The 57,671-nt window shown below is 32.7% G+C and carries 57 protein-coding genes (2 of these 57 cut by a window edge); 34 read left to right on the top strand and 23 right to left on the bottom strand.

The window, feature by feature from the left end; all coding sequences use genetic code 11:
• Positions 1 to 309: the 3' end of a cytochrome-c peroxidase gene (locus M4I21_RS15665; protein ID WP_249560168.1), read on the top strand. Its footprint begins 720 nt before the window's first position; only the last 309 of its 1,029 coding nucleotides appear in the window; its start codon lies off the left edge, out of view; the stop codon is at positions 307 to 309.
• Positions 310 to 312: 3 nt separating this feature from the next.
• On the top strand, positions 313 to 1,290 hold the full coding sequence (locus M4I21_RS15660) for a transporter family protein (protein WP_249560167.1): 978 nt from the start codon (positions 313 to 315) through the stop codon (positions 1,288 to 1,290).
• Positions 1,291 to 1,452: 162 nt separating this feature from the next.
• Here the strand turns inward: M4I21_RS15660 and M4I21_RS15655 are convergent, their stop codons facing one another.
• From M4I21_RS15655 to M4I21_RS15645, 3 genes are all read right to left on the bottom strand, one after another.
• Positions 1,453 to 2,151 carry a zinc metallopeptidase gene (locus M4I21_RS15655; protein ID WP_249560166.1) on the bottom strand — a complete coding sequence of 233 codons (699 nt, stop codon included), beginning with the start codon at positions 2,149 to 2,151 and terminating at the stop codon, positions 1,453 to 1,455.
• Between the two features lie 92 nt (positions 2,152 to 2,243).
• Positions 2,244 to 3,344: an alanine dehydrogenase gene (ald, locus tag M4I21_RS15650; protein WP_249560165.1), complete on the bottom strand. Its 1,101-nt coding sequence runs from the start codon at positions 3,342 to 3,344 to the stop codon at positions 2,244 to 2,246.
• A gap of 163 nt (positions 3,345 to 3,507) precedes the next feature.
• Positions 3,508 to 6,501 carry a leucine--tRNA ligase gene (locus tag M4I21_RS15645; RefSeq protein WP_249560164.1) on the bottom strand — a complete coding sequence of 998 codons (2,994 nt, stop codon included), beginning with the start codon at positions 6,499 to 6,501 and terminating at the stop codon, positions 3,508 to 3,510.
• A gap of 158 nt (positions 6,502 to 6,659) precedes the next feature.
• Here M4I21_RS15645 and M4I21_RS15640 point away from each other — a divergent pair, with 158 nt between their 5' ends.
• From M4I21_RS15640 to M4I21_RS15620, 5 genes are read left to right on the top strand one after another with little or no spacing between them, the layout of a single operon-like run.
• On the top strand, positions 6,660 to 7,538 hold the full coding sequence (locus tag M4I21_RS15640) for a cell division protein FtsX (protein WP_249560163.1): 879 nt from the start codon (positions 6,660 to 6,662) through the stop codon (positions 7,536 to 7,538).
• A gap of 43 nt (positions 7,539 to 7,581) precedes the next feature.
• A complete protein-coding gene (locus M4I21_RS15635; protein WP_249560162.1) occupies positions 7,582 to 7,848 on the top strand; it encodes a DUF3098 domain-containing protein in 267 nt (88 codons plus the stop codon).
• A 3-nt stretch (positions 7,849 to 7,851) separates the two neighbouring features.
• Entirely contained in the window at positions 7,852 to 8,637 is a 786-nt protein-coding gene (locus tag M4I21_RS15630; protein ID WP_249560161.1) for an undecaprenyl-diphosphate phosphatase, read from the top strand.
• Between the two features lie 10 nt (positions 8,638 to 8,647).
• The gene (gene truB / locus M4I21_RS15625; protein WP_249560160.1) at positions 8,648 to 9,361 is read left to right on the top strand and encodes a tRNA pseudouridine(55) synthase TruB; all 714 of its coding nucleotides are present in this window, start codon (positions 8,648 to 8,650) and stop codon (positions 9,359 to 9,361) included.
• Between the two features lie 59 nt (positions 9,362 to 9,420).
• The gene (locus tag M4I21_RS15620; protein ID WP_249560159.1) at positions 9,421 to 10,149 is read left to right on the top strand and encodes an energy transducer TonB family protein; all 729 of its coding nucleotides are present in this window, start codon (positions 9,421 to 9,423) and stop codon (positions 10,147 to 10,149) included.
• On the opposite strand, the gene M4I21_RS15615 is transcribed toward M4I21_RS15620, so the two are convergent.
• From M4I21_RS15615 to M4I21_RS15600, 4 genes are all read right to left on the bottom strand, one after another.
• Entirely contained in the window at positions 10,132 to 10,761 is a 630-nt protein-coding gene (locus tag M4I21_RS15615; RefSeq protein WP_249560158.1) for a thioredoxin family protein, read from the bottom strand. The two genes, M4I21_RS15620 and M4I21_RS15615, sit on opposite strands and share 18 nt — an antisense overlap.
• A 120-nt stretch (positions 10,762 to 10,881) precedes the next feature.
• A complete protein-coding gene (locus tag M4I21_RS15610; protein WP_249560157.1) occupies positions 10,882 to 11,592 on the bottom strand; it encodes a LytR/AlgR family response regulator transcription factor in 711 nt (236 codons plus the stop codon).
• A complete protein-coding gene (locus M4I21_RS15605) occupies positions 11,592 to 12,650 on the bottom strand; it encodes a sensor histidine kinase (protein ID WP_249560156.1) in 1,059 nt (352 codons plus the stop codon). The genes M4I21_RS15610 and M4I21_RS15605 overlap by 1 nt, the downstream gene beginning before the upstream one ends.
• On the bottom strand, positions 12,637 to 13,287 hold the full coding sequence (locus M4I21_RS15600; protein ID WP_249560155.1) for a hypothetical protein: 651 nt from the start codon (positions 13,285 to 13,287) through the stop codon (positions 12,637 to 12,639). Before M4I21_RS15600 ends, M4I21_RS15605 begins: the two co-directional genes overlap by 14 nt.
• Positions 13,288 to 13,459: 172 nt before the next feature.
• Between M4I21_RS15600 and M4I21_RS15595 the strand changes: the two genes are divergently transcribed.
• Genes M4I21_RS15595 through M4I21_RS15585 form a run of 3 tightly spaced genes read left to right on the top strand, consistent with a single transcriptional unit; the run spans position 13,460 to position 15,269 of the window.
• Positions 13,460 to 14,023 (top strand): DNA-3-methyladenine glycosylase I, encoded by a 564-nt coding sequence (locus tag M4I21_RS15595; protein WP_249560154.1) that lies wholly within the window; start codon positions 13,460 to 13,462, stop codon positions 14,021 to 14,023.
• A 1-nt stretch (position 14,024) separates the two neighbouring features.
• Positions 14,025 to 14,615, top strand: coding sequence for a hypothetical protein (locus M4I21_RS15590; RefSeq protein WP_249560153.1), 591 nt, complete (start codon positions 14,025 to 14,027; stop codon positions 14,613 to 14,615).
• Positions 14,616 to 14,630: 15 nt separating this feature from the next.
• Positions 14,631 to 15,269, top strand: coding sequence for a tetratricopeptide repeat protein (locus M4I21_RS15585; protein WP_249560152.1), 639 nt, complete (start codon positions 14,631 to 14,633; stop codon positions 15,267 to 15,269).
• A gap of 1 nt (position 15,270) precedes the next feature.
• On the opposite strand, the gene M4I21_RS15580 is transcribed toward M4I21_RS15585, so the two are convergent.
• The 5 genes from M4I21_RS15580 to M4I21_RS15560 form a co-directional block, all read right to left on the bottom strand.
• Positions 15,271 to 16,248 (bottom strand): LuxE/PaaK family acyltransferase, encoded by a 978-nt coding sequence (locus M4I21_RS15580; protein WP_249560151.1) that lies wholly within the window; start codon positions 16,246 to 16,248, stop codon positions 15,271 to 15,273.
• A 102-nt stretch (positions 16,249 to 16,350) separates the two neighbouring features.
• Positions 16,351 to 16,683: a T9SS type A sorting domain-containing protein gene (locus M4I21_RS15575; protein WP_072304305.1), complete on the bottom strand. Its 333-nt coding sequence runs from the start codon at positions 16,681 to 16,683 to the stop codon at positions 16,351 to 16,353.
• 157 nt (positions 16,684 to 16,840) lie between these two features.
• Positions 16,841 to 17,152 carry a T9SS type A sorting domain-containing protein gene (locus tag M4I21_RS15570; RefSeq protein WP_249560150.1) on the bottom strand — a complete coding sequence of 104 codons (312 nt, stop codon included), beginning with the start codon at positions 17,150 to 17,152 and terminating at the stop codon, positions 16,841 to 16,843.
• A 240-nt stretch (positions 17,153 to 17,392) separates the two neighbouring features.
• The gene (locus tag M4I21_RS15565; RefSeq protein ID WP_249560149.1) at positions 17,393 to 18,517 is read right to left on the bottom strand and encodes a beta-helix domain-containing protein; all 1,125 of its coding nucleotides are present in this window, start codon (positions 18,515 to 18,517) and stop codon (positions 17,393 to 17,395) included.
• 209 nt (positions 18,518 to 18,726) lie between these two features.
• Positions 18,727 to 21,507, bottom strand: a complete 2,781-nt coding sequence (locus M4I21_RS15560; protein ID WP_249560148.1) for a TonB-dependent receptor — start codon at positions 21,505 to 21,507, stop codon at positions 18,727 to 18,729.
• 179 nt (positions 21,508 to 21,686) lie between these two features.
• Between M4I21_RS15560 and M4I21_RS15555 the strand changes: the two genes are divergently transcribed.
• Both M4I21_RS15555 and M4I21_RS15550 read left to right on the top strand, forming a co-directional pair.
• Positions 21,687 to 22,376, top strand: coding sequence for a response regulator transcription factor (locus tag M4I21_RS15555; RefSeq protein ID WP_072304301.1), 690 nt, complete (start codon positions 21,687 to 21,689; stop codon positions 22,374 to 22,376).
• On the top strand, positions 22,376 to 23,431 hold the full coding sequence (locus M4I21_RS15550) for a sensor histidine kinase (RefSeq protein ID WP_249560147.1): 1,056 nt from the start codon (positions 22,376 to 22,378) through the stop codon (positions 23,429 to 23,431). Before M4I21_RS15555 ends, M4I21_RS15550 begins: the two co-directional genes overlap by 1 nt.
• On the opposite strand, the gene M4I21_RS15545 is transcribed toward M4I21_RS15550, so the two are convergent.
• The gene (locus M4I21_RS15545; RefSeq protein WP_249560146.1) at positions 23,356 to 24,459 is read right to left on the bottom strand and encodes a glycosyltransferase; all 1,104 of its coding nucleotides are present in this window, start codon (positions 24,457 to 24,459) and stop codon (positions 23,356 to 23,358) included. The genes M4I21_RS15550 and M4I21_RS15545 overlap by 76 nt on opposite strands.
• A gap of 70 nt (positions 24,460 to 24,529) precedes the next feature.
• On the opposite strand from M4I21_RS15545, the gene trmB reads away from it, so the two are divergent.
• From trmB to M4I21_RS15510, 7 genes are all read left to right on the top strand, one after another.
• Positions 24,530 to 25,201, top strand: coding sequence for a tRNA (guanosine(46)-N7)-methyltransferase TrmB (gene trmB / locus M4I21_RS15540; RefSeq protein WP_249560145.1), 672 nt, complete (start codon positions 24,530 to 24,532; stop codon positions 25,199 to 25,201).
• Positions 25,202 to 25,204: 3 nt separating this feature from the next.
• On the top strand, positions 25,205 to 25,837 hold the full coding sequence (locus M4I21_RS15535; RefSeq protein WP_249560144.1) for a LysE family transporter: 633 nt from the start codon (positions 25,205 to 25,207) through the stop codon (positions 25,835 to 25,837).
• A 2-nt stretch (positions 25,838 to 25,839) separates the two neighbouring features.
• Complete coding sequence (locus tag M4I21_RS15530) at positions 25,840 to 26,175, top strand: MGMT family protein (RefSeq protein ID WP_249560143.1); 336 nt, start codon at positions 25,840 to 25,842, stop codon at positions 26,173 to 26,175.
• 170 nt (positions 26,176 to 26,345) lie between these two features.
• Positions 26,346 to 27,494, top strand: coding sequence for an Mrp/NBP35 family ATP-binding protein (locus tag M4I21_RS15525; protein ID WP_249560142.1), 1,149 nt, complete (start codon positions 26,346 to 26,348; stop codon positions 27,492 to 27,494).
• Positions 27,495 to 27,497: 3 nt separating this feature from the next.
• Positions 27,498 to 27,737, top strand: a complete 240-nt coding sequence (locus M4I21_RS15520; RefSeq protein WP_249560141.1) for a NifU family protein — start codon at positions 27,498 to 27,500, stop codon at positions 27,735 to 27,737.
• Positions 27,738 to 27,813: 76 nt separating this feature from the next.
• Positions 27,814 to 28,872 (top strand): NAD(P)/FAD-dependent oxidoreductase, encoded by a 1,059-nt coding sequence (locus M4I21_RS15515; protein ID WP_249560140.1) that lies wholly within the window; start codon positions 27,814 to 27,816, stop codon positions 28,870 to 28,872.
• Between the two features lie 2 nt (positions 28,873 to 28,874).
• Positions 28,875 to 29,204: a 2Fe-2S iron-sulfur cluster-binding family protein gene (locus M4I21_RS15510; protein WP_072304292.1), complete on the top strand. Its 330-nt coding sequence runs from the start codon at positions 28,875 to 28,877 to the stop codon at positions 29,202 to 29,204.
• Positions 29,205 to 29,293: 89 nt separating this feature from the next.
• On the opposite strand, the gene M4I21_RS15505 is transcribed toward M4I21_RS15510, so the two are convergent.
• Complete coding sequence (locus M4I21_RS15505) at positions 29,294 to 31,033, bottom strand: ABC transporter ATP-binding protein (RefSeq protein ID WP_249560139.1); 1,740 nt, start codon at positions 31,031 to 31,033, stop codon at positions 29,294 to 29,296.
• Positions 31,034 to 31,192: 159 nt separating this feature from the next.
• Here M4I21_RS15505 and M4I21_RS15500 point away from each other — a divergent pair, with 159 nt between their 5' ends.
• The 3 genes from M4I21_RS15500 (at position 31,193) to M4I21_RS15490 (ending at position 36,251) form a co-directional block, all read left to right on the top strand.
• Positions 31,193 to 33,376, top strand: coding sequence for an acylase (locus M4I21_RS15500; protein WP_249560138.1), 2,184 nt, complete (start codon positions 31,193 to 31,195; stop codon positions 33,374 to 33,376).
• Between the two features lie 6 nt (positions 33,377 to 33,382).
• Complete coding sequence (locus M4I21_RS15495) at positions 33,383 to 34,447, top strand: TPM domain-containing protein (RefSeq protein WP_249560137.1); 1,065 nt, start codon at positions 33,383 to 33,385, stop codon at positions 34,445 to 34,447.
• 118 nt (positions 34,448 to 34,565) lie between these two features.
• Positions 34,566 to 36,251 carry a DEAD/DEAH box helicase gene (locus tag M4I21_RS15490; protein ID WP_249560136.1) on the top strand — a complete coding sequence of 562 codons (1,686 nt, stop codon included), beginning with the start codon at positions 34,566 to 34,568 and terminating at the stop codon, positions 36,249 to 36,251.
• A 1-nt stretch (position 36,252) separates the two neighbouring features.
• Here M4I21_RS15490 and M4I21_RS15485 read toward each other — a convergent pair whose 3' ends face one another.
• Positions 36,253 to 36,882: a hypothetical protein gene (locus M4I21_RS15485; protein WP_249560135.1), complete on the bottom strand. Its 630-nt coding sequence runs from the start codon at positions 36,880 to 36,882 to the stop codon at positions 36,253 to 36,255.
• Between the two features lie 200 nt (positions 36,883 to 37,082).
• On the opposite strand from M4I21_RS15485, the gene M4I21_RS15480 reads away from it, so the two are divergent.
• Positions 37,083 to 37,973: a DMT family transporter gene (locus tag M4I21_RS15480; protein WP_249560134.1), complete on the top strand. Its 891-nt coding sequence runs from the start codon at positions 37,083 to 37,085 to the stop codon at positions 37,971 to 37,973.
• A gap of 3 nt (positions 37,974 to 37,976) precedes the next feature.
• On the opposite strand, the gene M4I21_RS15475 is transcribed toward M4I21_RS15480, so the two are convergent.
• The 6 genes from M4I21_RS15475 to M4I21_RS15450 form a co-directional block, all read right to left on the bottom strand.
• Positions 37,977 to 38,765 carry a DUF3050 domain-containing protein gene (locus M4I21_RS15475; RefSeq protein WP_249560133.1) on the bottom strand — a complete coding sequence of 263 codons (789 nt, stop codon included), beginning with the start codon at positions 38,763 to 38,765 and terminating at the stop codon, positions 37,977 to 37,979.
• Between the two features lie 70 nt (positions 38,766 to 38,835).
• Complete coding sequence (locus tag M4I21_RS15470) at positions 38,836 to 39,174, bottom strand: avidin-fold protein (protein WP_249560132.1); 339 nt, start codon at positions 39,172 to 39,174, stop codon at positions 38,836 to 38,838.
• A 5-nt stretch (positions 39,175 to 39,179) separates the two neighbouring features.
• Complete coding sequence (lpxD, locus tag M4I21_RS15465; RefSeq protein WP_249560131.1) at positions 39,180 to 40,172, bottom strand: UDP-3-O-(3-hydroxymyristoyl)glucosamine N-acyltransferase; 993 nt, start codon at positions 40,170 to 40,172, stop codon at positions 39,180 to 39,182.
• A 108-nt stretch (positions 40,173 to 40,280) separates the two neighbouring features.
• Complete coding sequence (locus tag M4I21_RS15460; protein ID WP_249560130.1) at positions 40,281 to 40,736, bottom strand: tRNA (cytidine(34)-2'-O)-methyltransferase; 456 nt, start codon at positions 40,734 to 40,736, stop codon at positions 40,281 to 40,283.
• Positions 40,737 to 40,796: 60 nt separating this feature from the next.
• Entirely contained in the window at positions 40,797 to 41,867 is a 1,071-nt protein-coding gene (locus M4I21_RS15455; RefSeq protein WP_249560129.1) for a phosphotransferase enzyme family protein, read from the bottom strand.
• Positions 41,852 to 42,739 carry a sugar phosphate nucleotidyltransferase gene (locus M4I21_RS15450; RefSeq protein WP_249560128.1) on the bottom strand — a complete coding sequence of 296 codons (888 nt, stop codon included), beginning with the start codon at positions 42,737 to 42,739 and terminating at the stop codon, positions 41,852 to 41,854. The genes M4I21_RS15455 and M4I21_RS15450 overlap by 16 nt, the downstream gene beginning before the upstream one ends.
• 368 nt (positions 42,740 to 43,107) lie before the next feature.
• Between M4I21_RS15450 and M4I21_RS15445 the strand changes: the two genes are divergently transcribed.
• Positions 43,108 to 44,265 carry a homogentisate 1,2-dioxygenase gene (locus tag M4I21_RS15445; protein WP_249560127.1) on the top strand — a complete coding sequence of 386 codons (1,158 nt, stop codon included), beginning with the start codon at positions 43,108 to 43,110 and terminating at the stop codon, positions 44,263 to 44,265.
• 48 nt (positions 44,266 to 44,313) lie between these two features.
• Here M4I21_RS15445 and hutG read toward each other — a convergent pair whose 3' ends face one another.
• On the bottom strand, positions 44,314 to 45,261 hold the full coding sequence (gene hutG, locus M4I21_RS15440; protein WP_249560126.1) for a formimidoylglutamase: 948 nt from the start codon (positions 45,259 to 45,261) through the stop codon (positions 44,314 to 44,316).
• A 188-nt stretch (positions 45,262 to 45,449) separates the two neighbouring features.
• On the opposite strand from hutG, the gene modA reads away from it, so the two are divergent.
• From modA to M4I21_RS15420, 4 genes are all read left to right on the top strand, one after another.
• Positions 45,450 to 46,160, top strand: coding sequence for a molybdate ABC transporter substrate-binding protein (gene modA, locus M4I21_RS15435; RefSeq protein WP_249560125.1), 711 nt, complete (start codon positions 45,450 to 45,452; stop codon positions 46,158 to 46,160).
• 60 nt (positions 46,161 to 46,220) lie between these two features.
• Positions 46,221 to 46,994: an ABC transporter permease gene (locus tag M4I21_RS15430; RefSeq protein WP_249560124.1), complete on the top strand. Its 774-nt coding sequence runs from the start codon at positions 46,221 to 46,223 to the stop codon at positions 46,992 to 46,994.
• Between the two features lie 2 nt (positions 46,995 to 46,996).
• Positions 46,997 to 47,611: an ATP-binding cassette domain-containing protein gene (locus M4I21_RS15425; protein WP_249560123.1), complete on the top strand. Its 615-nt coding sequence runs from the start codon at positions 46,997 to 46,999 to the stop codon at positions 47,609 to 47,611.
• Positions 47,612 to 47,762: 151 nt separating this feature from the next.
• A complete protein-coding gene (locus tag M4I21_RS15420) occupies positions 47,763 to 48,320 on the top strand; it encodes a helix-turn-helix domain-containing protein (RefSeq protein ID WP_283771795.1) in 558 nt (185 codons plus the stop codon).
• Positions 48,321 to 48,368: 48 nt separating this feature from the next.
• Here the strand turns inward: M4I21_RS15420 and M4I21_RS15415 are convergent, their stop codons facing one another.
• Positions 48,369 to 48,899, bottom strand: a complete 531-nt coding sequence (locus tag M4I21_RS15415; RefSeq protein WP_249560178.1) for an RNA polymerase sigma factor — start codon at positions 48,897 to 48,899, stop codon at positions 48,369 to 48,371.
• A gap of 123 nt (positions 48,900 to 49,022) precedes the next feature.
• On the opposite strand from M4I21_RS15415, the gene M4I21_RS15410 reads away from it, so the two are divergent.
• The 6 genes from M4I21_RS15410 to M4I21_RS15385 all read left to right on the top strand — a co-directional run.
• Complete coding sequence (locus tag M4I21_RS15410) at positions 49,023 to 50,162, top strand: FecR family protein (RefSeq protein ID WP_249560121.1); 1,140 nt, start codon at positions 49,023 to 49,025, stop codon at positions 50,160 to 50,162.
• A 105-nt stretch (positions 50,163 to 50,267) separates the two neighbouring features.
• A complete protein-coding gene (locus M4I21_RS15405) occupies positions 50,268 to 53,891 on the top strand; it encodes a SusC/RagA family TonB-linked outer membrane protein (protein ID WP_249560120.1) in 3,624 nt (1,207 codons plus the stop codon).
• Between the two features lie 15 nt (positions 53,892 to 53,906).
• The gene (locus M4I21_RS15400; protein ID WP_249560119.1) at positions 53,907 to 55,253 is read left to right on the top strand and encodes a RagB/SusD family nutrient uptake outer membrane protein; all 1,347 of its coding nucleotides are present in this window, start codon (positions 53,907 to 53,909) and stop codon (positions 55,251 to 55,253) included.
• A 58-nt stretch (positions 55,254 to 55,311) separates the two neighbouring features.
• Positions 55,312 to 55,983 (top strand): MORN repeat-containing protein, encoded by a 672-nt coding sequence (locus tag M4I21_RS15395; RefSeq protein WP_249560118.1) that lies wholly within the window; start codon positions 55,312 to 55,314, stop codon positions 55,981 to 55,983.
• A gap of 110 nt (positions 55,984 to 56,093) precedes the next feature.
• Positions 56,094 to 57,308: a TlpA disulfide reductase family protein gene (locus M4I21_RS15390; protein ID WP_249560117.1), complete on the top strand. Its 1,215-nt coding sequence runs from the start codon at positions 56,094 to 56,096 to the stop codon at positions 57,306 to 57,308.
• 19 nt (positions 57,309 to 57,327) lie between these two features.
• Positions 57,328 to 57,671, top strand: the 5' portion of a protein-coding gene (locus M4I21_RS15385) for a hypothetical protein (RefSeq protein ID WP_249560116.1). 1,153 nt of this gene lie beyond the right edge of the window; only the first 344 of its 1,497 coding nucleotides appear in the window; its start codon is at positions 57,328 to 57,330; the stop codon falls past the right edge of the window.

Below are 57,671 nucleotides of genomic sequence, written 5' to 3'. Positions count from 1 at the left end.
TTAGATGATATTGGAAGAGGAAAAGTAACTGGTTTTGTAGCCGATAATTACAAGTTTAAAGTGCCAAGTCTTAGAAATATAGCGGTAACAGGGCCATATATGCATGATGGGCGTTTTGGGTCTTTAGAGTCGGTCTTGGCGTTCTATAATGAAGCGGTTGTAGATTCGGAAACATTAGATCCTTTACTTCGTAACAATAGTAATTTAGGTATTGCTACAACAGCAGAGGAGAGGGTAGCAATTATTGCTTTTTTAAATACCCTTACAGATAATACCTTTTTAAAGGACGAACGATTTTCAGAGAAATAGAATATGAAAAATTTAATAATAATAGGATGTCTAATGGTTGTGTGTAATGCGTTTGCAATACATAAAACAGAACCAACAGATAGTTTGCAAACAACAGCAACAACAAAGCATTACGTTTTTGAAGATTTTTGCGATACTTGTGGTTGTAGTGGTAATGGTGGTAGTATGGGTTTTGGTACAGGTTTAGATACCAATTTTGCAGGAGTGCGTTACATTTCTCAAAGTTACCAATCTAGAGATGGTATTTTTAATGATTCTCCTTGGATAGATGAAAACTTTAATACACTACAGGCTTGGGGTAGAGTGCCAATTGGCAAGCGTTTTTTGGTAAATGCAATTGTGCCTTATCATTTTCATGATAGAGAGTTTGCAGATAAATCTTCTCAGGATATTAGTGGTTTAGGAGATATTACAGTTTTAGGTTTTTACAAAATATTAGCAAAGCAAGATAGTATTATGGTGGTTGGACCACAACACTCCTTGCAAGTAGGAGGTGGTGTAAAAATGCCTACTGGTAGTTTTGATAGGGCTAATAATACAGGTAGTGTAAATACTAGTTTTCAGTTAGGAACCGGAAGTTGGGATTATGTTACGGCTATAAATTACGGACTTTCGCATAACAATTGGGGAGTGTCTGCAATGGTGAATTATACTTTTAAAACAAAAAACGCTAAAGATTATCAATTTGGTAATCAGTTAAATTATGGTTTAAATACCTATAAAACATATTACCTGTCCGATAATTTTGCGTTAACGCCAGCTCTTGGTGTTGGTGGTGAAAATTATAGTGAAGATGAGTCTTATAATTTATCAGTTTTAAATACGGGTGGCGATGTGTTTTTTGGCAAGCTAAGTGTAGAGGCTAGCTACAAAAAATACTCCTTAGGAGTTACAAGTATGTTGCCTATAGATCAAAACTTAAACAACGGAAAAGTTGAGGTTAAAAACAGGTTTTCTTTGTATTTAAATATCAATATATAGCAATTTAATAACTGGTATAAAATATAATTGGGCGTAATGAACAATTCTTATTAAGGTTGGTTCTAAAGGTTTGGGGGAATTTTTTAGAACAGCATTATGTCCAATAAAAAAGGGTGTCTACTAGTAGACACCCTTTTTGTTTTTTTAAATTTTATAAAAGAATTAATCTCTTGCAAATACTCGGTATGCCCAGTATACTAGAGATGCTAATGCACCTAAAGCAGCAACTAAATAAGTTCTAGCAGCCCATTTTAAAGCATCTTCTGCGCCAGCGTATTCTTCTTGACTAAGCATATTTTTGTTTTTTAACCAAGCTAAAGCGCGGTTACTAGCATCGTATTCTACAGGTAGTGTTACAAAACTAAATAATGTAGCAAAGCCCATCATAACTAAACCAGCAACAGCAACATAAAATCCAAGACTACCGGCAATACCAGATACGGCCATTAAAATAACGCCACCATAAACAACCCATTGAGACATGCTAGATGTTACGCTAACAATAGGCACTAATTTAGAACGCATTGTTAACCATTGGTATGCAGTAGCGTGTTGTACAGCATGGCCGCATTCGTGAGCAGCAACTGCAGCTGCAGCTGCGTTGCGCTGGCTGTAAACACTTTCACTAAGGTTTACGGTTTTGTTTGCAGGGTTATAATGGTCTGTAAGTCTACCTGGAGTAGAAATTACTTGTACGTCTCTAATGCCGTTATCAGCTAGCATTTTTTCAGCTATTTCTGCGCCACTCATTCCGTTGCGCAATTGTATTTTAGAGTATTTTTCAAATTTACTTTTTAATCTGTTACTAACAAGCCAGCTAACTAAAGCAACTGCGCCAATAATAATATAATATGTATACATAGTTTGTGTTTTAAAAGAAATAAATATAACAATTAAAAAGCAAAAACCTCGCCAAATTTGGCGAGGTTTAATTTACTGACAATTCTAAGTGTTTATGCAAGAACTTCTTCCCAGCCAAAAGCTTCTAGTATTTCGTTGTATACTACTTTGCCGGACACAATGTTTAGTCCTTTTTGTAAAGAGGCATCTTGCTTGCACGCGGCTTCCCAGCCTAAATTGGCTAATTTTAAAGTGTATGGTAATGTAACATTGGTTAAAGCCATTGTAGAGGTGTATGGTACAGCACCTGGCATATTTGCTACAGAATAATGTACAACATCATCTATAATATAAATAGGATCTTCATGGGTAGTTGGTTTGGTAGTCTCTACGCAGCCACCTTGATCTACGGCAACATCTACAATTACAGTTCCTGGTTTCATGTCCTTTAACATATCTCTTGTGATAAGGTTAGGAGCTTTAGCGCCTTTTAATAGTACGCCGCCAATAATAAGGTCATGTGTTTTTATGTGTTTTCTAATGTTAAATTCGTTTGAGAATTCTGTTGTTACGTGCGGTGGCATAACATCGTTAACATAACGTAAGCGTTTCATGTTTACATCTAGTATGGTGACGTGAGCTCCCAAACCAGCTGCCATTTTAGCAGCTTGTACGCCAACTACACCGGCACCTAGAACTAGAACTTTACCTGGAGCAACACCAGGAACACCTCCTAAAAGTACACCTCTGCCTTTTACGGGTTTCTCTAGGTATTTTGCGCCTTGTTGAATAGCCATTCTACCGGCAACTTCGGACATTGGAGTTAGTAATGGTAAAGTTCCTTCTTCATCTTCAACGGTTTCATAAGCAATACAAATGGCTTTTTGCTTAATCATTGCTTTGGTTAGTGCTTCACTAGATGCAAAATGAAAATATGTAAATAAAATTTGTCCCTCTTTAATAAGATCGTATTCCTCTGCAATAGGCTCTTTCACCTTAACAATCATTTCGCTCATTGCGTAAACTTGTGCAATAGTATCCAAAATTGCAGCGCCTGCCTGTTGGTAATCGGTATTGCTAAATCCGCTGCCTTCACCAGCTCCAGACTGTACGTATACGGTGTGGTTGTTCTTTGTTAATTCAAAAACCCCACCTGGTGTTATACCAACTCGACTTTCATTATTTTTAATTTCTTGAGGGATACCAACAATCATAATTAACTAATTTTAGATTTTGTGCTAAATTAAATTAATTGCAAAAAATAATAGTTGAATAATTGATAAAAGTAGGGGGTGTAGATTAAGAATGTCGTTTTTAAATAAGAACACCCCTAAAAAAATAGGGGTGTAGTTAATTTGAATGTAATTATTTAGGTTGTTACCCTACAATATTTATAATTTTTCCAGGAACAACAATAACCTTTTTAGGTTCGCGTCCTTGGAGTTGAGCAATGGTTTTTTCGTGAGCCATTACTGTTGCTTCTATTTCTTCTTTAGACAAGTCTAATGGTAACTCTAGTTTAAAACGCATTTTTCCATTAAAAGAAATAGGGTATTCTTTACTGCTTTCTACAAGGTGAGATGCATCAAACGCTGGAAAAGGAGCTGTAGCAATAGAAGTTGTATGTCCTAATTGTTGCCATAATTCTTCAGCTATATGTGGTGCATACGGAGAAACTAAAATAGCTAAGGCTTCTAAAATTTCTTTGCTTGTACATTTTTGACTAGACAACTCATTTACACATATCATAAACGTAGATACAGATGTGTTAAAAGAAAAGTTCTCTATGTCCTCTGCTACTTTTTTAATGGTTTTGTGTAATGTTTTTAAGTTGTCTTTAGTTGGTGCAGCATCTGTAAATTTAGTGCCATTATCATCTATATATAAACGCCATAATTTTTTCAAGAAACCGTGCGTACCTGTAATACCAGCAGTATTCCAAGGTTTAGATTGCTCTAATGGGCCTAAAAACATCTCGTACAAACGTAAACTATCTGCGCCATATTCCTCACAAATACTATCTGGACTAACCACATTGTATTTAGATTTAGACATTTTTTCTACTTCACGACCAACAATGTACTTGCCGTCTTCTAATAGGAACTCAGCATCTTTATATTCTTCTCTCCAATTTTTAAATGCTTCAACATCTAATTCATCAGAAGCATTTACAAAAGAAACATCTGCGTGTATTGCGTTTACGGCTGCTTTTACTATATATTTCTCGGTACCGTTAAAAACTTTTTCATATAATTTTAGAGCACCAGGACTACTAGGTTTAGTATTTTTAAATAATTTCAATAAAAATTCTTGGTTTGAGAGTAAGTTATAAGAAATTACCCATTTTTGATCAAATTTATGCTGATTTAAACTAAGTTGTTTCTTATCTTTTTCATCTGTAGTGAAATACAGCTTTAAGTCTTTATAAACAAAAGCACTTGTGCCTGTAATCATTCCTTGGTTAATCAGTTTTTTGGCAAACTCATTTTTAGGAACTACACCTTTATCAAACAAAAATTTCTGCCAAAAACGTGCATATAATAAGTGTCCGGTTGCGTGCTCACTACCACCAATATATAAATCTACATCTTGCCAGTAGTTAATTGCATCATCAGAAAATATAGCTTCTGTATTATTAGGATCCATATAACGGTTAAAGTAAAAACTACTACCTGCCCAACCTGGCATTGTATTTAGCTCTAACGGAAATACAGTCTCATTGTTTATTTCACTATTGTCTACAACTTTATTTTCCTTAGTACACCAAGCCCAAACGGTTGCGTTGCCTAATGGCGGCTCGCCAGTTTCGGTTGGTAAGTACTTTTCTACCTCTGGTAATGAAATAGGTAAATGCTTGGCATCTATCATTTTTGGCATACCATCTACGTAATACACAGGAAAAGGTTCTCCCCAGTAACGTTGTCTACTAAAAACAGCATCGCGCAAGCGGTAGTTAATTTTACCTTTACCGTGGCCTATTTTTTCTAGCTCGTAAATGGCTAGTTTCATTGCTTTTTTATACGGTAGTCCGTTTAAAAAGTCCGAATTAGCAATTACAGTTTTATCTTTATCTGCGTGTGCTTCTTCAGATATATCTACGCCTTCAAAAACATTAGGGATAGCAATGTCGAATTTTTTAGCAAAATCATAATCGCGCTGATCACCACAAGGTACCGCCATAACAGCACCTGTTCCGTAGCCCGCTAGTACATAGTCGCCAATCCAAATAGGAATAGGCTCTTTTGTAAAAGGATGCTCTGCATACGCACCAGTAAATGCACCAGAAATAGTTTTTACATCTGCCATACGCTCGCGCTCACTACGTTTTGCAGTGGCTTGTATGTAGGTATCTACTTCTGCTTTTTGTTCTGGAGTAGTAATAGTAGCAACGAGCTCATGTTCTGGAGCAAGAGTCATAAAACTAACACCAAAAATAGTATCTGGGCGAGTGGTAAAAACGTCTATTTGATGAGATTGCTTCGCTTCGCTCGCAAGGACATTGAAAGTAACAGAAGCACCTTGACTTCTTCCAATCCAGTTGGTTTGTGAGTCTTTTAAAGGTTGTGGCCAGTCTATTGTGTTTAAATCGTCTAACAAACGTTGTGCATATGCAGAAATACGCATACTCCATTGTGTCATTTTTTTACGAATAACAGAATGTCCGCCACGTTCTGATACGCCGTTTATAATCTCGTCATTAGCCAATACAGTTCCTAAAGCCGGACACCAATTTACTTCGGTTTCTGCCAGGTATGTTAGTCTGTATTGTAATAAAATTTCTTGTTGTTTTTTAGTGTCAAATGCCTTCCATTCATCAGCAGTAAAAACAAGTATATCGTCATCAGAAACAGTATTTACAGTAGCGTTTCCTTCTTTTTCAAATAAAGCAATTAAGGTAGAAATGTCTTCAGCCTTATTGGTATCATTATTATACCAAGAATTAAATAGCTGAATAAAAATCCACTGTGTCCATTTGTAATAATCAGGATTAGAAGTACGTACTTCACGACTCCAATCAAAAGAAAAACCAATTTTATCTAGTTGTTCTCTATATCTGTTTATGTTTGTTTTTGTAGTAATAGCCGGGTGTTGCCCAGTTTGTATAGCATATTGTTCTGCAGGAAGACCAAAAGAATCGTATCCCATTGGGTGCAATACATTAAAACCTTGGTGTCTTTTGTAGCGCGCATAAATATCACTAGCAATATAGCCAAGTGGGTGACCAACGTGTAACCCAGCACCAGAAGGATAAGGGAACATATCTAAAACATAAAATTTTTCTTTATCAGAATTATTTTCTGCTTTAAATGTTTGGTTTTCTGCCCAATATTTTTGCCATTTGGCCTCAATTTTACTAAAATCGTAGTTCATATGCTTGTCTTTCTAGACGTTGTCTAGGGTTAAATGTGCCGCAAAAATAAGGTTAATCATTGAAAGCGGAAAGTCTATTGATGTGCATTTGAACTCTATCTAAATAGAAAGTGTATTATTCCAAATTACTTTACTATTTTTACGTATTGTTATAAGTTATGAGTAAATCTTTTGAACGTTATCAAAAAAGGAAATTAATTTCCTCTTATTTTTCTGTAGTACTTAGTATAGCCTTAGTGTTATTTTTACTAGGTATACTAGGATTGTTGGTTATAAACACCAAGAAAATGGCAGATCATTTTAAAGAACAGATTACAGTTTCTGTTTTTTTAAAGGACGAAGCAAAGCAGGTAGAAGTTGACCAATTGCAGAAAAGTTTAGCAATGGCCGACTATACTAAGCTTGCAACTTTTGTGTCTAAAGAAGAAGCAGCGGAAAAACATACGGAAGCTATTGGGGAAAATTTTATGGATTTTTTGGGGTATAACCCTTTAAAAAACTCCATAGATGTACAGTTAAAAGCAGATTTTGTGTCTCCGGAACAGATTGAAGAAATAGCAAGCAATATAGAAGCAAAAGATTATGTAGAAGAAGTTAGTTATGACAAGCCTCTTATTTCTTTGTTAAATGATAACGTAAAGAAAATTAGTTTGTGGATCTTAGTTGCTAGTGGAATATTTGCTTTTATTGCATTTTTGCTGATTAACAGTTCTATACGATTATCGGTATACTCTAAACGTTTTATTATAAAAACGATGCAAATGGTTGGTGCAACAAAACGTTTTATACGTAGGCCATTTTTATGGACTAATATTAAGTTGGGTATGTTAGGTGCTTTAATCGCTATTGTAGGTTTGGCAATTGCTATTTATTACATAGACGATTTTTTCCCAGAACTTACATTATTTAAAGAACCACTTATTTTAGGGTGTTTATTTGCAGCTGTTTTTGTGTTAGGAGTGTTAATTTCGTTTATAAGTACATTTTTAGCTACACAACGCTTTCTAAATCTTAGGACAGACGATTTATATTATTAGATTTGCAACGTTAAAAATTAGATAAGGATTAAAATTTTTACAAATGAGAAAAAATAATAACACCACAGAAGAGAATTCTAAAAGAGAATTTATTTTTCAGAAGAAGAACTATATTTTTATGGGTATAGGTTTGGCTCTTATAACACTTGGTTTTGTTTTAATGAGCGGTGGTGGTAGTGATGATCCAAATGTATTTAATCCTGAGATCTACAATTTTAGAAGAATACGCCTAGCACCAACCTTGGTGTTATTAGGTTTGGGTATAGAAGTCTATGCTATTTTATTAAATCCACACAAGAAGAAAGACTAAATTTTGGACATATTACAAGCAATTATTTTAGCCATTGTAGAAGGTATTACGGAGTATTTACCAGTATCATCTACAGGGCACATGATTATCGTTTCTTCTTTTTTTGGCATTGCCCAAGAAGAATTTACAAAATTATTTACCATAGTAATACAGTTAGGAACCATCCTATCTGTGTTTGTACTTTATTTTAAACGCTTTTTTCAGAGTGTAGACTTTTACTTAAAGCTATTAGTTGCTTTTATGCCAGCTGTAGTTTTGGGTTTATTGTTAAGCGATGTTATAGACTCGTTATTAGAAAGTCCAATAACGGTAGCCATATCTTTAGTTATAGGAGGCGCAATTTTATTACGTGTAGACCATTGGTTTTCAGATTCGGAAGAAAAGGAAATTACATATGTTACGGCACTTAAAATTGGGTTTTTTCAATGTTTGGCAATGATTCCTGGTGTGTCTAGAAGTGGTGCAAGTATTGTGGGTGGTATGTCGCAAAAACTATCTAGAACTGTAGCTGCAGAATTTAGTTTCTTTTTAGCAGTGCCTACAATGTTAGGAGCTACATTAAAGAAAAGTTACGATTTTTACAAGCTGGGATATACCTTAACAGGAGAACAAATTAACTTATTAATTATAGGGAATGTAGTCGGGTTTTTAGTAGCATTGTTTGCTATAAAAACATTTATTGGCTATTTAAGCAAACACGGTTTTAAAATGTTTGGTTACTACCGTATAGTAGTAGGGTTGGCAATCTTGGCAATTCACTATTTTATATACCCATTAACCGTAATCTAATTTTTATAGCGTGATTACCAAAGAAGAATTTTTAGAAGGGCAGATATTGCTAATAGATAAACCATTAACATGGTCGTCTTTTCAGGCAGTTAATGCACTAAAGTGGGGTATTCGTAGAAAGTTCGATTTAAAGAAGATTAAAATTGGACACGCAGGTACATTAGACCCTCTGGCAACAGGTTTATTGATAATATGTACAGGGAAATTCACTAAAAGAATACCAACCTTACAAGGACAAGAAAAAGAGTATACAGGTACTATTACATTGGGCGGTACTACACCGTCTTATGATAAGGAAACCGCTGTAGATCAAACATACCCAACAGAACATATTACAGAAGAACAAATACACGCTACTACCGCTAATTTTATTGGAAAAATACAACAAGTACCACCAGTTTTTTCAGCCTTAAAAAAAGATGGTAAACGTTTATACGAGTATGCTAGAGAAGGGCAAGCCGTAGAAATAAAATCTAGGGAAATAGAAATTACTACTTTTGAAATTACAAAGATAGATTTGCCTAATGTAGATTTTAGAGTGGTATGTAGTAAAGGTACTTACATCCGTTCTTTAGCTAACGATTTTGGCGTTGCATTAGAAAGTGGCGGATACTTATCTGCCCTAAGAAGAACCAAAATAGGCGATTTTAACGTAGATAATGCAGTAAGTCCTGCAGATTTTCATACAGACGTATTGGGTATGGAGAAACCGAAGGAGAAGTAAAATCTTTAATTTTTTTAAAAAAGGTAAAATATTTTTAAGAAAAAAAGGTTATAACATATATGTTTAAAGATAGTAGATACTTATCGTTTTTAATCACATTGTTTTCTATGTCTATTGTAATATTGTCTTTGTATAATATACACATAGGTTCAAAAGAGAAGAAGGAAGAGTATGTTGTAGAATTAGCGATGCTAGAGGAAGAGGAAATCTTAGAAGAAGAAGTTCAGAAAGAAGAGCAAGAACAAGCAAATCAGCAAGAAATAAAAAGTCATTTAGCTTATAATGAAAAGGCAAAACCTACCTATGGTAATCCTGAGCCTTTAAAAACATTAGAAGAATTAATGGAAGAAGCTACGTCTGATGCAGAAAGCGATCCTAATTCTAAATTGGTAAGTTCTGAAAATGGTTATGCTGCTAGTTTAAAACAATTAGCAAAAAAACGCGAAGAAGCCAAACAGAAATTAGGCGAAAAAGATGCTAAAAAAGATGAGGTGTCTCATAACTTAGCAAAGCGTAAAACATCTATATCTTATTCTTTAGTAAAGAGAAACGCATACGATCTGCCACCACCAACATACACTTGTATAGAGGGTGGTAAAGTAGTTGTAAATATAGAAGTAGATAATTTGGGCAATGTTGTAGATGCTCAATTTAATAAAAAAAGTTCTGGAACAAGTAATGGCTGCTTGGTAGAAAATGCTATAGAATATGCGTTAAAAGCACAATTTAATAGTTCTACAAAAGAAAGTCAAAAAGGAACAATTACCTACCTATTTCAAGGGAAGTAATTGTACCAAATCTTCAATCGTATTTTGTCCTTTATCTTTATTGTACCATACTTGTAATTCTTGTTTAAAATCAGCATCTAAAGATCCGTGTTCTGCTTTGTAAGCTTCAACTATTGTTGTTAGTTTGCTAGGTCTTGGTCCCCAATTCCCTATCACTTCTTGTGTATCATTAGCAATAGCAATAACTCTAGGGATAGACAATGTGTTGTTGTATAAAAAGTGATTCATTAACTCCAGATTTTCATCTCTAAGAATAACTTTTACATCAATATTAGGATTTTGTTCAGCAATTTTTTGCATTACAGGCATAGACTGTGCTGCGTCACCACACCAACTTTCTGTTATTACTAACCAAGTAGTTTTAGTAGTTACTTGTTTTATTTTTTCAATAGTAGTAGCATCTAACTTTGTTGTTTTGTCTAAACGCTTCATACGTTTATCATTTAACATGGTATAGTTTGCTAAATCATCATTTTGCACTTCTCCAGTAGACTTATTATTGGCTACTAAATTCTGCATTAGTTCCCTGTACGCTGTATAAGGCATAGCAGTAGAAATTGCATTGTTAATTAATGGTGTTACACTATGGTTTATTGTATTTGTTGTATTCATAACTAAACGCTTTACTTTTTTATTCAAAAATAATATACAAACTATTTATATAAGCTGATATTAGTCACATTGGTAGTAAAAAGTTGTATAAACTTACAGTAACTAAATTAGAGCTATGATTTAGCTTTTGTTAGACTCGTTTATATCCAAAAATTCTAGAAATTCTGCTTTATATTTTTGTCCAATAGGAATTTTATGATTTGTAGTTATAATCAAGTTTCCAGATATGCTTTTTATTTCTTTAAAGTTTACAGCAAAAGATTTATGTGTTCTAACAAATATTCTCTTGGGCAGGGAATCTAGCATATTGCCAAATGTGGTGTTCGTTGTGATGTATTTATCCTCCAAATATATTTTAACATAATCACCAGCAGCTTCCAAAAAAATAATGTCGGTAAGCAATATCTTGTGTAAGACCTTATTGGATTTGATTAATAAAAAATCATTAGGAGGTATTGTAGTCTCTAAATCCTCTTTTTTTTTGTCTAATTTATTTACGGCGATTAAAAAACGATCAAAAGAGAAAGGTTTTAATAAATAGTCTATGGCATTTACTTCAAACCCGTCAATGGCATATTGTGAATAAGCTGTGGTGAAAATGACTTCTGGAGGGTTCCGTAGTGATTTATAAAATGATAATCCTGATATTTTGGGCATATTAATGTCTAAAAACAAGACATCTATATCTATATGTTCCTTTAGTTTAATTAATGCATCATTTGCTGAATTGCACACATCAATGAGTTCTAAAAAATCTACATCATCAATAAATTTTTTTAGGATATGTTGAGAAGAGGGCTCATCGTCTATGACTAAACACTTTATGTTCATTAGTTATGATTTTCAAGAGTTAGTTTTACCACAAATGTATTTTTGGTTTTATTAATTGTAAAGGTGTGCGTATTAGGATAAACCAAATTTAAGTTGTTTTTTATGTTTTCTAAGCCCACTCCAGAGGTTTCTTTGTCACTAATCTCGGTGTCATTAGAACTATTATTTGAAATGGTAAAAGTTAACACACCCTCTTTTTGTATAATATTTATTTTTATAAAAGCATTACCAGATTCATCCTCTGCATTGTGCTTAAAACTATTTTCTATTAAAGGTAATAATAGCATTGGATAAAGTGTAAAATTTTCATTTTCAATTGAAGTATTGATTGTAATGTTCTTAATATTATGTGACCTAAATTTATGAAAATTCACATAATTGTTTATCAATGTGATTTCATCTTTTATAGTAATGTCTTTAGTATTGGAGTCATAAATCACATATCGTAGAATATCAGATAACTGAACTATGGCATCTTTTATTTCTTCTTTTTTTTCGATTGCAAGCGCGTAAATGACATTTAAAGAATTGAATAAAAAATGCGGATTTATCTGTGAACGTAAGGATGTTAGTTGCATTTGAATGTGTTGATTATCTAACTTTAAACGTCTATTTTCTTTCTTATTAAAATAAACCCAATCTTCAGCTAATTTTAATAAAGTAGTTGCCACTAAGAATATGATAAATATTGTGCTGACTCCAGATTTATTGGTATAGGAAATGAAAAAATAATTTTTAAACAACCAATCTAAAATAGGTTCTAAAAACCAATGATTTAGCTTAATAAATAGAATTAAATTTATTGTAAATATTAGTGCATAAAGCAAATATTTTTCTCTTTTTAAGAGTTTTGGGATAAGAACATATAAATTAATAAGAACTGGTATAGCAGCAGTAATAAGAAAAACTAGCGTGTAAATAAAATCAATTTTTACAGGAGTTTTACCTTTGCTAAAGGTAAAAAGTAAAATAATATATGAAAAAACCCAGACTACTACATTAAAGAGTAGTGGTCTGTGCATTTTTTTATTTAAAATTTCTTGATTAGGGAGTTTCATTAGCTCTAGTTAACGTAAATTTTTTATCGGTTTCCCATTTGTTTTTGATATCTGAGTCTAAATATTTTTTTAAAAATTTATATAGTTCTTTTGAAGAACCTGTTAGCACAAGGGTTTTGTTAATGCCAACTTTTTCGTGTTTTAATTGTATTTGATTTTTTTCAAAAAGCTCAGATAACCTGTCCTCATCTAACCATTTTAGACTAACACTACCATTATTTAATAGCTCTAATTTAGCAACTGTATGTGTTTCTATTATATTTGACTTTACAAGGTTATTTAATTCACCTGTATCAAATTCAAATAGATTAAAATCTATAAATAACTGATTATTAACTTTAAAGGGAATACCAATAAAAGTGGCTTCTTTTTTATCCTCTACATATTTAATAAAGTAACCATCCTTGTATTGCTGGAACATTTTTTTATCTTCTTCGGACATTGGCTCTTTCTCTTTTTTAAATTCATCATTTAGAGCTACTATATCCCATTTTCCATTCTTGGAATCGACCCAATTACCTGTAAAAGATTTTTCAAAAAAAATAGCACTAGAAACATAAAAAGGGTGTAATGATTTTAATACACAGGAATTAAATAACAGTACACAAAATGCTATAAGTAAGTTTTTAGCTTTCATAATATTTGTTTTTATGATTATAAGGTCAAAACAATAACAATATACAAAGTATAGCAAGTTGTTTCGTTAAACAAGGATTAACTACTGTTAAACAATGGTTTTTTTCGTTTTTATAACAAAAGGAAATACTATTTCAAAAACTTACATATCTTTAATCTAATAAAGCTAATATATGAAAAAGCATAGATGTGGTTGGTGTGTAGGTGATGACTTGTATGAAGCATACCATGATAAAGAATGGGGGAGTCCTGTTAAAGATGATGCCGTGTTATTTGAGTTTTTAATTCTAGAGACTTTTCAGGCGGGTTTAAGTTGGATAACCATACTACGTAAACGCGAAAACTTTGTAAAAGCATTTGATAATTTTGACTATAAAAAGATAGTGAATTACAAACAAGATAAAATTGATCTTTTGTTACAAGATGCGGGTATTATTAGAAATAAATTAAAAGTAAATTCTGCTATATCTAACGCTGCGGCTTTTATTAAAGTACAGGAAGAATTTGGCAGTTTCAGCAAATATATATGGGGCTTTGTAAACAACAAGCCACTAAAAAATACGTTAACTAATTATAAAGAAGGACCTGCTAATACGCCACTGTCAGATCTCATTAGTAAAGACTTAAAAAAAAGAGGATTTAAATTTGTAGGTAGCACAGTTGTATATGCATTTATGCAGGCGGTTGGTATGGTTAACGATCACGAAATTAGTTGTTTTAGGTATAATGAAGTATAATATGTCAAGATTAAAAAAGATTGGTTTTTCTGTTGTTTTATTTTTTTTCTGTGTGATAACAACTGTAGCGCAAAATAAAATTGAAAGAGAACATCGAATTTTAAAATCTCAATTTCCTGAGATAGGTTATACCAAAGAAACATTAGGCGATAATGTAAAAAAGATAAAATACTATAAAGAAGTAGGTACAGAAGATGTTGTATTTACCGCTAAATTTAAAAAAGTTAAATTACGGTATCAAATGCAATATTCTAATGAAGGGGACTTGCAAAATATAGGGTTTAGGGTAGAAGAATTAGATTTTCCTGCAGAAGTGCTTTTGCATATAAAATCACAATTTAATTCGTCCTTAGAAAATTATAAAATTCGTAGAATGTATCAACAGTATCCTGTAGCTTCTAAAGAGGAAGAGGCAAGTGTTTTTAAAAGTGCATTTCAGAATTTAATAACATCTAGTATAGCGTATAAGTTTGTAGTAAAAGGAAAAAAAGATGGCGATAAAGTATATAAAGAATTTTGGTTTAATTCAGATGGCGTGCTGCTAAGAACTAGAAATATGCTGCCAGCAAATTTTGATAGAGTATTGTATTAATAGTAAACAAAGTATATGAAAAATAGTTTTTTAATAGTAGTTCTTTTTTTAAGTTTAATAAGTTGTGGTAATGGAGAAAAATCAGAGCTTACTAAACAATTGGATATTGCAACAGCTAGTGACGAGTACCTAAAAGGCAATGTAGATACTGCTAATAGTTTAATGCAGAAGTATGTAGTAAAAGAAAAACAAAACGAGTATGCTTGGACACTTTTAGGTAATACCTATATAGCTCTAGAGGATGATGAAAAGGCTAGAAATGCATTTGATAATGCAATAAAAGTAGATCCTTATATGGAAGAAGCGGTTACGGGTCTTGGAATTGTAGAGCGTATGGCTGGTAATTATGAAAAAGCAGCAGAATTGTATGAAAGAGCTATAAAAATAAACCCTAAATACGCAGAAGCTTATTCTAGTTTGGTTGTAATTTATTTAAAACAAAAAGAGTTTGCTAAAGCAACAGAAGTAGGAGTAAAGAGTTATGAGTTAGATAAAGGAAATCCTGTTATTGCAGCTAACTTGTGTGTTGCTTTTTATTACGCGGGTGACTCTATTGCTACAGAAAAGTATTTTAACGAAGCTAAAATTAATGGATATTCTAATTTAGAGGGAATAAGAGATATTATAGATGGTGAGTTAACTGTTTTGGATTAGGTTATAGTACTAATAAATTACAACCTCTAATATCAGAATTATCAAACCTACCAATAATTTCAAAACTATTGTCTTGGTGTACCTTTCCTAAATCTTGTGTGGCTATAAAAGCACAAGAATTTACATTAGCAAGATCTATAACATTTATGCCTCCTGTTTTACCAATAGCTTGCAGTGTTAATGGATCTTCGGGGTCTCTAGTTAGTATTTTCATCCAAGGCGGAGTATTAAAAATACCGTTTCCTTTAGAATAAGCTTGTGATAATAACTCGGTCATTCCATATTCAGAATGTATTTTAGAGACGCCAAACCCTTTTTGTAGTTCTTGGTGTAGTTCTTCTCTAATTAGTTCTTTTCGCCTCCCCTTCATTCCGCCAGTTTCCATAACTATGGTATTTTTAAGGTTTAGGTTGTATTGCTCGGCAACATCTAACAAAGCAAAAGAAACACCTATTAAAAGTACTTTTGCCCCCTTTTTTTCTAAGGCTTGTAGTTTGGCAACAAGAGCCTCAATATTATTTAAATAAAATCCACTATCTGGGTGTTCGCTCTTTTTTATAAGATCGTCTGCCATATAAATTAAAGAAGAACCTTCGCGTTCTAAATAAGATGGTAATAGTGCCAAAACACAATATGCTCTTATATCTCCGTAAAAATATTTAAAACCTTTTAAGTAACTATCTATATATACTTGCACGCTAGAAACATAGTGTTTGCTTGTAACTGTACCAGTTGTACCGCTACTGCTAAATGTAATTTCTGGGGTGGCATTTTGTATTAATACCTTTTTAGATTTAAAAAACTGAATTGGTAAAAATGGAATATCTGTATAATGAGTAACAGAAACTATGTTTTTGTTAAGGTGATTACAAAACTCCTGATAAACGAGATTGTTTGTGTATTGAAATTTAAATACAGCTAAAGCAGCGGCATTAAATTCGTCTTCAGTTTGTATGTTAAATATAGAGTCTGTATTCATTTTTACAATTAATAGTGCAAAAGTAAGCAACTACTTAGTTGTAGAAAACAAAAAGCCCTAACAAGTTGTTAGAGCCTTTATGTGGTTGTCTGGGTTTAATTTTTATTTCACGACTAATTTGCGTGTAACTGTTTTTTTATTTTCTGTAACCTGCATCAAATACATACCAGGTATTAATTTTTCTATATTTAGCTGCTTGGCTATTATTCTTTGTTTTAAAACTACCTCTCCAAAAATATTATAGACTACAATGTCTTTCGCTTTGTTTTCTTTTGTAGTAATATAAACTGTGCGTTCTGCAACAGGATTTGGGTATAGTTTAAAATCTGCAATTTGGGGAATATCGCTGTTTTGCATAGGAAAGTTAACAACCTTTTCTTGGGCTGAAACTAGTAGGCAAGACGTCATTAAAAACAAAATGTAGATTTTCTTCATTCTTTGCTGATTTGGGTTTAGCTCTGTAAATGTAGAATAAGTAAAGGCCTAAAAATATTTAATGTTGTGAAAACAGATTTTTTGTAGGTAAAATCGGCTTTTATTGATTATTAGATACTATAATTAGGGAAAAGGAGTTGTGTCGATGAACTACAACTTATTTAATGATCAGCTTACGTGTTGCAATTTTATCTTTTTCAAAAATACGAATTACATAAACACCAGCATCTAAATTAGAAAGGTCTAATTCCTTGCCAATCAATTTTGTTTCTAACGCTTTTGTACCTAAAACATCAAAAATTAATATTTTTTTTGGAGCATTTTTCTTAGTGCTAATGTAAATTTTTCCATTAGTCACAGGATTAGGGTAAAGCTTTAAACCTTCTATATCAGAGCTAGTCTTAGCGTCTTGCCCAAAGGCAGTCACTGTAGAAAATGCAAAAAATAAGACAAGGTATAAGTGTTTCATATAAAGCTGGATACAATAAATATACTACAAATATACTAAACTGAAACTTTTTACGTTGTATAAATTTTAACATTTTCGATAAAAAGAAAAAACAAACTTTTTTGAAAGTTATTTCTTTCATATTTTACATATGTTTGTCGACTGTATTATTTTATGCTACGGCATTTTTTGATACAAAAAAACCGCCTAAACAATGTTTAGACGGTTCGTTGAAACACTATGTTAGTGTTTAAGAATTTATTATTTAATTCCTGCTAACCAAGTTGGTTCAGCAGCTCCGTTGCTAGCTCCTGTTGCAGTAGTTGCTCCAGAGAATGTAGCTCCGTTTAAATCTGCACCTGTTGCAGTAAATTGGTAGTCAGTAACTGTAAATTCACCAGCAGCTATTCTAGCAGTAGCACCAGAACCAGAATCAAGCTTACAAGCAGTAGCAATACCATCTACAAATAAGTTTGTATAAGCTTGCTTACCACCACCTTCTTTAAAGTTAATTGCTTGCTCACTAGCAGTAAATTTAGCATCAGAACCTTTTACTATAGAGATGTTGTTAATTTTTGCATTTGTAATAGGGTCAGCAATATCATTACTTCCGTTATTAGAACCTTCTACACCTGCCTTAGTAACACCAGATATATATACATTTGTTAACGTGCCTGCAAAGCCATCTGCAAAATCTAAAGAATCATCGTAAGAGTTTACTATTGCTAAGTTAGATGCATTTACTGCACCTCCAAAAAATTCGATACCATCATCACCACTTTCGTAAGTGTATATGTTAGATACTTCTGTACCGCTACCTACAGCGAAAAAAGAAACACCATTAAATTCTTTTTCTGGAGAGAATTTAGATCCAGTATATTCAATTCTTAAAAAGTTAATCTTTCCTGAAGAATCTCCATTGTCAGTACCACCGTAGCTAAGACCACCAACTTCTGTAGTTCCATTTGCTCCAGTATTAGCAATACCGTTACCACATACAACTAATCCACCCCAATCACTTTGTGCTGGTTCAGCTTTACCAGAAGTCATTACTACGGGGTTTCCAGATACACCATTAATATTTATTGTAGCATCTCTTTCTACAGCAATGTATAAAGATGTGCTAGGTAAATCTGCATCTGTCTTAATTGTAGTTCCTGCAGGAATTACTAAAGTAGCTCCACTTTTTACAACAAGAGCACCGGTTAGCGTGTAAGTTTCATTTGGGTCTAATGTTACAGTACCATCTGTAATGTCTCCTTTTAAATTTCCTGCTACTAATTCAAATGTACTTTTTGGTACAACTGGTGTTGTGTCATCATCACTATCACAACTTGTAAATGTAAGAGCTATAATTGCCGATAAAGCTAAAATTGATTTTTTCATCTTGTTTAAAATTTTGTTTTGTAGTTTTTGTTTTGACAAAGAAAGGGACTATATCTCTGTATAGCGTTAAGTGTATATTACTTTGATGTTAAGTGTTTTTTAAATTAGAGAATTGGATTTAACCTAAAGTTTACACTTAAAAAAAATCATAAAAAAAAGAGCGACTACAATTAAGTAATCGCTCTTTATAATGTGAATTTGGTTTGCTTTTAGAATTTGTAATTTAGAGATAGGCTAAATTTAGATCCTACTTTAAAAGAACTTACTAAAACGTCTCCAGATGTCGATCTAGGAACTTCACTTTGTTCTAACACTCTCTCGTATCTTGGGTTTAAGATATTTTTATAGGATAGGCCAACTTTTAAATTTTTTGTTAAACCAGTTTTTATAATAAAATCTAAATTATTGATAGCCTTATCTATCATGTTTCCTTTATTCTGAGTTCCAATTACGGCTAATTTATCAGAGAAGTATGCGTAAGATAATGTAGCGGATACATCTTTAGTTTCAGAAAATTCTTTTAGAAAAGAAATGTCTGCATTTGCTAAAACATCTGATGCTCCAGAAAGTTTAACTTCATCAAATGTAAAGTTAGCGCCAAACCCGTTTTCATTAAAAACCTTGTCTTTGTCTAAATCTTGATTACTATATATGTATGATGCATTTACACCAAAAGATAATTTTTCTTTTAAATCATTTTCATCTTCTTTTTCGTAGATACTTTTTCTTAATTCTACCTCTGCACCTATAGCAACAGCTTTTTCACCTGTATTAGCATAAGTAATGTTTCCTGAAGAAGAGTTTGTAAACATTTCGTTTATAGGGTCTTGTATTAATTTACCAAAAGCAGTAAAAGAAACTAATTCAGAATTACTAGGATATAGCTCCCATCCTAAATCTACATTGTAATTTGTAGATGCGTATAAGTTTGGGTTTCCTTCGTAACCTTGGGTAACTTCTTCAAAAAGAAGTTTTACTTTTTCTTTAAATTGAGGTAAAGTATATGTCTTACTAAAAGCAAATTTTAAATTTTGCTTTTCGTTTAACTCATATTTAGCAGTTAAGCTTGGTAAAAAATTAAGAGGAGAAAAATCTGAATTACCACCAGCTGGTTGTAAAGAGGTAATAAAAAAGACGCTTTGGTCTAATTGTTCAACTCTTGCACCTGCAATAGCAGAAAGCTTTTCTGTTAATTTGTACTGTACGTTTGCGTATGCTGCGTGTACATCTAAATTTCCATCGTATAACTGAGGAATTTCACTAGATCTATCACCTTGTGTGGTATCGTAATTATTTTCACCTAAATATGTATCAACATCGTGTATTCCTTCTACAGGAAAATTAATTCTGTTAGTAATTGGGAAGAACGAATATTGGTTAGATGAAAAGCTAATGTCTTTAAATTTACCAGAATAACCAACCGTAGCTTTTCCTTTAAACTCGTCTTCTACTTTATTAAAGTTATAAGAAAGAGCAAGGTTAGCAGAAAGTTCTTTTTCTTCTAATTCTTGGTAGTAACGGTGATTGTGTATACTAGAATCTGTGAAAAAGGTATAATTAGATGAGCCGTCACGAGAAGGTACAAATGTATTTTGCATACGATCTGGAATTTCATTGTTAAGGATGCTATATCCGGCAGCCCAGTCTAAATTCCATTCTTCATTTATTCTGTGCTCTCCTAATAATTGGTTAACAAATAACTTTGTTTGATCGTAAGTACCACGTTTAATAAAACCAGTTAAATTATTATCTCCAGAAGCGCCACCATCAAAATTTTGGTTTTCTCCTTCGTACTCACTGTAATCTTGAGATGTAGAATTTAAAAATAGAGAAGTAAAAGAGATAGAGTTTCTGTAGTTAATCTTGTAATTAGCAGTACCCATCACAGTTGTGTTGGTGTTATGCTTATAAGATTTTCTGTAAAAATCAGAGTTTATAGTTCCTTGAGCGGTAATACTACCTCTGTCTATACCTTCTGTGTATTTGTTCTCAGCATCAAAGGAAGCAGTAATAAATGCACTTAAGCTACTTTCTTCGCCTAAGTTAAATCTTTTTCCTCCAGATAAAGAATAGCTGTTGTTTATTCTATTTTTACTGTTTTGCCTGTCCCAGCTTGTGTTGTAGCTAGATGGGTCTAAAGGAGTGCTAGGGGCTTTAACAGTATTGAAGCCACTATATGATGGGCCGTCTTGTAAATAAAAATTATCTAAATCTAAAACATTAGAGTTAGCACCAATTCCCACTCCTATATTAATATAAGGTTTCCCAGAGAAATTTTTAGATACAATATTTATGTTTGCACCACCAAAATCGGCATAATTTTGAGTTTCAAAAGTTTTGCTAATGCCAACATATTCAACAATATCAGTAGTAAAAATATCTAATATAATATTTTTGTTAGACGGGTTGTTAGATGGTAATGGTAAACCATTAAGTGTTGTAATGTTGTAACGATCGCCTAAACCACGTACAAAAATACTTCCAGAACCTTCTTGTTTAGATACGCCAGTAGTTTTAGTTACTGCAGCAGCAACATCACTTACGCCTTTACGCGAAAGTTCTTCTGCTCCAATTGCAGTTTTAAAGCTTACTGCTTTTTTTTGATCTAGTAATAAAGCTGTTTCAGAATCTTTTCTTGTTACTGTTGTAATAACAATCTCATCTAACATCATACCTTCATTGGCAGACATAGGTACATTAATAGTAGTAACCTTGCCTGCAAGAACTGCTACGTTTGGTATTTCTACTGTTTCATAACCAACATAACTAAACTGTATAGTATATGTTCCTGGCTCTAAATTTGCAATCTCATATAGCCCATCAAAATCAGATGTAGCTCCTTTAGTTGTTCCTTTAATTAATACGTTAGCAAATGCCAACGGGTCGTCATTCATTTCCTTGTCTGTTAGTTTCCCAACAATACTTCCGGTTTCTTGTGCCCTTGATAATAAGCATGTTAAAAGGCAAAAAGTCAATAATAAAAGTCTCATTAATTTCGTTTAATAGTTGCGGCAAAGAACGTATCAACCTGTGAACGCGATGTTACCTGCGTGTTAACAATTTAATTCCTAATTGTTATTTAAATGTTACGATATTAAATGAATGTTAAGCGGCTTTGAAGTATAAGTATTATCTTTACTTTTGGCGAACCAATCAATAAAATATAAAAATGAAAAAGAAGGATATTAAGATACTTTTAGTAGACGACGAGCCAGACATTTTGGAAATTGTAAGCTATAACCTATCTGCAGAAGGATACGAGGTTTTTACAGCAAAGAATGGGGTTGAGGCCGTTGCTAAAGCAAAGAAAAAACATCCTCACTTAATTATTTTAGATGTAATGATGCCAGAAATGGATGGTATAGAGGCGTGTGAAATTATTAGAAGCACACCTGGTTTGCAAAACACTATTATTACCTTTTTAACAGCTAGAGGAGAAGATTATTCTCAGGTTGCAGGGTTTGATGCTGGTGCAGACGATTATATTACTAAGCCAATTAAGCCAAAAGTTTTGGTTAGTAAGGTAAAGGCTTTGTTAAGAAGAATTAAAGAAGACGATGCTGCAGAGCAAGAAGATATTGTACAAGTTGGTAATATTATTATTAATAGAGAAGAGTACAAGGTTATTAATGACGGTCAGGAAATTGTATTGCCTAGAAAAGAGTTTGAGCTTTTGGCTTTGCTAACATCTAAGCCTAATAAAGTTTATAAAAGAGAAGTTATTTTAGATAAAGTTTGGGGTAATGAGGTTGTTGTTGGTGGTAGAACCATAGATGTGCACATTAGAAAACTTAGAGAAAAAATAGGAGACGACCATTTTAAAACCGTAAAAGGTGTTGGTTATAAGTTTGTTTTATAATGGCAAAAAGACTAAAAAAGTCATATAAATTCGCTTTTCGTTCATCTCTATTTATTGTACTAACGCTAACATTGTTTTTAGGGGTGTATATGCATTATGCAGCTACTGTAGAGTGGCTGTTTTTAGTGTGTTTTGCAATAGTAAGTTTTGTTGTATCCTTTTTAATAATACAACATAGGGTAGAGCGTTTTATATATAGAAGAATTAAAAAAATATATGATGACGTTTCTCTATTAGAGTCTACTTCTTTTTCTTCGGCACCAATTACTACAGATATAAAAACCTTAACAGAGGAAATTGAAAAATTTGCTCAAGGCAAAAAAATTGAAATTGATACTCTTAAGATTAGAGAAGAGTACAGAAAAGATTTTCTTGGTAATGTGTCTCACGAGCTTAAAACGCCATTATTTACTGTGCAAGGTTATATTTTAACCTTGTTAGATGGTGCTATGGACGATAAAAAAGTGCGAGAAAAATACTTGGAACGTGCTAATAAAGGTGTAGAACGATTAATTTATATTGTTAAAGATTTAGATATGATTACCAAGCTAGAAGCTGGTGGTCTTACTATGGAGTTTGAAGATTTTGATATTGTAGAGTTAATACAAAACGTTTTTGACCTTCTAGAAATGCGTGCTGCTAAAAAGCAAATTACGTTAACTTTTGATATGGAATATAAAAATCCAATACTAGTTAGGGCAGATAAAGAGCGTATGCAACAAGTAGTGTCTAATTTATTGGTAAACTCTATTAAATACGGACACATTAATGGTACAACAGAAGTTAGTGTAGAGAATCTTATAAAAAATAAAGTAATTGTACGTGTTACAGATAATGGCGAGGGTATTTCTAAAGAACACTTGTCTAGACTTTTTGAACGTTTTTACCGTGTAGAAAAGAGTAGAAACAGAGAAGTTGGTGGCTCTGGATTAGGGTTGTCTATTGTAAAACATATTATAGAAGCGCACAACGAAAAAATTTACGTAGAAAGTGTTGTAGATGTGGGGTCAGAGTTTTCTTTTACTTTAGAGAAAACGGCAAATAAAGTTGAGTAATCTATTTCAGATTTAATCTTTTTTAACCCTTTGTAACTCTTAATTTTTTTTAGCAATTCTAAAGTAAAATCGTCCTGATTGCAGGTAGGTGCAATTCCTTTTTTATCTAAGCGTTGGGCAAGATATTCTTGTTCAAACTGGCCAGGAGTTGGTATAAAAAAGGCTTTCTTTTCTAGCTTGGCCAAATCCATTATGGTAGTGTAGCCAGATCTGCAAAGTATAAAATTACTCTCGTTAATAGCGCGCTCTAGTGCTTTAGAACTCATATAATTATAAATAATAGTATTGCCTCTTAAAGATGATATATTTTGCTCATCTTCTATAATTCCTTTTACAAATAAAACATCACCTGGATAGCCAATAAGCTCGTCAAATATTTTTTCTTCAAGCATAGATCGTTGCGGTTCTGGGCCAGATAATAGCACCATTAAGTCGTACTTTTTAGGAGCGTCAGTTTTTGTAAATCTGCTTAAAGGCCCTAAGTATTTAATTTTAAGCTTAGAGTTTTTTAAATGTCCTAATTTGCCCGATAGGTTGGGTTGCTTTTTTGTATCAGGAACCCAGCACTCATCAAATTTTTTAATAATATTTTGATGCAATTTAGTCGTCATCCACGTAGTATTACCCGTAAGCACATTTAATTGATGGGTAATAAAAACACTGGGAACTTTTTTGTAGCATACACCCAAACGGTTATCAGAAATTATACCATCAATATTAAACTCCTTTACTAGTTTTTTGGTTTGCTTTTTTTCTTTCTGTATTGCTTTTAGCATTTTAGGAGAATCCCAAAGCAATTTTAATTTAAAGTTCTTGCCGTTTTTAGCGTATTTTATTTTGTAAGAGGGTAGTTCATGAAATTCTAAGCCCGGAAATTCTTTTTTTAAAAGGTTAAGTGCGTCGCCATCAGACGCAATAACAGGAGTAAATCCTTGGTCTAACAAAGTATTTATTATAGGAATGCACCTAGTAGCGTGTCCTAAGCCCCAATTTAACGGGGCAACCAGTATACGTTTGCTTTTATTCATACTGATAAAGAAACTACTATAAAAACATAAATAGATTTCCTTAGCTTTGCCAAATCATTAAATTTATGTTGTGGGAAGTAAAAATAAGCTAAAGAGGTTTAAAGAGAACGAAACGTTTGATAACGTAATTCAGCCAACAAGAGAGGAAATTGTGGACCAAACATTTGCATTAAAAGGCAAATGGAATACATTTTTTAAGAACGATAATCCAATTATATTAGAATTGGGTTGTGGTAAAGGAGAGTACACCGTTGGTTTAGCTAAACAAAGTCCTAACAAAAATTTTATTGGTGTAGATATTAAGGGAGCTCGTTTTTGGAGGGGTGCAAAAACTGCCATTGAAGAAGAGATGAATAATACAGCGTTTATACGAACGCAGATAGAGTTAATAGATAAACTTTTTGCTGAAGGTGAAGTTTCTGAAATATGGATTACTTTTCCAGATCCACAAATAAAATACAAGCGAACAAAACATAGGTTAACTAACGAGGCTTTTTTGGCTAAGTACAGGCAAATATTAAAGCCAGATGGTGTGGTTAATTTAAAAACCGATAGCGAATTTATGCACGGTTACACATTAGGTTTGTTGCACGGTAAAGGTCTAGAGGTAATCTACGCCAACCATGATGTGTATAAAAACGAAGGAAGTCCAAAAGAGGTGTTAGAAATACAAACTTTCTACGAAAATCAGTATCTTGAAAAAGGAAAACCAATTACCTTTATAAAATTTAGAGTCAATTAACCAATGACACATTTACTTATTCTCTTTTTCGCAACATTTTCTGGTGCCTTTATGGCAACAGTACCTCCTGGGTTGCTAAATATGAATGCTGCAAAAATTAGTGTAGAAAAAGGGAAGTTAAATGGTATTATTTTTAGCATTGGTGTTTCTGTAACTGTAATTTTACAGGCCTATATAGCTGTTGTTATATCTAAGTTTTTACATAATAACCCCGATGTTGTAGGTGTGTTATTAAAAGTGGCCTTAGCTGTATTTGCCTTATTAGGGATTTACTTTTTTGCTATGGCAAGAGAATGGATAAAGCCTAAAAAGAAAGTAAAGCCAAAAATTAGCAAGCGAAATAGTTTTTTTAAAGGTGTTTTTTTAGCAGCAATAAACCTACTTACAATTCCGTATTACAGTGGAATGAATGCTATGTGGAAAGCCTCTGGTTGGATTAAGTTTGAGGTTTGGGATATACTTGTGTTTATTTTTGCAGCAGGTTGTGGTACGTTTGCTGTGTTGTACTTATATACTGTGTACTTTAATAAATTAGAAAAAAAATCTAATGGGTTTTCTAAGAACTCCAATTATATTATAAGTGCGTTAATGCTGTTGCTTTTTATTATAACTTTAATAAGGGTTTACAATCACTAAAAATGGCAGCAGATAATCAGAATTTTTTTGAGAGAGTATATACTGTAGCAACGCAAATACCATATGGCAAAGTAACATCTTACGGTGCTATAGCAAAATACTTGGGTGCTGCTCGTAGTGCTCGTATGGTAGGTTGGGCAATGAATGCTTCTCATTTAAAAGATGAAATACCAGCGCATAGAGTTGTAAATCGTAAAGGTTTGTTAACAGGTAAACATCATTTTGATGGTACCAATCTAATGCAGCAATTGTTAGAAAACGAGGGTGTAGTTGTTATAGACAACCAAATACAAGAGTTAGATAAGCACTTTTGGGATCCGTTTACAGAACTAGAATAAACTAGCTGTTATTTTCTAAATTATTAAAAATTAAGACAGATTAAAGTATAGAGCAAACTGATAAAAGTATGTTATATTTCAATTCTGCAACTTCATAATCTCACCCCTAAACACTATCTTTGCAATTTAGAATCAGTTTAAGTAAAAAGCTGAAAAAGAAAGTACTATACATGAAGCTAAATAAACAAGATGTCTATAAGGCATTAGAGAAGATTACGGTTCCTGGAGAAGGTAAGAATATGGTAGATAGCGGAGCTGTAACTAACGTTATGGTTTTTGGTGATGAGGTAGTTGTAGATATAACTATTAACAATCCAAGTCTACAGGCACGTAAAAAGACAGAAGTTGAGATTTTAAAAACGATACATGCAGAAGTGTATGAGAAGGCTAAAATTACAATTAACGTAAAAGTTGGTGCTGCAGCGGTTAGTGAAAAACCAAAAGCAAACGAAATAAAAGGGAAGCCACTTCCTGGAATAAAAAATATAATAGCTGTAGCCTCTGGTAAAGGAGGTGTAGGTAAATCTACAGTAACAGCTAACCTAGCAGTAACTTTAGCTAAAATGGGCTTTAAAGTTGGTTTATTAGATGCAGATATCTATGGACCATCTATGCCAATTATGTTTGATGTTGCTCAGGAGAAACCTTTAGCAGTAAACATAGACGGTAAGTCTAAAATGAAACCCGTAGAAAGCTATGGAGTTAAATTACTTTCTATTGGCTTTTTTACGCAACCAAACCAAGCAGTTATTTGGAGAGGACCAATGGCATCTAAAGCATTAAATCAAATGATTTTTGATGCACACTGGGGAGAAATAGACTTTATGCTAATAGATTTACCTCCAGGAACAGGAGATATTCACTTAAGCATAATGCAAGCAATGCCAGTTACAGGGGCTGTTATTGTTAGTACACCACAAGAAATTGCTTTGGCAGATGCACGTAAAGGTGTAGCTATGTTTCAGCAAGATTCTATAAACGTTCCTGTTTTAGGAGTTGTAGAAAATATGGCGTATTTTACTCCAGAAGAATTGCCAAATAATAAATATTATATTTTTGGTAAAGAAGGAGCTAAGCATTTATCTGAAGATTTAAAAGTGCCTTTCTTAGGGGAAATTCCTTTAGTACAAAGTATTAGAGAAGCCGGTGATATAGGCAGACCAGCAGCGATGCAAGAAGGTACACTAATAGAAGCTGCTTTTGAGGCTCTTACAAAAAATGTAGTGCAAGAAGTAGTAAATAGAAATACAGATTTACCACCAACAGAGGCTATTAAAATAACAACGATGGCGGGTTGCTCGCCTGTTAATAAGCAGTAAAAAATGACATCAGAAGAGGTAAGGACTAACGTAGAGAAAGCACTGGAAGAAATTCGTCCATTTTTACAGAGTGATGGTGGTGATATTTCGCTAATTTCAATAGATAATAACACTTCTGTAAAAGTAAGACTAGAGGGTGCTTGTGTAGGTTGTAGTGTAAACCAAATGACACTTAAAAGTGGTGTAGAAATGACTATTAAAAAATATGTACCACAAATAGAAGAAGTAATAAACGTAGGTTAATTAAGGCTGATAAATATCATATTTTTAGCATAACAACTTCTGTAATTTTACATTTATTTTTTAAGAATACTTTTACATGATTAAGACAGATATACTAATTATAGGTGCTGGACCAACAGGACTTTTTGCTGTTTTTGAAGCAGGATTATTACAATTAAAATGTCATTTAATAGACGCTTTGCCACAAGCAGGCGGACAATGTTCAGAGATTTATCCTAAGAAACCAATCTACGATATTCCTGGTTTTCCAGAAGTATTGGCAGGTGATTTGGTAGATAATTTAATGGAGCAGATAAAAGCATTTCAACCAGGTTTTACATTGGCAGAACGTGCAGAAACTATAGAGAAACAAGAAGATGGTTCTTTTATAGTTACTACAAATAAAGGTACTAAACACCAAGCGCCAATTGTTGCAATAGCAGGTGGTTTGGGTAGTTTTGAGCCGCGTAAACCATTACTAGAAAACTTAACTAAGTTCGAGGATAATGGTGTTGCTTATATGATAAAAGATCCAGAGGTTTACCGCGATAAAAAAGTGGTTATTGCTGGTGGTGGAGATTCTGCTTTAGATTGGAGTATCTTTTTAGCTGATATAGCTGCTGAGGTTACTCTGGTACATAGAAGAAATGAATTTAGAGGAGCTTTAGACTCTGTTGAAAAAGTACAGCAACTAAAAAATGCAGGTAAAATTAACCTTGTAACACCAGCAGAAATTGTTGGTTTAAGAGGTGATGATGCGCTTACTGCTGTAGAAATTAAAAAAACAGGAGAAGACGAAAATATTATTTTAGAGGTCGACAGTTTTATAGCATTGTTTGGTTTGTCTCCAAAACTAGGTCCAATAGGAGATTGGGGTCTAGAGATAGAGAAAAATGCAATAAAAGTTGATAATGCTTTAGATTACCAAACAAACATACCTGGTATTTATGCTATTGGTGATGTGAATACGTATCCTGGCAAATTAAAACTAATATTGTGTGGTTTTCATGAAGCTACATTAATGTGTCAAAGTGCGTATCAAAAAATATATCCAGATAAAAAATATGTAATGAAATATACTACCGTTGGTGGTGTTACAGGTTTTGATGGAACTAAAAAAGAGTCGCCAAAAGCAGTTGTAAAAGCAATAGAATAATAATGAGTGATATTAAATTAAAAATAACAGACAGAGAAGGTGTTTTACACGAAGTAGATGCACCAACTGATATGAATATGAATTTAATGGAGGTTGTACGTTCTTATGAACTTGCTCCAGAGGGTACAATTGGTATTTGTGGTGGTATGGCTATGTGTGCTTCTTGTCAATGTTATGTTACTTCTAGCCACGACTTACCAGAAATGTCTGATGATGAAGATGCAATGTTAGCGGAAGCTTTTAATGTAAAAGATAATAGTAGGTTGGGTTGTCAATTACATATGACACCAGAATTAGACGGATTAGAAGTTGAGTTGGCTCCAGAGAGTTAATTAATTACTTTTCAAAATATAAAAAAGCTCAAATTCTATGTTACAAGAATTTGAGCTTTTTTGATTTATATAAAGGCAAGATATCTCAATTATATTCTTGCTTGGTAGGTAAACAAATTAAAGTAACGCCCTTCTTTTGCAATAAGCTCATCATGTGTTCCGCGTTCTGCAATTTCGCCATTTTCTATAACCAATATTTTATCGGCTTTACGTATGGTACTTAGTCTGTGTGCAATAACAAAAGTTGTTCTTCCTTCTGTTAATGTAGCTAAACTTTTCTGTATTAAAGCTTCACTTTCTGTATCTAAGTTAGACGTGGCCTCATCTAAAATTAATATTTTAGGATTGGCCAAAATTGCTCTAGCAATTGCAATACGTTGGCGTTGTCCGCCAGATAGTTTAACACCACGTTCACCAATTAATGTTTCTAAGCCATCATCAAACCTGTCTGTAAATTCGTTTACGTAGGCAGCATTAACGGCATTTAATAATTCCTCTTCGCTAGCATTTGGTCTAGGAAAAAGTATGTTGTTACGTATGGTTCCTTCAAATAGAAAATCGTCCTGTAAAACAACACCTAAATGTTGTCTAAAACTATTTAAATCAACCTTAGATAAATCGTTGCCATCTATTGTAATACTGCCTTCAGCCGGATTTAAAAAACTAGCTGCTAAGCCAGCAATGGTAGATTTTCCTGAGCCCGAACTACCAACAAGAGCAACTACTTGCCCAGAGCTCACTGTAAAGTTTACATTAGTTAAGACTTCTTTATCTTCTTCATAAGCAAAAGACACGTTGTTAAAAGCAACATCACCTTTAATATCATCTAATACAATTGTACGGTCTTTTTCATCTGCTTCGGCAGTCATATTCATAAGTTCCTCTGTTCGGTCTAAACCTGCAAGAGCTTCTGTAAGCTGACTCCCAACATTACTCATTTGTACAATAGGAGCTACCATTAAGGCTAATAAAAATGTAAACTGAAAATACTCACCCGTTGTTAAGTCGCCCGTAATTAATAAATAACCACCATAACCCATCATAATACCTGTAGTGGCAAGTCCTAATAAAAAAGTAGAGGAGCTTGTCATTACTGCCGTTGCTGTTAAGCTCTTTTTTACATTTTCATATAATTTAGCAACACCGTCTTCAAAAATTTTATTTTCTTGTTCCTCGGCATTAAATCCTTTAATAACTCTAACACCGCTTAATGTTTCTGTTAATCTACCTTTTACTTCTGCATTTATTTTTCCTCTTTCTCTAAATACAGGACGTATAATCTTAAATGCTTTTAAAGAAATAAAGGCAAACAGAATTAAAGGAACAAAAGCCATAACCGTCATTTGTAAACTAATTTGCACTAGTAAAACAACAGAGACTACAGCAGTAATTGTACCACCAACTAGTTGTACTAGACCAGTACCTATAAGGTTACGTACACCTTCTACATCACTCATTATTCTAGAGACTAAACTACCAGATTTGTTGTTGTCAAAAAAACTAATAGGTAAAGACAGTACTTTTTTCTGTACTTGTGCTCGTAGTTCAGATATTAAATACTGTGCCTGTATACTTAGTACTTTAGTAAGTAAAAATGATGTTATGGCTTGTACCAAAAAGGCGCCAATTACCAATGCAACTAAAGTCTTTAAAAAAGGAATGTCTTTATTAGGTACAATATCATCCATTAAATATTTAAGAGATATTGGTGCAACAAAACTTGCTGCCTTGCTAATTACAATTAATAAAAGACCCATAAAAACAAGTTTTCGTCTAGGCCAAATTATAGTTTTAAATGCGGTTAAAATGCTTACTTTTTTCTCTGCCATCGTTCTGTTTTCAATTTATATGCAAGGTAATTTAAATCTGTCTTAATTTTAGTTATCTGCTTTATTAATAAGGATATCAACCTAAAAAAACCTTTAAAATTAGTTTTTAAAACAGAAGTCTAGTATTTTCACACAAACCGTTTTAATAGCTCCATCAAAATGAAAATTGCTCTATCGACTCTGCTTATTCTTTGCTTATTTATTAGTTGTAAAGAGGCTCCTGAAAAAAATAAAAATTTAGATCGTTGGCAAGCACACGCAGATAATACCACTATAATTAGAGATGCTTACGGTGTGCCACATATTTATGGTAAAACAGATGCAGATGCCGTTTTTGGATTGTTATATGCGCAATGCGAGGATGATTTTAACCGAGTAGAGCAAAATTACATATGGGCAACTGGTAGGTTGGCAGAGGTAGATGGCGAGGATGCTTTGTATAGCGATTTACGTGCAAAGTTATTTATGACACAAGAAGAGGCAATTGCCAATTATAAGAAGAGCCCAGAGTGGCTAAAAGAATTGTGTAATGCATTTGCGGATGGTGTAAATTATTATTTGCACACACACCCAGAGGTTACACCTAGATTGTTAACTAAGTTTGAGCCTTGGATGCCAATGTACTTTAGTGAAGGCTCTATTGGTGGTGATATAGAACGAATTTCAGCTCGTAAAATAAAAGCTTTTTATGAGGATGATATGGAAATCCCTGAAGCGACAGAATTAAAAATTGAAGAAGAAAAAGCAGAATTAGAACCACAAGGATCTAACGGAATTGCAATTTCGGGCAAGTTAACGCAGTCAGGAAATACAATGTTACTAATTAATCCGCATACCTCATTTTTCTTTAGGGGAGAAGTACACGTGGTTAGTGAAGAAGGTCTAAATGCTTATGGAGCTGTTACTTGGGGTCAGTTTTTTGTATACCAGGGTTTTAATGAAAAAACAGGTTGGATGCATACCTCTACATACACAGATGTTATGGATGAGTTTAAAGAAACTATTGTAAATCTTCAGGGCGATTTAAAATACCAATACGGTGAAGAACTTAGAGATGTTGTTGAAGATTCGGTAGCGTTAAAATATAAGGTCGGAGATAGCATTCGTCAAAAAACATTTAAAACGTACAGAACACATCATGGACCAATTACACATAAAGAAGATGGGCAATGGACAGCCTCTGCTATGATGTGGGAACCTGTAAAAGCATTAGAACAATCTTACATTAGAACAAAACAAGAGGGGTATAAGGGGTTTAGAGAAATGATGGATATGCGTACCAACTCGTCTAACAATACGGTGTATGCAGATGCAGAAGGTAACATCGCTTATTTTCATGGCAATTTTGTGCCAGTGCGCGATACTATTTATGATTATACCAAACCTGTGGAAGGGAGTAATCCCCAAACCGATTGGAAAGGGTTGCACACCGTAGATGAAAATATTTTGCTTTTAAACCCTAAAAATGGATGGTTGCAAAACTGTAATTCTACACCTTATACAGCAGCTTTAGAGTACAGTCCCAAAAGAGAAAACTATCCTAACTATATGTCTAAAGACTACGAAAATTTTAGAGGTGTGCACGCTATTTCCTTGCTAAAAGACAGGAAAGACTATACGTTAGATAGTCTTATAAAATTAGCACACGACCCCTATTTACCGGCGTTTGAAAAATTAATTCCAGGATTGGTAGAGGCGTATGATAAAGCGGATAAAACAAAACTACTTGGCGCACCTATAGAAGTTTTGCGTAACTGGGACTTTAAAACCTCAAAAGAATCTGTGGCTATGACGTTGGCTCATTATTACGGTACTATGTATGATAGAAACGTAAAAATGCCAGGTAAAATGACAGATATGGAAGCAATGACTTATTTTGGGACAGGATCCCCAATGTCTGAGCGTTTGTCAATTTTTAGAGCGGTTATAGAAAGATTAGAGTCGGACTTTGGAACTTGGAATATTCCTTGGGGAGAGGTAAATAGATATCAACGTTTAAATGGTGATATAGAACAAGCTTTTAATGATGATGAGCCAAGTGTAGCTGTAGGTTATGCTTCTGGTCGTTGGGGTGCTTTAGCGGCTTATGGTGTTAGTTATACCAACGATACAAAAAAGATATATGGCACACGTGGCAATAGTTTTGTGGCTGCCGTGGAATTTGGAGATAGAATAAAAGCAAAAACTATTTTAGCAGGCGGACAAAGCGGAGATCCTACTTCTCCGCATTTTAACGATCAAACTGATGCGTACATAAATATGCAATTTAAAACAATAGCCTTTTATAAGGACGATGTTTTAAAACAAGCAGAAAAAACGTACCATCCTGGAGAAGTAAAGTAATTAAGTATGATTAAAAAAATAGCTTTTTTAGTTCTTGTTTGTTTTACAGCTATTGGTTTTGCACAAGGTTATGAGTATCCAGTAATTAAAGATATAGTAACCGATAATGCGGGTATTTTTAGTGCTAATGAAGCACAGTCTTTACGAGAAAAGTTAACCGATTTTGAAACAGAAACTACAACACAATTGGTAGTGCTTACTGTTAGTTCTTTAGGCGGACAAAATATAGAAGATTTCGCAAACAAAACGTTTAACCAAAACAAACTAGGACAAGAAAAAGAAGACAATGGTATTTTAATTCTTTTCTCTAAGTTTGATAGAGAGGTTAGAATAGAGGTTGGTTACGGTTTAGAACCGTATATTACAGATATAGTTGCAAAGCGAATTATAGAAGGTACTATGATTCCTGAGTTTAAAGAAGATGCTCACTTTACCGGAATAGACAAAGCTACAGACCAATTGATAAGCTTTATTAAAAACCCGGAAGCACTAGAGAAATTTAAAGAGCTTATAAAGGAGAGAGATCGTAAACAAAATAGAATTGCAAATATCGTATTATCCATCTTTGGTTTTTTCTTTTTAATTGCGGGTGGATTTGTTATTTATCAGTCAGCAAAAACAGCACTAAAAATTTTAAAAAAGTTTTTTACGGCAGAGATTGGGCTTATCTTTTTTACAATAAACATACTAGTATATATACTATATTTTTGTTTTGGCTTTGTAATGTTCGCAGTTGTTATTTTTGGAATATTGCAAAAAAATGGTTTTAATATTAAGCCATTTTTAGCATCTAATACAGTATTACTTTTGTGTGTTTCTGTTGGCTTGTTTGTTTTAACTTGTACAGTAATTGCAGTTGTGAATCTTGTAGTAAAAAATAAAACTAAATTGTCTTTTTCATTGTTTAAGAGCGATTATGATTCTTTTATTACGGCAATAAAGAGTATTGGCTCTACAAAAGTTGGTGGTGGTTCTTCAGGTAGCTCATACAGTAGTTATAGTAGCAGCTCTAGTAGTTTTTCTGGTGGAGGAGGAAGCTCTGGTGGAGGTGGAGCAAGTGGTAGTTGGTAATTTTTTATCACGCAAAAACTAGAAGTAAAAAGCTATCTTATTTTTATATCTTAAAATTTATAATGATATTGTGAATTGGAATACTATTTAGGCTATTCTAAAAATAAGACACAAACCATTGCAACAAGAAAAAGCACTAGCATTATTAAAATCTGGTAAAAATGTATTTTTAACAGGTTCTGCAGGTACAGGGAAAACATATGTTTTAAACCAGTACATTACGTATTTAAAAAAACGAAGAATACCAGTTGCTATAACTGCATCTACAGGTATTGCAGCTACGCATATGAATGGGATGACCATACATTCTTGGGCTGGTTTTGGTATAAAAGAACAACTTACCAGAGCCAATCTAAATTCTATGAAGGAGAAAAAGTACCTTAAGGAACATTTAGAAAACGCTAAAATTTTAATTATTGATGAAATATCTATGCTGCATAAAAAACAGTTAGATATGGTAGATACTGTTTTGCAATTTTTTAAGGAGAACGATGAACCTTTTGGAGATATACAAGTTGTGGTCTGTGGCGATTTTTTTCAGTTACCACCTATTGGCAATCAAAATGAAAAAAGTAAAGATAAATTTGCTTTTATGTCTGCCGCTTGGGTTGCTGCTAAGTTTAATGTATGTTATTTAACAGAGCAATATAGACAGGCAAATGAAGATGTTTTAAATACTATTTTAAATGAAATTAGAATAGGGAAAATATCTAAAGAAAGTATAGCGCAACTAAAAAAAGCAGAGAAAAATACATTTAGTGATGATGATGAGCCTACTAAATTGTTTACCCATAATTATGATGTAGACCAAATAAACACACAACACTTACAACAACTAAAAGGTAAGGTTAAAAGGTATACAGCTACAACTAAAGGGAATAAAAAGCTGGTAGAAACTTTAAAAAAATCGGTTTTAGCAAAGGAAGAGTTAGAGCTAAAAATGCATACCAAAGTTATGTTTGTACGTAACAACCAAGAACAAGGGTATGTAAATGGTACTTTGGGTACTATTGTTAGTTTTAATGATGACGGATTTCCGGTTGTAAAAACAGCGCAAGGAAAACGTATTTCTGTAAAGCAAGAAAATTGGGGTGTTCATGATGATACAGGTAAAGTTTTAGCTAGTCTAGACCAAATACCATTGCGTTTGGCTTGGGCAATAACGGTACATAAATGTCAGGGTATGACGTTAGATGGCGCACTTATAGACCTATCTAAAACCTTTGAAAAGGGACAGGGTTATGTGGCACTTTCCAGATTAAAAAATATTGAAAATTTAAAACTTTTAGGTTTTAATGAAATGGCATTACAGGTAGATGGTTTGGCGCATAAAGCGGATAAACGCTTTTTGGAATTATCTACAGAAGCAGACCAAAAATATGTTCTAAATAATTTAGAGGAAGAAGCAATTAAATTTGTGGTAGACTGTGGTGGGTTAACCAATTTAAAAGCAATAGAAAAGCACGCCAAGAAAATTATAGATAAAAAAGTACAAAGCGATTCTACCTACGATGTTACTTTAGATTATTTTAGAAAAAAACTAACTCTAGAAGAAATTGCGGACCAAAGGGGACTATCTACCGGTACAATTGCTGGACATTTAATTAAATTATGTAAAGATTATCCTGAAGAAGATTTTAGTTTCTATCAACCTAAAGAACAAATAATTAAAGATGTTGAAAAAGCTAAAAATAAACAGAAAAAAGGAGCCCCTGTTAGTTTAAAATCAATTTTTGAAACCTTAAATAAAAAAGTAGCTTATAATGATATTAAGCTAGCACTAGCTTTTATTGGTAGAGAATAGTTTATTCTTGTACTACAATAATAGTAGCTTTGGACCCAGTAGAAAGTAACCATTTTTTAGAAGAGATTACCTTTCCTGTTTCGTCATAGATGTTTACCTGTGCGGTATTTGGTCCAGATGTACCTTGGTTTAAAGCTTCAAAATCTATACGATTAAATCCTTTTTTTAATGTTAGGTTTACACCTTTAAAAATACCGTCAAGCATTAAATTATGCTCTATTACTTTGCCGTCTGCATATATTTTTACACGGTCGCCATCTACATATTCGTGGTCTCTACAAACGATACCAACAAATTTTCCGGTAGTTTTTACATCACCTAAATATTGGTCTCCATGAAACGATTTAGAATCCTTTTTTTCTTCAAATCCTAAACGTGGATTTAATTTTACATCTCGTCCAGGTTTAACCAGTCTGTTGTCTGGAGTCATGTCAATTCTAGGTTTCATCATAGAATCTAAAAAATTGACATTCGGCTGTTTTTTAATTTCTGGAATAATGTAAACAGCAGGCGGAGCTGTTTTACTTTCTTTCTTTGCTTCAATTTTTAAAGGTATTACAGTCGTTTCTTGTGCTACAACTGGTGCAACAAAAAATAGAATAACCAATAACGTAAATAATGTATATCGCATTAAAAATTGTAAAAATTATAATATAAAGATAGCAAATACCTTGCCACGCCATAAAAAATTGTTGTTAAAAAACGGTTTAGAATTATTTATTAGATAAACTGCAAGCCGTTTTTAATAGGCTCATTTTTAACACTAATTTTTTGTAGAAGCCGTTTTTTAGTACCGTTTTTATTTTAAATTAGCCAGCTAATTATACGCGTATGAAAAAGGCAAGAATTGCTTTGGCTGTGGGGGTTTTATGTATTTCTGTATTCCCTATTTTAGTGAAATTGAATTTAACACCAGGTGTAATTTCTGCTTTTTATAGAATGGCAGTAGCATCTGTATGTATTTTACCATATGTTTTACTAACAAAACAGTTTAAGATTACAGCAAAGAAACCATTTTTTTATGCCATACTTTGTGGTGTAGTTTTTGGTTTAGATGTTGCTGTTTGGAATATTGCAATACAAGAGTCTACAGCAACGCAAGCTACGCTTTTAACTAATTTATCTCCTGTTTGGGTTGGTGTTGGTGCGTTCTTCTTTTTAAAAGATAAACCTACTAAAAACTTTTGGATAGGCACCGTTGTTGCTATTATAGGGATGATGATGCTTGTAGGCTTTAAGACCTTTATTAACTTAGATTTTAATTTAGCATTTGGCTTTGCGGTACTATCGGGTATGTTATACGCCGTTTATATGCTACTGAGTAAAAATATTTTAAACCAGATGAATGTACTTACGTTTATGACCATAAGTGTTGTAGCGTCTACCGTATTTTTAGGAATAGTAAGTTATGCTATAAACGAGCCATTTACGGGTTTTTCTAATGCAGGTTGGTTTGTGTTAATTGTGCAAGGTTTGGTTTGTCAGCTTTTAGCGTGGTTGCTTATAAGTTATGCAACAAAGCATATGAGAGCCACAAGAGTATCTGTTAGTTTGCTAGGGCAAGCTATACTAGCTTCTTTTTTAGCTTGGTTATTTCTTGACGAAGCTATTTCTGTGCAAATGGTAATAGGCGGATTAATCTTGCTTTTTGGAATACGAATTACATTTTACCAAAAAGAAGTCTTTGCTAAAAAGAGAATTTTAAACCGAAAATTCTCTTAGTACTTATACTTCGGTCAAAGTGTGTCTATTAGCTTCAATTAAATTGCTAATAGTATCCCAAAGATAAATACGTTGTTGTAAAGATTCTTTGGCTACCCTTAAAGTCTCTTGCCATTTGGTATCGTCTTCACCACATAATTCAGAGATCATCTGTAGTGATAATGGTCCGTGTTCATCACCATCTAGTTCTATATGTCTTTCTAGGTAATAGGTTAGTTTGTTGTAGTGTTTGTTTTCTGAATCAGCATTTTTAAGAATTTCAACAAACATATCTGGTATAAGATCTTCTCTGCCAAAAGTAAATGCAGAGGCAATTAAATGAGGCTTGTTGGTTGCAATAATTTTAAAGCTATAGTTTACAAAATTGGCAACATTTTTATCTAGTTTAGTTTTTTCTAAGGCAGAAGCAACTGGTTCCTTTTCTGTTATAAGATTGATGAAAGATGCTATGCTAGTAGTATTGGCTTTTATTTGTTGCATTGCCTCTAAGTACATTGTAAAATGACTCTTAGGTTCTCCTAGTTCGTTAATATCGCTTTCTTCTCCGTGTACAATTTCGTTAATAAAACGAGCAAGTGTTGGGTTGCTAGCAGGAATCCAAGGAATGTCTGTACATGTTAAATTTCTTTGTAATGCTTTTAAGAGCGACATAAAATCCCATACAGCATAAACATGGTTTTCCATAAACACTTTAATATCGTTTACGTCCTTTAAGTCCGCGTAAAGTTTGTGGTTTTGAAGTGCTTTTCTTAATTCAGAAATTTCTTTTTCAATATGCTCAATTCTATTCATTTTCTTAAAATTAAAATGCAAAATTAAGGCATACTATTTAGTTAAAATAACTTTTAAAAGCAAAAAAACTCTATTCTTCATCTAGAATAGAGTTTCCTGTAGATTTATCTCCAGATGTCCATTGCCATTTTTCGTGCAATCGTATTTTTCCGTTTGGTAAAATTTCTGGTGTAGATGTGCATCTTCCGGTCATTAATTGGTTGTCTGTATTTACCTGATGGTATCTCATTTCTATACAGCCATTGGCATCAACCAAACCAATTAAATGTCCTTTTTTTATTTTTCCGCCAGTATAATTAGAACTTAAAATAGCACCATCTTGCTTATAAACAAAGATGGTTTTATTTGTAGTTTCAGAATTTACAGAACCAGTAACAGGCCTAAATATTTTGCCGTTATAGTTTATCATTTATATTATTTACGACTAAGTTTTTTCATTACAACCCATTGTTTTAGCATATCTCTAGAGTCTTGTGCTGGATAGCCTAAAACAGTTTTACCTGCTTCTATATTTCCCATTACTCCCGATCCTGCGCCAACAATAGCACCAGAACCAATAGTGGTATGGTCTTTAATAGATGCGCTACCACCAATAATAACACCGTCCCCTAAAGTTACAGAGCCGGCTAAGCCACTATGACCAGCCATAATACAAGATCTACCCATAACACAGTTGTGAGCTATTTGTACTAGATTATCAATTTTACACCCATCACCAACAATTGTAGAGCTAAATTTACCACGATCTACACAAGAATTAGCACCAATTTCTACATCATTACCAATAATTACGTTTCCTATTTGCGGTATTTTAACTAGACCTCTACCATCGTCACTTGGTCTGTAACCAAAGCCATCTGCGCCAATACTTACGTTTATATGAAAAGTACAACGACTACCAATTTCACTACGTTCCCTAACAACAGTTCCAGACCATAAAACAGTTTGGTTGCCAATAGTTGTATCGTCTAAAACAGTAACATTTGGGTAAAGTATAACTTGGTCTCCTAAAATTACATTTTTACCAACATAACAACCAGCGCCTATTATTGTGCCAGCACCAACGGTTGCAGTACTGTCTACAACAGCAGTTGGGTGTATGTCTAAATCAAAAACAGGTTTACCAGGATCAAAAGCTTCTAAAAGTTTAGCTAATGAAATATCAGCATTTTTTACCTTTATTAGAGCCGTATTTTCTCTTGGTTCTATTTTTAAATTATCATTTACAATGGCAACACCTGCGTTAGAGTTTTTCCAAAGGCGAACATATTTTACACTACCAATAAATGTAATTTGATTTTTATTGGCTTTTTCAATTTGTTCTGCGCCTTCTATTTTGTTTGTAGTATTCCCTACTAATTCTCCTCCTAATAGGTCGCAAATTTCTTGTGCTGTAAATGACTTCATTCTAAAAAATAAGATTTATATGGTTAAGATTATTTATTGTGCTAAGCTTTAAAAGTACTTATAAAAACAAAATAAATTTAAAGTTTTATAGTATTTAATTACTACTAATTATACTGTTTTAGATTTTATAGCATCGTAAACTACAATACTAACAGCATTTGCTAAGTTAAGACTTCTAATATGCTCGCTAAAAAGTGGTATTTTATAAAGACTGTCTTTATGTGCTTCTACAACACTTTTTGGCAAGCCTTTAGATTCTTTACCAAATACAAAGAACATATTATCCTGATAGTCAATTTCATAATAATTTTTTTCTGCTTTAGCTGATAAGAACGCAAATTTTTTATCAGAATGTACTTCAAAAAAATGGGTTATACTATCGTAGATTTTTAGGTCTATATGTTTCCAATAATCTAGACCCGCTCTTTTTACCCTTTTGTCATCTAACTCAAAACCAAATGGCTTAACCAAGTGCAATGTAGAACCAGAAGCAAGACTTAGCCGGCCAATGTTACCTGTGTTGTTTGGTATTTCGGGTTCAAATAATACAATGTTAAAGCTCATATATAGTTTTGTGTTTTTAACAAAGAAACGGATATCGATTATAAAAAGAAAAGATTTGTTTTAACTGATGAACTTTTTTTTTATTACCTCTTGCATAAAATCAACATTTTCTAATGCTTTTTTAGAGAAATCAAAAAGGCTAATACATCTGTCTAAATTCTGATTTGTATAAGCTACTTTGTAATAAGTATCATTACTTAAATAATCTGTAAGCGCTCTTAAACCGTGAATAAAAGGCATAAATACAGCGCCAAGAGGTAAAGATGCTATTTCTTCTGTACTTAATAAATCTTTATTTGTACTTAAACCATCTACAAAAGAGCTAAAAAGCTCTTTGTTAAAAGTTATTTTAGATACATCTTTCTCGTCCTCGTTTGCTGTGTTCACTATGGTGCGCACTGCATCACCAAAATCATAATAAAAATAGCCTTTCATTAACGTATCTAAATCTATTAAGCATAATGCTTTGCCCGTGGTGCTAGAAAACAGAATGTTATTTAATTTAGTGTCGTTATGGCAAACTCTAATAGGCAGTTCGGTAAAGCAAAAATCTAATAGATCTGGCAATAATTTTTCAGCATAACGAATAACCTTTTTGGCCTCGGTTAATCGTTCTTTTTTTGCCGATTCTAAAGCATCAAAAAACTGATTATTTCTATCGATTAAATTATGGAAATTGGGGATAGTCTCTTTATAAGATTCTACTTCTGTATCCTGTAAAAGTTTATGAAATTCACTAATAATTTTACCAGCTTCAAAGGCAGTTTTAGAATTTGTTGTAGTATCGTAAGTAATACTATTTTCTATAAAAGAAAGCACTCTCCAGTATCCGTTTTCTGTATGGTAGCTGTTGTTTTTAGTTGTTTTAACTAGGCTAATACTGCTGTAGCTAGAACTTTTTAATAAAGGCAATGCTGTTACTATATTTTGCATAACAGCCTTTATATCTATAAATACGTTAGCGTTTATGCGTTGTAAAATATACACAGCTTGTTTGTCATCTAAAACCAAAAACGTATCATTAATAAGTCCGTTCGTTATAGACTTAAAAGTGTAGTCTTTTTTAGGGACAGAAAAATTATTGAAAATTTGGGCTGGATCTGTTTTCATCACTACTAGTTTATGTTCCATAAGTTAAAGGGGTAATCGTCATTTTTTGTCATTTCAGCTAGTTTAGAAACAGCCATAGCTCTGTCTTCTGCATAGGTAACACCAAACCAATTACTCTCCGAGTTTACTACGGGTACTTTTAAGTTATCTTTAGAAATCATTTCTTGGACTATAAAAGGCAAGAAGACTTCACTAGATTTAATTTTTTCTTCATCTTTTAAAAACAACTTAAACGCATTTGTTATATAGTTAAATATTGATGTGTCGCACACCCAAAAATTCATACTGGCTTCTTCTTCTCCTGTAAATACAATACCAGAGTCTGTATCTATAATAGAATTGTTTTGTTTTTCAATTTTTAAACGTTCTTCAACCTTTGCCAAAATTCCGGATTCAATTTGGCAAACACCTCTAGAAACAGATCCGTGTGTAGATAATGTATCTTTTAAAGTATACGATATAAGCCCAAATGTATGCGCTGTGTTAGACTGCATAATTTTAGCTGCATTTTTAAAGGCAAGTTCACCGTAAAAATCATCTGCATTTATTACAGCAAAAGGGCCATTTATTACATTTCTTGCGGTCCAAACAGCGTGTGCTGTCCCCCAAGGTTTTAATCGTTCTGTAGTATAATTAGTATGCTCTGGAACATCAGAAATTTCTTGAGCTAAAACATCCAATTGTATATCTGTAGGCAACCTTTTAGATAAGTGATCATGTAAAAAATCTACTTTATCTTTTTTAGTGATCGCAACAATATGTGTAAAACCATATTTTATGGCATCAAAAATACCAAACTCCATTAAAAATTCGGAGTATGGTCCAAGGTCATCAAACTGTTTTAATTTTCCGTATCTGCTACCATTTCCGGCAGCCATTAAAAGTAATGTCATTTTATAGTTTTAGTCTAGCAAAAATAGGTTTTTAGTAAAAGCCAAGTGGTGATATAATCGTTAAAAAATATGGTCTTAATCGTCTTTAGTAGTAAAATGTGGCTAGGAGTAAATAGGTTTTGCTCCTTAAAAGATTAAATATTAAAAACCTTTACTATATTTGCGATGTTGTGTTGTGTCTCGATTAATTTTGAGGCAATGTTGAAAACCATTTTAGATGGTATCAACCAATGAAAGGCTTTCCTATCGGAAGGCTTTTTTTATGCATTAAACTCTTCAAATTATTAATTATATAATTTTAGGCTTATTTTTTAGATAAAGTTCAAATTATTGTACTTTTATTGTCTACTTACAAAGAACAATAGAATATGCCTTTATATCATAAACTAGGAAAAATACCACCAAAAAGACATACCATTTTTAAAAAGGAAGACGGGACATTGCATTACGAGCAATTGTTTGGCACCATTGGTTTTGACGGAATGTCATCTCTAATGTACCATATGCACAGACCAACTATGGTTAAAGAAGTTGGAGAAACAATAGATGTGTCTCCTAAAGCAGCTGTAGCCCACAATATAAAATCTAGATTATTAAAAGGGTTTGATATTAAACCAGAAGATGATTATTTAGAGAGTAGAAAAACGGTATTATTTAATAGTGATGTACACGTTGGCTTAGCGGCTCCAAGAAAATCGTTGACAGATTATTTTTATAAAAATGCAGATGCAGACGAGCTACTTTTTATACACAAAGGAACTGGTACTTTAAAAACAATGCTTGGTGAAATTCCGTTTGAATATGGAGATTACATTGTTATTCCGCGTGGAATGATTTATCAGATTGAGTTTGATACAGAAAATAATCGTCTGTTGGTAACAGAATCTTACCATCCAATTTATACGCCTAAAAGATACCGTAACTGGTTTGGTCAGCATTTAGAGCATTCTCCTTTTTGTGAGCGCGATTTTAAACTGCCTGAAAATTTACAGACTTATGACGAAAAGGGCGACTTTTTAATTAAAGTTAAAAAGCAAGGACAATTACACCACTTAACATACGCCTCTCATCCTTTTGATGTTGTTGGTTGGGACGGTTATAATTTTCCGTACGCATTTTCTATCCATAATTTTGAACCAATAACAGGGCGTGTACACCAACCGCCACCAGTACACCAAACTTTTGAAACTAGTGCTTTTGTTGTGTGTTCTTTTGTGCCAAGATTGTACGATTATCACCCACAATCTATACCAGCACCATACAACCATTCTAATATAGATTCTGATGAGGTTTTGTATTATGTAGATGGTGATTTTATGAGTAGAAAAAGTATAGATAAAGGTTACATTTCTGTGCACCCATCTGGCATACCACACGGTCCGCACCCAGGAACATATGAAGCTAGTATAGGTAAATCTAAGACCGAAGAATTGGCAGTAATGATAGACACATTTAAACCGCTACAATTAACGCAATTAGCATTAGATATAGATGATGGTACGTATTACCAATCTTGGATGGAGTAATATTTATAAATTATAAAAATAAAAAAAGAGGCCAATTGGCCTCTTTTTTTATGCGTTATGTATCACAGTATGTACTAAAGAAGCAGCTAATTTTGCTGTTTGGTTATCAATATCATATTCTGGGTTCATTTCTGCAATGTCTAAGCTTATAAGTTTGCCAGATTTTATAATAGTTTGCAGGCATTGTAAGGCAATGTTAGGAGAAAAACCCATTGGCGATGCAGCACTAACTCCGGCTGCATAGGCAGATGAAAATCCGTCTAAATCGATAGTGGTATACACAACATCTACGCTTTGTATAAAAGTAGAAATTTGCTCTTGTATTTTTTTAGATTGATGTAGGTTAAAATCTTCATTTTTTACAACAGTTACACCAAGTTCTTTTGCTGTTTTAAAAAGAGAAGCGTCATTGGCATCATCTCTAATTCCTAAACATAAATATTTAAATGTAGTATTATTAGCTTTACAATCTTCTGCTATTTGATAAAACGGTGTTCCAGAATTGTTTCCGTTTGTATTGGCTCTTAAATCAAAATGAGCATCAAAATTAATTATACCAATAGTTTTATCTTTTTCAACCGCATTTAAAATACCGTTGTAATGTCCGTATGCAATATCATGACCACCACCCAAAACAATAGGAAAGTTGTTATTTTTTAATAATGAAGTAACTGTTTTAGCTAATGTTTGCTGTGCGTGTTCCATATTCTCATCAATACAAAAAACAGTGCCAACATCTAATAATTTTGTGTTATTATCTAAATGATTAGGCATTTTAGCTAGCTGTTTTATAATTGCTTCAGGACCAGTAACGGCACCAACTCTACCTTGGTTCCGTTTAACACCCTCATCACACGCGTAGCTTAAAATGGCAAACGTCTTGGTAGATTCTTTTTTTATAGCATCTGCGCAAATTACTTTTTCATGAAGATATAAGTTGGCATTGGTATTTCTACCTTGCCATAGCGAAGAATTAGGTTTTTTAAAGTTGTTCATGATGCAGTTTTATAGCTCAAAAATAGGAGGTTATTTTTGTTTTTAATCTTCAATTTAAATAAAAAAGAGATTAGCACTAGAAATACAATTGTTTTGCAGTAAAACTTTTTAATTTAGTAGTTTAATATATGCTGATGAGGTTTATGGGTAAAAGTTGTATTATAGCGCTCTTCATTTTATTTTTTTTAATGGTAGGTTGTAAAAAGAAACAAGAGCAAAAATCGCTTTTGTTGTATTGTGCGGCCGTAGTTAAACCTGTTTTAGAAGAAGTAGTAAAAGTATATTATAAAGAAACAGGGATACAAATAGATTTGCAATACGGTGGTTCTGGTACATTGTTGGCAAATTTGCGAATAGCAAAGCAGGGTGATTTATATTTGTCTGCAGATGCAAGTTATATGCAGCAAGCAATAAAATATAATTTAATAAAAGAAAGTAAGCCATTGGTTGCTATTACGCCTGTCTTAGCCGTTGTGGTAAATAATCCTAAACAGATAAAAAATATTAAAGATGTGTGTACTGAGGGTGTTAGGTTTGGTATTGCAAATCCTGACGCAGCATCTATTGGTAGCGTAACAAAAAATATGTTGGTAGCATCTGGAGATTGGGATACCGTTAAAAACTGTATTTATGTGCAAATGCCAACAGTGTCTGATGTTTCAAATGCGTTAAAATTAAAAACCATAGATGTTGGCGTAATTTGGGATGTCACAGCAAACCAATACAAAGAAATAGATACGGTAAAAATTGATTTTTTTAATGAATTTAAAGAGTATGCAACGGTGGGTGTTTTAAAATCATCTAAACAAGAAAAGGAAGCTTTAGAATTTATGAGTTTTTTATTACACAATGCAAAAAGTAAGCGTGTTTTTAAAAAACTAGGATATAATATGTACTAATTAATCTTATAAAATATCAAAAAAGAAAATCAACATATTAAACACAAAGTAAGGTCTAATGTGCCATTTTATATGGTAATGGGCATTGTGGCATCTACCTATGTAATTTTAATATTGGCTATGGTATTAGCAGATTTTTTTTATACCACACCAAGTCATATTTTTAAGGCTTTAGCAAGTTCCGAGATTCAGTATGCAATTAAACTTAGTTTAATAAGTAGTACAATTACAATGGTATTAAGTGTCATTGTTGCAATACCCATTGGTTATTTTATGGCGCGCTATAATTTTAAGTTTAAAAAAATTATAGATGCTATATTGGACATTCCTATTGTGCTGCCTCCATTAGTGGTTGGTTTAAGTTTGTTATTGCTTTTTCAAACAACATTTGGGCAGTTTATAGAAAGTCATTTAAGAATTACGTATACTATTTATGCTGTAGTAATAGCACAGTTTATGGTTGCTTGTGCATTTGCAGTGCGTACAATGTATGTTACATTTTCGCAAATTAACAATAGGCAAGAACAAGTAGCGCTCACTTTGGGATGCAACCAAAGGCAATCTTTTTTTTATATTTTATTACCACAAGCAAAAAGCGGAATTTTAACAGCAGCATCTTTGGCTTGGGCAAGGGCTCTTGGAGAATTTGGACCTATTTTAATTTTTGCAGGAGCTACAAGAATGCGAACAGAAGTATTGCCAACTACGGTATTTTTAGAAATGTCTGTAGGGAATATAGAAGCAGCTGTTGCTGTGTCTTTAATAATGATAGCGTCTGGGTTTTTAGTGTTATTGGTGGTTAGATTGTACGGAACCAAAAAAAATACAATTTAGCTATGTTACAGTGTATAGATCTACATATAGAACAAGGAGATTTTACAGTTTCTAATATTAATTTTAAGATTAATAAAGGAGAATATGTTGTTCTTATGGGGAAAACAGGTAGTGGTAAAACAACTATTATAGAGGCCATTTGTGGCTTACGTAAGGTTAAAAGCGGGCAAGTTCTGCTAGATACAATAGATGTTACTCATATGGCTACCGGGCAAAGAGAAATTGGTTATGTGCCACAAGATGGTGCCTTGTTTGTAACAATGACTGTAGCAGAAAATATAGGTTTTGCCTTAAAAATAAGAAAGTGGCCTAAGGATAAAATTAAAGACCGAGTACAAGAATTGGCTGTTCTGCTAGGAATAGATCATTTGTTAAAAAGAGGTGTTACTAGCCTAAGTGGTGGCGAAAAACAACGTGTTGCACTAGGGAGAGCTTTAAGTTTTTATCCAGAGGTTTTGTGTTTGGACGAACCTTTAAGTGCTTTGGACGATACTACTAAAGCAGATATTATAGCATTGTTGCAAAGGTTAAAAAATAGTCTAGACATTGCTGTTTTGCACATATCTCACTCTAAAGAAGAAGCTAAAAAATTGTCTAGCAGTATATTACATCTATAGGTTAATACGTTTTATTTCTATTTGTTTTTAATACTTTGACTTACATTAACAAAGCAAAACTTGTAATCCTTATACTATAAATAAATAATCCTTACTTTTGAAGTTGATAAATTGTAGATAGTCATACTATTACACTAACCAATGATTTTTTATGGATGACATTTTGATTAACATTGGCAGACAGCTAAAGCTGGCTCGCCAAAAAAGAAACTTGACCCTCCAGCAAGTTGCCAAGAGAACGGGCGTAAGTGCAGGGTTAATTTCAAAGATTGAGAACCTTAGGACAACTCCGTCTTTACCTGTTTTGCTAAAAATTATGCAAACATTACAGATAGAGCTTTCGGAGTTAGAACTTTCTTCAAGTATTGATGGCGATTACATTCTTATTAAAAACGGAGCAGGCGTTAAAGAAGATCGTGAAGATTCTGAGCAATTAGAGTACACACATTTATTATCAAACTCCTCTAAGGGAGAAAGTATGCGTGTGTATTTAATTACTGTACAACCGCATGCAATTAGAAAACCAATTTCTACGAATGCTAATGAACTTGTTTATGTGTTAAGTGGTTCGCCAACGTACACGTTAAAAGGCAATGATATTACGCTAGATAAAGGAGATTTATTGTTTTTTGATGGTACGGTAGCACACGGTATCTCTAATAGATTTAGTGAACCGGCCTTGTTGCTTAAAATTTACTTATTGCATTAAAAATTGTAATTGGATAAAGTAAAAAACCTTCAGCAATGAAGGTTTTTTTTATGTCGTTTTTGGATTTAAACAAGCTCTTAAAAGCACATATGCTTTAGTAATATGTGCCTCTACAGTTTTAACTGAAATATTAAGATCTATAGCTATTTCTTTACTTTTTAATCCTTTTATTTTTTTGCTATAAAAGACGTTTTTACATCGTTTTGGTAAATCTTCTATGCACTTATCCAATAGGGTTAATTTTTCTTCTTTTAATGAAGAATCTGTCTCCTCTATACTATCTACAATACTTTTGTAATATCCCATTAAGTCAGCATCTACCTTACTTTTTTTTCTAAAATGGTCCATTAACTTATTGTAAGTCATTCTATATAAATAGCTATTTAAAGAAGTATTAATTTTTATTTTTTTCTTATTTGTCCATAAGTACATAAAAGAATCTTGTACAATATCATGTATTAAATTCTTGTCTGATGTATAATTTAGCAAATACTTGCAGAGCTTAGAAAAATATTGAGCATAGAGCTCTTCAAAAAAAGCAGAATCTCCTTTTTTTAATGAGTTTTGAACGCTATTTATCTTTTTATTTATGATAATTTTTTGTCGTTTTTACATTTTGATAATGTGCAAATGTGATAAAAAAAAATAAAACATAGGGTTTTTTCTATCTTTTACTACATAACAATATACATTTTAATAATAATGCACAAAAAACTAGAATATTTAATTGTTAAGTTTATAAATAACGATTTAAACGATGAAGAAACAACATTGTTAAAAGAGTTATTAAACAAAGATGAAAACAAAATATACTTTAAAGAGTATGTGGAGTTAAACTACCTCATTAATTTAAAAACAGATTTTAATTATGAGGAAGGTTTATATCAGTTTAAGTCTAAAATAAAAAAGAGAATTAATTACAAGGCAGTATTTAAATATGCGGCTATCTTTTTGTTGTTTGCGTGTGTTGGGACTTATTTCTTTATAAAAACAAATATAAATAATGTAAAAACGCCTGTAATTGTAAATAATAATATAGAAACAGGCACCTATAAAGCAAGCTTAACATTAGAGGATGGTTCTGTAGTTGCTTTAGAAAAAGGGAAAAACTTTGTTGCAAAAAATATAAGTAGCAACGGGGTAGACATTATTTACTTAGATGAGAAAGCATCTAAACCAGAAACTATATATAATTATTTAACCGTTCCAAGGGGCGGACAGTACCATATAAAACTTGCAGATGGTACAGATGTGTGGTTAAATTCTGAGTCAAAACTTAAGTATCCGATATCTTTTGTAAAAGGAGAAAGTAGAGAAGTAGTGTTGGTATATGGCGAGGCTTATTTTGATGTTTCACCTAGTACAAAGCACAACGGTTCTAAGTTTAAAGTGTCATCTGCAGGTCAAGACATTTCTGTTTTGGGAACAGAGTTTAATATAAAAGCCTATAAAGATGAAGAGCACATATATACTACTTTGGTAGAAGGTAAAATAGCAATAGAAAATACAGAAAACAATAATATTATGGAGCCCAATGAACAAGCTATTACTAGTTTGGGAACAAGTGATATTGAAATTAGAAAAGTAAAAGACATTTTTACAATTACATCTTGGAAAAAAGGTGTTTTCAGTTTTAAGGGAAAACCGTTGCCTTATATTATGAAAGTATTATCTAGATGGTATGATATGGATGTAGTTATAAAAAACAAAAACTTGGATGAAATAACATTTAAAGGTGTTGTAAGTAAGGATCAATCTATAGAAGAAATTTTAGATGCAATTAAAAACTCTAGTGTAATAAACAACTATGAAATAAATAATAAAACCGTAATTATTGAATAAAAAAAATAAGGGGTAAAGTTTAGACCGTCCAAAGTATAAAGCTTTATCCCCTTTTGTGAGTAACTAACTAATTAAATAATTAACCAATTAACAACATGTAAATTTATGGAAATTAAATTAACCTCTGTCCTTTTCTATTTTAGAAAAAGGCTACTTACTACTATTATGAGAACACTTATTTTCTTTTTTTGCCTCACGGCACTAGGTTTTGCCCCAAATAATGCGATTTCTCAGAACTCTAAAGTTACTATTACAAGTAATAAGACATTATCCATAGATGAGGTTTTTGATCTTATCATGAAGCAAACAGATTATAAGTTTATTTATCAAGAAGGTATTTTTGATAATTACCCTGAAATTTCGGTGAAACAAGGTGTTATAAGTGCAAATGCTCTTTTAAAAAAGAGCTTGGTTACAGAAGATTTTGACTTAATAGTTTCAGAGAATAATAATATTTTAATTAAAAAGAGAAGTCTATTAGCTAGTCTTTTTCAGCAAAAAGTTACAGGTAATGTTACGGATGCTACAGGTGTTCCTATTTTGGGAGTTAATATTATTGTTAAGGGAAAAAGAACTGGTACAGGCACAGATATAGATGGTAATTATGAGCTTGTAGTACCAGACCAAAATAACATTTTAGTATTTTCTTTTTTAGGTTACAAAACGCAAGAGGTTGTAGTAGGTAACAAAAAGAACATTGATGTAATTTTGATAGAAGATGCTAATGTTTTAGAAGAAGTAATTTTAACGGGTTATGAAAAAAGATCTGTAGAACAATCTACTGGATCTGCAACTACTGTTAAAGGAGAAGAATTAGAAAAAAGAGGTAGGTCTAATTTAATAAATGCACTAGAAGGTAAAATAGCTGGTTTAGGTATAACTTCTGATCCCGATAATGAAGGAGGAAAAAAGATAGATATTAGAGGTATAAGTACGCTAAATGGTAACTCGGCTCCATTATTAGTTATAGATGGTTTTCCGGTAACTACAGATATTTCTCAGGTTAACCCGTATGATATAGAAACGGTTACAGTGTTAAAAGATGCAGGTGCAGCTTCAATTTACGGTGCACAGGCGGCAAACGGTGTAATAGTAATTACAACTAAAAGAGGTAAAAAGGGAACTTTAAGTATAAACTACACTCAGAACTCTACATACACTTTAAAACCAGATGTAGATTATAGATTAAACAGATTATCTTCTTCAGATTTGGTAGATGCTCAGATTATTGGAGCGCAAAACCAGGCATCATACGCATACCATACGTATGAGTGGACTTTGGCAAATAATCACTTTTATGATTCCCCAGATGCACGTACGGCGGTTTTTAATGCAATGGCGGCTATGAATGAAGGGAGCCTTACTCAAGCTCAGGTAGATGCACGCATTAATCCATTAAGAAGTAGAGATAATCTATCTCAAATTTCAGATTACTTTACACAAAGTCCAATAGAACATCAGCACAACTTAAGTATTAGTGGTGGTGGAGATAATAATGTTTTTAGAGCTACTTTAAACTATACAAGTAGTAAGTCTTCATTTGTAGGTGATAAATCTGAACGTACTATTTTCGATTTTCAGAATAGTACGGATATTTCTAAAAAAGTGAAGTTAGATATAAATGGAAATTTAACTTTTTCAAACAATAAATCTATACCATACAATAGAGAAATTGTTTTAAATCAAATAAGTTCTTATGAGTTGTTTGCTGATGAAAACGGAAACCCGTTACCAGTTACTGTCGGTACCGTGGGGGAATTTGGTGCAATAGCAAGTGGAGGATTGTACGGAGGTAAAGATCCAATAGAAATACAACGTCTAGTAGATTTAGGTTTGTATGATGAAACCTATTATCCGTTAAATGAATTAAAAAGTTACACCCAAGAAAGCTATGGTCTAAATGCACGTATACAGGCGATGTTACATGCAGATTTAGCAAAAGGATTACGCGGAACTTTTGGTTTTAAATATGAATCTGGCTCTAATAGAAACACCAGAATTGCAACAGAAGAATCTTACGAGATTAGATCTCTTGTAAATAATTTATCACCAGTAGATTATAATGGAGATAATACAACGCTAAACATCCCAAGAGGAGGCAGAATTATAGAAACCAGAGGAGACTCTAATGCCTATACGGGTAGAGTACAATTAGATTATGAGGTAAGTTTTGGTAAACATAATATAAGAGCTTTAGCTGGCTCAGAGGTTAGGCATATGTTTAACTCTAGCATAACAACAGATAGGTTTGGGTATGATGAGTTTTCATTAAATACTTTACCAGTAGATAAGTATAGAATTGGGTCTGCAAGTAATAGCACTGTTGATAATATTAACCACCCAATAGGTATATTGTCTGGAGGAATAAACTTTAATGATAGAATAACTGAGAGTACAAACAGGTTCTTTTCTGCATATGGTAATATGAGTTATGATTTTGATAGAAAATATGTGTTAACAGGTAGTATTCGTTTAGATCAATCTAACCTTTTTGGCACAGATCCTAAGTATAGATATAAGCCATTTTGGTCTGTAGGCGGTAAATGGAATATAGACAACGAAGACTTTTTTGATGTAGATTTTATAAGCAATTTAGCGATAAGAGGTTCTTACGGTGTTAATGGAAATATAGCTAATTTATATGGCCCTTTTGATATTGCATCTTACGCCTTGTCTTCAAGAGCTGGTGGTGTAGAAGGATTAGAAATTACAACTCCTGCAATTAGTAATTTACGCTGGGAACGTACATCTACTAAAAACGTAGGATTAGATATAGCGATGTTTAATAACAATGTTAAGCTAGGAGTAGATTATTACAAGAAAAATACAACAGACATTTTTGCTTTTGGTAAAAATGACCCAACAAACGGAAGTAATTATGTACTTAAAAATGATGCATCTATAACTAATGATGGTATAGAAGTATCTCTAGGAACAACTAATGTTAGAACAAACAATTTTATATGGACATCTAACATTGTTTTAAGGCATAATAAAAACAAAGTTAAAGAGGTATTTGTTAATGAACAATATCCTGTTTTCTTAGCTCAAAGGCCACAAAGTTTAGAGGGTAATCCTGCAAATAGCTTCTATGTTTTTGACTGGGCTGGTTTAGATGAAAATGGTAATGCTAGAATAAAGACCAACAGTGGGGAGATAAAAACAGTAGAAGGGTATTTTAGTCCATATAGAGACGTGGTAAAAGAAGATTTAGTATATGCTGGTACATTAAGTCCAACCTTTACAGGTTCTTTTTCAAACAACATTACATACAAAAATTTAAGTTTATCATTTATGTTTGTAACAAATCAAGGACATAAATTACTTAAAGATTCTTATAACGGAGATCAGATTTATAGCAGGCCACAAAATGTAAACTCAAATGCGCAATACGCATGGCAGCAGCCAGGAGATGAGGCGTTTACAGATGTCCCTGCAATTAGCAAATCGTCATCAGATTTGTATACATCTACTTTTTCTAAATACAGTACCAAAAATGTTGTAGATGCTGGTTTTATTAGATTAAGAGAGGTGATTTTAGGGTACTCGTTGCCAACAGATTTAACAAAGACATTAGGTATAAAAAGTGCAAATATTAACCTTAGGGGTAACAACCTATGGTTAATAGCTAATAATGATGAAGGTATAGACCCAGAAGCTCATGGAATAGGAGCAAGGTATTTCCCCGTAAGACCAGCGTTTAGTTTAGGTATTAATGTTAGTTTCTAATAAAAAATTAAAAAAATGAAAAATCATATAATATATACAATAGTACTACTACTAGGATTAACTAGTTGTAATGAGTATTTAGATGTAGAACCAATAGGTAAGTTAATACCAGAGAAAATAGAAGATTTTGATCGTTTACTGGTTGGTGGTGCCTATTCAATCCATAGCACATCAGACGAGGAAATTTTATTTATTTCTGCAGATGATGCGGAGCCAATAATTTCTTTTCTGGGAGATATAACAAGTCCAGAAAATTTACCAATTAGGTACTTAAAATGGGAGGCAGATTTGTTTCCTATTAATTCACAAGTGAACCTTTGGAACAGATCTTATGAGAATATTTATACGTATAATTTTATTGTAAAAGGTATTGATAAGGCAACAGGAAAAGATTCTCAGGCAAAGAAAGAGATAAAAGCAGAAGCACGTACAATGCGCTCTTATGAGTATTTTATTTTAGTCAATGCTTTTGCAAAACAATACACTAAATCTACCGCAAATATAGATTTAGGAGTTCCTGTGGTTACAATTCCTGATGTTTTAGCAGAAAGCAAACAAAGATCTACTTTGCAAGAGACTTACGATTTTATTTTAAAGGATTTAAATGAGTCTGTTAACGATTTGCCTATAGATCCAAAAGGTATAACTAGAGCAGGTAGGGCTGCTGGTTATGGTTTGTTGGCTAGAGTTTATTTGCAAATGGGAGACTATGAAAAAGCTAGAGAAAATGCCAATTTAGCTTTAGAAGTGCATGGGGATTTAGCAGATTATACAACCAACGAAAATTTAGGTGTTTTGTATAATAGTGAGCAATATGTAAACAGGTATTTTTCTGGATCTTATGGGTATACAGGCGGTAGTATGACCCAGGAGACACAAGCACTTTACGATTTGGATAATGATATTAGAGTAAACGGTATTTGGGCTTTAAGCTGGAGAGGACTTATGCAAAAATCTTATTCTACACTAAGTAATCATTGTGTTTCCGTGTCAGAAATGTATGTTATTAGAGCAGAATGTAATGCAAGACTTTTAGACGCTAGTGTATCAGATGTTTTAGATGATTTAAATGAATTACGTAGAAATCGTATTGTAGACTACGTAGATATTGAGGGAGTTACAACAAAGGAACAGGCATTAACTTTTGTGCTAGAGGAAAGACGCAGAGAAATGATGTCTACAGGTGTGCGTTGGTTTGATTTAAAAAGGCTAAATCTAGAGTCGGGATATGCGAAAACAATAACACATAATTTAGAAGAAGAGGAATATATTTTACAACCAAATTCTAGTAGGTATGTGTTTCCTATTCCACCAGAGACAATGAATTTTAATCCGAATATGAAACAAAATATAAGAGAGTAATAATTTAAGAGCACCCTTTTTAAGTCCCTAAAAGGTTGCTCTAATAATATTAAAAAGTATGAAAAAATATAAAGCAATATTATTTTTAGTTCTGGTTTTGACTATTAATTTAAACTATGCACAACAAAAAGGAGCAGTTAAGCTAGAGGCTATAGGTCAAGAGTATAAAGGAGAAACCAAAAAAGGTTTAGCAAATGGTCAAGGCAAAGCTTTAGGTATAGAAGATGTATATGAAGGAGAATTTAAAAAAGGACTGCCGCACGGGCAAGGAACCTATACTTGGGGAAATGGAAGCTATTACATAGGTGAGTTTTCTAAAGGAGAAATGGATGGTAAAGGCAAAAAAATAACTTTAGATGGTAACAAAGCTATAGTAAAAACTGAAGACGGTTATTTTAAAGATAATGAGTATTTAGGTAAATATAAAGAACCATACAAGGTTACATCAGATAGTGGAATTAGAAATATAGATTTTCAAAAGAAAGCAGGAACACTTAACCAAGTTAGTTTTGAAGTTTACTCTAATGGCGCACAGATATCTTCTGGCGTATTAGATATAAGTGATAATAAAAATTCTCTTGTAGAGGTAATTGCCAATGTAAAAACAATTACCAATGCTAATTTTCCCTTAGAGAGAATAGAAGTGAGTTTTACCATAAGTAATGTTAGGTACAATGCTGTTTTTGATATCTATCAAAAAGGAAATTGGCACGTGGTAATTTCTGTGTAAACAACTAGTTTTTATATTGTTATTAGTTTACTTGCAAACACTTTTATGTTTGTAAGCAGGATAAAACCATCTTAATATTAATAGGAGTTTTACAAAATCAAAAATATATAATGAAAAAAATATTAAGCTTAATTATGTTATTTGTGTTGTGTTTTTCTTGTAAAGAGAATAAAACAAATACAGGTGAAATTGAAGAGGTGTATACCATTAATGGTAATTTAAAAGGAGTAGTAGAGGGCGTAGAAATTACCTTAAAGTTACAAAGCCCAGACTATTTTAATAATGGTACGGAAATAAGTAAAACTACGATACTAAAGAAAGGCGGGTTTCAGTTTATAGGTAAAACAAATAAACCTGCTTTATATTTTATTACGGTAGAAGATACTATAAAAAAGCGAGGAGACCGGCTTACAATTCCTTTGTTTTTAGAAAATAGTACTATAAACATAGAGGCTAAAGAAAATGAAATTGCTACGTTAAATGCTATTCGTAGTAGCAAATATGATTATCAAAATATAAAAATAGAAGGCTCTAAAAGCCATGTGCAATATGTAGATTTTCAAAGTAATTTAGCTCCAATAACTAAAGAAACTGCCGCTCTTTGGGAAGAAAACACCAAAAATTGGAAAGAGAAGAAAAAACTAACCATAGACGAAGGTATTAATCTGGCATCTAGGTTCGAGGTTAATTCAGATAAAAAGAAGGAATATATTTTCAACTTTACGAAAAATAATTTTAATAATTCGGTGGGTCAGTACACGGCATACTGCGCTATGAAGTTTATAGGTGTTAAGTTTAGTAAAGACCAATTTTATAGGTTACTCTCTTTAGATACAGATGATGTTAATCCTATCTTACTTAACGAAATAAAAGAATATAGTCGTGTTTCTGTAGGTGCAGATTATGTAGACTTAACTTTTGTTAATTCTAAAAACAAATTGGTAAAACTATCTAGTTTAATAGAAAAGAACAAGTACACTTTGGTCGAATTTTGGGCCTCATGGTGCGGCCCTTGTAGAGCAGATATTCCTCATTTAAAGGAGGTATATAAATTGTATAACCCAGAAGGTTTTAATATCGTAAGTATTTCTTTAGATGAAAATAAAGATAGCTGGCAAGAAGCTGTTAAAGAAGAGCAAATGTATTGGAAGCAATATATTGACACTACTGCCTTTAATGGAGATATAAATAAAATATACAAAGTACAAGGTATACCAGCTTGTTTTTTAATAGGTCCAGACGGAAAAATAGTTACAGATAATATGCGTGGTTCTTATATGGATAAGCGCCTAATTAAAATGTACGGAAATAAATTTAAAAAATAAATCTAGATAAAATAATAGTATGAAAAAAAACAAAATGTTTTATGCACTAGTATTGTGCGTGCTTTTTATCTCCTATGTGGTTAGTGCTCAAAGAGGAATAGAAAAACAAAATATTAAGGTGTTGTATGTTGGTTTTAACCCTAAACTAGAAAGACCTACAACGTCTAAATTTTTTAATGCAAACTCAGACAGAGCGAGATTAGATGTTATCTCTAGGTGGCCCGCTTTTATGTTGTATTTAAACACACGTTTTACTAATGTGCAAGCTGTAGACGCTAGGGAGTTTAAAGAGGAAATGTCTTTAGATTATGATGTTACAATTATTGATGAATTAACTACGTCAATTAAAGAAGCAGTAATAGA

The organism is Cellulophaga sp. 20_2_10 (genome assembly GCF_023476645.1).
GTDB lineage: Bacteria > Bacteroidota > Bacteroidia > Flavobacteriales > Flavobacteriaceae > Cellulophaga.
This window is presented reverse-complemented; position numbering and strand designations above follow the sequence as displayed.

Bases quoted from the DNA above. Each gene is read 5' to 3' on its own strand.
- M4I21_RS15635 (WP_249560162.1), top strand. From the start codon at position 7,582: ATGAGAAAAAATAATAACACCACAGAAGAGAATTCTAAAAGAGAATTT.
- M4I21_RS15510 (WP_072304292.1), top strand. From the start codon at position 28,875: ATGAGTGATATTAAATTAAAAATAACAGACAGAGAAGGTGTTTTACAC.
- M4I21_RS15660 (WP_249560167.1), top strand. From the start codon at position 313: ATGAAAAATTTAATAATAATAGGATGTCTAATGGTTGTGTGTAATGCG.
- M4I21_RS15575 (WP_072304305.1), bottom strand. From the start codon at position 16,683: ATGAAGAAAATCTACATTTTGTTTTTAATGACGTCTTGCCTACTAGTT.
- M4I21_RS15640 (WP_249560163.1), top strand. From the start codon at position 6,660: ATGAGTAAATCTTTTGAACGTTATCAAAAAAGGAAATTAATTTCCTCT.
- M4I21_RS15655 (WP_249560166.1), bottom strand. From the start codon at position 2,151: ATGTATACATATTATATTATTATTGGCGCAGTTGCTTTAGTTAGCTGG.
- M4I21_RS15605 (WP_249560156.1), bottom strand. From the start codon at position 12,650: ATGAAACTCCCTAATCAAGAAATTTTAAATAAAAAAATGCACAGACCA.
- M4I21_RS15600 (WP_249560155.1), bottom strand. From the start codon at position 13,287: ATGAAAGCTAAAAACTTACTTATAGCATTTTGTGTACTGTTATTTAAT.
- M4I21_RS15515 (WP_249560140.1), top strand. From the start codon at position 27,814: ATGATTAAGACAGATATACTAATTATAGGTGCTGGACCAACAGGACTT.
- M4I21_RS15485 (WP_249560135.1), bottom strand. From the start codon at position 36,882: ATGCGATATACATTATTTACGTTATTGGTTATTCTATTTTTTGTTGCA.
- M4I21_RS15450 (WP_249560128.1), bottom strand. From the start codon at position 42,739: ATGACATTACTTTTAATGGCTGCCGGAAATGGTAGCAGATACGGAAAA.
- lpxD (WP_249560131.1), bottom strand. From the start codon at position 40,172: ATGAAGTCATTTACAGCACAAGAAATTTGCGACCTATTAGGAGGAGAA.
- M4I21_RS15405 (WP_249560120.1), top strand. From the start codon at position 50,268: ATGGAAATTAAATTAACCTCTGTCCTTTTCTATTTTAGAAAAAGGCTA.
- M4I21_RS15460 (WP_249560130.1), bottom strand. From the start codon at position 40,736: ATGAGCTTTAACATTGTATTATTTGAACCCGAAATACCAAACAACACA.
- M4I21_RS15560 (WP_249560148.1), bottom strand. From the start codon at position 21,507: ATGAGACTTTTATTATTGACTTTTTGCCTTTTAACATGCTTATTATCA.
- hutG (WP_249560126.1), bottom strand. From the start codon at position 45,261: ATGAACAACTTTAAAAAACCTAATTCTTCGCTATGGCAAGGTAGAAAT.
- M4I21_RS15590 (WP_249560153.1), top strand. From the start codon at position 14,025: ATGTCAAGATTAAAAAAGATTGGTTTTTCTGTTGTTTTATTTTTTTTC.
- modA (WP_249560125.1), top strand. From the start codon at position 45,450: ATGGTAGGTTGTAAAAAGAAACAAGAGCAAAAATCGCTTTTGTTGTAT.
- M4I21_RS15520 (WP_249560141.1), top strand. From the start codon at position 27,498: ATGACATCAGAAGAGGTAAGGACTAACGTAGAGAAAGCACTGGAAGAA.
- M4I21_RS15455 (WP_249560129.1), bottom strand. From the start codon at position 41,867: ATGGAACATAAACTAGTAGTGATGAAAACAGATCCAGCCCAAATTTTC.
- M4I21_RS15565 (WP_249560149.1), bottom strand. From the start codon at position 18,517: ATGAAAAAATCAATTTTAGCTTTATCGGCAATTATAGCTCTTACATTT.
- M4I21_RS15395 (WP_249560118.1), top strand. From the start codon at position 55,312: ATGAAAAAATATAAAGCAATATTATTTTTAGTTCTGGTTTTGACTATT.
- M4I21_RS15500 (WP_249560138.1), top strand. From the start codon at position 31,193: ATGAAAATTGCTCTATCGACTCTGCTTATTCTTTGCTTATTTATTAGT.
- M4I21_RS15505 (WP_249560139.1), bottom strand. From the start codon at position 31,033: ATGGCAGAGAAAAAAGTAAGCATTTTAACCGCATTTAAAACTATAATT.
- M4I21_RS15555 (WP_072304301.1), top strand. From the start codon at position 21,687: ATGAAAAAGAAGGATATTAAGATACTTTTAGTAGACGACGAGCCAGAC.
- M4I21_RS15410 (WP_249560121.1), top strand. From the start codon at position 49,023: ATGCACAAAAAACTAGAATATTTAATTGTTAAGTTTATAAATAACGAT.
- ald (WP_249560165.1), bottom strand. From the start codon at position 3,344: ATGATTGTTGGTATCCCTCAAGAAATTAAAAATAATGAAAGTCGAGTT.
- M4I21_RS15585 (WP_249560152.1), top strand. From the start codon at position 14,631: ATGAAAAATAGTTTTTTAATAGTAGTTCTTTTTTTAAGTTTAATAAGT.
- M4I21_RS15425 (WP_249560123.1), top strand. From the start codon at position 46,997: ATGTTACAGTGTATAGATCTACATATAGAACAAGGAGATTTTACAGTT.
- M4I21_RS15610 (WP_249560157.1), bottom strand. From the start codon at position 11,592: ATGAACATAAAGTGTTTAGTCATAGACGATGAGCCCTCTTCTCAACAT.
- M4I21_RS15580 (WP_249560151.1), bottom strand. From the start codon at position 16,248: ATGAATACAGACTCTATATTTAACATACAAACTGAAGACGAATTTAAT.
- M4I21_RS15615 (WP_249560158.1), bottom strand. From the start codon at position 10,761: ATGAATACAACAAATACAATAAACCATAGTGTAACACCATTAATTAAC.
- M4I21_RS15445 (WP_249560127.1), top strand. From the start codon at position 43,108: ATGCCTTTATATCATAAACTAGGAAAAATACCACCAAAAAGACATACC.
- M4I21_RS15420 (WP_283771795.1), top strand. From the start codon at position 47,763: ATGGATGACATTTTGATTAACATTGGCAGACAGCTAAAGCTGGCTCGC.
- M4I21_RS15530 (WP_249560143.1), top strand. From the start codon at position 25,840: ATGGCAGCAGATAATCAGAATTTTTTTGAGAGAGTATATACTGTAGCA.
- M4I21_RS15525 (WP_249560142.1), top strand. From the start codon at position 26,346: ATGAAGCTAAATAAACAAGATGTCTATAAGGCATTAGAGAAGATTACG.
- M4I21_RS15550 (WP_249560147.1), top strand. From the start codon at position 22,376: ATGGCAAAAAGACTAAAAAAGTCATATAAATTCGCTTTTCGTTCATCT.
- M4I21_RS15545 (WP_249560146.1), bottom strand. From the start codon at position 24,459: ATGAATAAAAGCAAACGTATACTGGTTGCCCCGTTAAATTGGGGCTTA.
- M4I21_RS15390 (WP_249560117.1), top strand. From the start codon at position 56,094: ATGAAAAAAATATTAAGCTTAATTATGTTATTTGTGTTGTGTTTTTCT.
- M4I21_RS15645 (WP_249560164.1), bottom strand. From the start codon at position 6,501: ATGAACTACGATTTTAGTAAAATTGAGGCCAAATGGCAAAAATATTGG.
- M4I21_RS15595 (WP_249560154.1), top strand. From the start codon at position 13,460: ATGAAAAAGCATAGATGTGGTTGGTGTGTAGGTGATGACTTGTATGAA.
- M4I21_RS15480 (WP_249560134.1), top strand. From the start codon at position 37,083: ATGAAAAAGGCAAGAATTGCTTTGGCTGTGGGGGTTTTATGTATTTCT.
- M4I21_RS15620 (WP_249560159.1), top strand. From the start codon at position 9,421: ATGTTTAAAGATAGTAGATACTTATCGTTTTTAATCACATTGTTTTCT.
- M4I21_RS15400 (WP_249560119.1), top strand. From the start codon at position 53,907: ATGAAAAATCATATAATATATACAATAGTACTACTACTAGGATTAACT.
- M4I21_RS15470 (WP_249560132.1), bottom strand. From the start codon at position 39,174: ATGATAAACTATAACGGCAAAATATTTAGGCCTGTTACTGGTTCTGTA.
- M4I21_RS15570 (WP_249560150.1), bottom strand. From the start codon at position 17,152: ATGAAACACTTATACCTTGTCTTATTTTTTGCATTTTCTACAGTGACT.
- M4I21_RS15495 (WP_249560137.1), top strand. From the start codon at position 33,383: ATGATTAAAAAAATAGCTTTTTTAGTTCTTGTTTGTTTTACAGCTATT.
- M4I21_RS15475 (WP_249560133.1), bottom strand. From the start codon at position 38,765: ATGAATAGAATTGAGCATATTGAAAAAGAAATTTCTGAATTAAGAAAA.
- M4I21_RS15535 (WP_249560144.1), top strand. From the start codon at position 25,205: ATGACACATTTACTTATTCTCTTTTTCGCAACATTTTCTGGTGCCTTT.